This window comes from Roseovarius sp. BRH_c41, assembly GCF_000961715.1.
Lineage (GTDB): Bacteria > Pseudomonadota > Alphaproteobacteria > Rhodobacterales > Rhodobacteraceae > Roseovarius.
The window spans coordinates 1-57,069 of record NZ_LADY01000015.1 but is presented as its reverse complement, the minus strand read 5'-3'; the positions used below and the strand labels follow the sequence as shown (position 1 = coordinate 57,069).

The following is a 57,069-nucleotide window of genomic DNA, read 5'->3' as shown; positions in this document are numbered from 1 at the left end:
GGACAGCCTGCGCGCGCGCGGCATCCGCCCCGGCGTCGCCATCATCGGCGAGCCCACCTCGATGCGCGTGATCGAGGGTCACAAGGGCTGCTACGAATACACCACCCAGTTCTGCGGACTTGCTGGCCACGGCTCCGCCCCGGAGCGGGGCGTCAATGCGGTCGAATACGCCGTGCGCTACGTCAATCGCCTTTTGGAACTCAAAGAGGCCCTGCGCGCCCGCGCGCCCAAGGACAGCCGCTTTGATCCGCCCTGGACCACGATCAACACCGGCTCGCTCAAGGGCGGTGTGGCCCATAACGTCATTGCGTCCAACGCCATTATCGAATGGGAAATGCGCCCCGTTCAGGCCGCCGACGCTCTCTTTGTCAAAGAAGACCTGCGCCGCTACTGCGAGGAAATGCTCCTCCCCCGCATGCGCGAGATTTGCCCCGAGGCCACGGTGACCACCCAAATCATCGGCGAGGTTGACGGGCTGGAACCCACCGAGGTGAACGAGGCACGCGACATCATGATGGAACTCACCGGCGCCAATGGTGCCGACCTCGTGCCCTTCGGCACCGAAGCAGGGCTGTTCCAGAGCTATGGCATGTCCGCCGTGGTCTGCGGCCCCGGCTCGATTGATCAGGCGCACAAACCCGACGAATATCTGGCGCTCGACCAACTCCAGCAGTGCCTCGACATGCTGGGGCGGTTGGGGGACAGGCTGGTCACCCCTTAGGATCACAGTCGGGTCGCAGAACGCAGCCCGACACCACACCGCCGACAAGCGGTCAGCGGTCTCGACCGGCAGAATCACTAGGCCAGCCGCCTGTCTTGAGGTATCCTGAGGGGGATTTCGTCGCGCCTCATAGGTGTTTATTTTAAACAATCGCAGCCACACCTCTGGGCCGGTCAGTCAGGAGAGGTGTAATCATGACCCTGAAAATCATCGGATCGGGTTTCGGGCGCACTGGAACCATGTCAACCAAACTTGCCCTCGAACAGTTGGGCTTTGGCCCCTGTCACCACATGCTCGAGGTCATGCAGAACCCCGCACAACTCGCCCATTGGAGCGCCATCGCCGCCCACAGACCGGTGGATTGGGAGTCCGTGTTCGCGGGCTACACCTCACAGGTCGATTGGCCCGGTGCCGCCGTTTGGCAACAAACAACCAAGGCTTTTCCCGACGCCAAGGTGATCCATACGGAACGGCCCGAGCGTGACTGGTGGTTCAGCTTCAACAGCACCATCAGCAAGTTTTTTACCCACCAGCACAGCATGGACCTGCCGCCGCATATCCGCGACACATTCCAGATCATGTCAGGATGGTTTCTCAAGGAGACCTTCGAGGATCACACCGACCGCGATTGCGCGATTGCCGCCTACCGGGCGAACAACCAGGCGGTGCGTGATCTGATCCCCGCCGACCGGCTGCTGATTTTTCATGTCGCCGATGGCTGGGAACCGCTCTGCGATTTCCTCGACGTGCCGGTGCCGGACACGTCCTTTCCCCGCTCCAACCCGCGCGACGAATTCTGGGCACATTTCGGCAGAGAACCGTCCTAGGGGGCAAGGCATCGTGCGGTCGTACGGTTTCACCGCACAATCGTACAGGTCCGGGTCTCACCCGCCTCAGAGCTTGCGAAAGGTCAGGTAATGCGGCACGCGGCCCTCGCGCAGTGCCTTTTGCTCGTAACGTGTTGAAATCCAATCATTCCATGGTTCGCGCCAATCGGCGGGCCGGTCTGCCAGCCACTCGAACCCCGCGCGCGGCACCTCTTCCAGAGTTTGCCGCACATAATCCGGAATATCCGTCGCAACTCTAAAAATAGCGCCTTTTTTCAATACCTTGCAGAGTGGCGCTAAATGCTCCTGCGTGACGAACCGCCTGCGGTGATGGCGCTTTTTGGGCCATGGGTCAGGATATAAGAGAAACGCCCGAGACACCGACTCCTCGGGCAAAACATCGAACATATTGCGGACATCACCCGGATAAACCGCAACATTTTGTGCCTCCGCCGCCCGGATTTTCCCCAGGAGCATCGCCACACCGTTGATGAACGGCTCGCACCCGATGATCCCGGCCTGCGGATTCTGAACGGCCTGATGCACCATATGCTCACCGCCGCCAAACCCGATCTCTAGCCAGACCTCTCGATCTCCGAAAAATGACTTTAGATCAATCGGTTGCCGCTCTGGGTTCACGTCCCAATCAACGGCCCCCGGAGACAATTTCGCGAGATCTTCATCCAGATAGGTCTCTTGGCTCGGCCGCAGGGTCTTACCCTTGAACCGGCCATAGAAATTGCGCCACGGCGCGCCTGTCGGATGTCTGTCTTGGCTCATTCTCTGTTAAACTGGCACATGAAGATCATGCGCCAGCCCTTTGATCACACAGCTTTTTTCAGGGCGTCAACCAAGTTGGTCCGCTCCCAGCTAAAGCCGCCATCAGCCTCCGGCGCACGTCCGAAATGGCCATAGGCCGCGGTGCGGGCATAGATTGGCCGCGTCAATTCCAGATGCTCGCGGATGCCGCGCGGGGTCAGGTCCATACATTGCGCCACTGCATTTTCTATAGCAGTTTCATGCACTTGTCCGGTGCCGTGGGTATCGACATAGATCGACAACGGCTTGGCCACACCAATCGCATAGCTCAGTTGCAGGGTGCATTTCTGCGCCAAACCCGCCGCCACGACGTTCTTCGCCAGATAGCGCGCCGCATAAGCCGCTGATCTGTCTACCTTTGTCGGATCTTTGCCGGAAAACGCGCCGCCGCCATGCGGGGCCGCCCCGCCATAGGTATCCACGATGATCTTGCGCCCTGTCAGGCCCGCATCGCCATCCGGTCCACCAATCACAAAGGTGCCCGTCGGGTTCACATGCCATTCGGTCTCATCGCTCAACCAGCCCGCAGGCAGCACCTCGCGGATGTAAGGCTCTACAATTGCACGAATATCGTCGCTGGTCTGGCTTTCATCCGCATGCTGCGTCGACAGCACAAGCTGCGTCACCGCCACCGGACGACCACCCTCATAGCGCAGGGTCAATTGCGATTTGGCATCGGGGCCCAGCGTCGGCTCCGCCCCGGATTTGCGCACTTCGGCCAACCGCTTGAGGATCGCATGCGAGTAAAGGATCGGGGCTGGCATGAATTCCGGTGTTTCATCAACGGCATAGCCGAACATGATCCCCTGATCCCCGGCCCCGTCACGATCCACGCCCTGCGCGATATGCGCAGATTGTGCATGCAACATATTGTGCAATTTCAAGGTGTTCCAATGGAACGCGTCTTGTTCATAGCCGATATCACGCACGCAGTCGCGCACGATTCCGTCGATCCGCCCCATGAAATCCGCCAGCCGGGATTTGTCCGTCAAACCGACCTCACCGCCCACAACAACGCAATTGGTGGTGGCAAAGGTCTCGCAGGCAACCCGCGCATTGGCCTCCTCGGTCAGAAACGCATCGAGGATCGCGTCGGAAATCCGGTCACAAACCTTATCCGGATGCCCCTCCGAAACGGATTCGGAGGTGAAAAGATAGTTATGTCTTGCCATGAAGATGCTCCATTGAATGTCACCGCCACGCCAGGAAGCCGTTGTGGGGGATTAGAGCGTGGTTACGCCCGCATATTGCCAGCGTCAATGCCTATCTGACCGGTCTCGCACGCCTGTGGCCAACCCGTGACAACCCCAGCAAAACAAGGAAAACCGCCAGCATCGGCGCATCCCCCAGCCGCGCGTAAACCGTCGGCGGCAAAGCAGGTGGCAGCGCCGCATCCCGCCATCCCGCCTCCCCAAGGGGCAGCGCCTCGGTGATCCGACCCGTGGCGTCCATCATGGCCGACACACCCGTGTTGGCAACCCGGATCATCGGCAGGCCAAATTCCGCGCTGCGCAGCCGCGCCTGCGCAAGATGCTGATAAGGCCCGGAAAACTTGCCAAACCAGGCGTCATTGGTGATCAGCAGGATAAAATCCGCCCGCTCTGGTGCCGATCGCAGATCCTGCGCGAAAACCCCCTCATAGCAGATCAGGGGCAAGGCCCGGCCAAGCGTCCCCATGTCGATCACCTGCGCCCCCGGACCGGGCGAAAACCCCTGACCATCCTTGGAGGCCATGCCGTGAATGCCCCACTCCGCCAGGAGGTCGCCGTAAGGCATGTATTCGCCAAAGGGCACCAGATGATGCTTGTCATAGACGGCCGCCACACGGCCCCCCGCCTCGACCAGCGCCAGCGTATTAAAGAGCCGCTGTGCATCGTAGCGTTGCAAGCCCACCACCACCGGCACAGCACCCGCCGCCTCTGAAATCACCTCAAGCGTCCGTGCTGCATTCTCAAGCATCACCGGCACAGCCGTTTCCGGCCAGACGATCAGGTCGGGCCGTGTCTCACCCGCCGCCGAAAACATCACCTGTCGGTCAAAGAATTCGCGCATCTTTTCGGGACGCCATTTTTCATTCTGCGGCGCATTGGGCTGGATCAGCCGCACGATGGCCGCGTCCGGCCCCGCTGCGGCCTCGGGGGTCAAACCCGCACCAATCGGCCACAAAACCGCGAGCCCCACGACCCCGAGCAAGCCGACACGCGTGCCTCTCAGCCCCTGCCAGAGCACGACGCCCGCCAGCAAAACCAGCGCCATCAGCCCGGCGGAGCCGAGATATGAGGCCCAATGCAAGAGCGGCGTGTCGATCAGAACATGCCCCGGCTGCGCCCAGGGAAACCCCGTCAAAACATAGCCGCGTGCCAGTTCCAGCACCCCCAGACCACCGATGAACCCAAGGGCCCCACCGCCCATGATCCGGCCAAGCGCAAAACCCGCCGCCCAAAAGAGCGCGAGTCCCCCCGCCAATCCCAAGAGCGCAAAGGGTGCCATCCAGCCGTGCCGCGCCACGTCCACCAGAAACGGCTCTATGATCCAATTGAGCGAGACCAGAAAATACCCGGTGCCAAGCGCCCAACCCAACCCGGCCGCCTGCCGCCAGTTCCCGCTCCGCAAAAACAGGCCGAAACTCAGCGCCAGCGCCACAACGGTCAAAGGCCAGGCACCGACTGGCGCCTGCCCAAGAGCTGCCACAGCCCCGATCCCACCCTCCAGCAGAATGCGCCAGCGGCGTGGCAAGCCCGCAATCCGACAGGCAAGCACCGCAGCGCGGCCTGTTTCAGCCATTCTTCGCCTCTGGCAGGCGCACGCGCACCCGCTTGATCCGGCGCGGATCGGCCTCCATCACCTCGATCACCGGGCCCGCAGGATGCTCGATCACCTCACCGCGCACCGGCACACGCCCCAACAGCATAAAAACCAACCCGCCAAGCGTGTCGATCTCTTCCTCGTCGATCTCATCCGACTCGGTCAGCGATTGACCGATCTCGGCTTCAAAATCCTCAAGCGGCGTTTTCGCCAAGGCCACGTAACAGCCGGGTCTTTCCAGCGTCCAGTATTGGCCCTCGTCGATGTCGTGCTCATCCTCGATCTCGCCGACGACTTGCTCAATCAGGTCCTCAATGGTCACCAGACCGTCGACACCGCCGTATTCGTCGATCACCAGCGCCATATGCCGCCGTTCCGCCTGCATCTTTTGCAAAAGCACCCCAATCGGCATCGAAGGCGGCACAAAGAGCAAGGGCCGCAGCATGTCATTGAGAACAAACGCCTCACTGCCACCGTTGAACCCGTGTTTGAGCGCAAAATCCTTGAGGTGGATCATGCCAGTTGGAGTATCCAGTGTGCCGTCATAGACCGGCAGGCGTGACATGCCGCTGTCGCGGAACACATGCACCAGATCCTCTTTCGTGATCGTATCAGGGACCGACACAATGTCAGCCTTGGGGATGGCCACATCCTCGACTGCCATATGCCGCAGGTTTCCCATGCCTGGCACCCCGTTTGCCGGAGCAGCATGCTGATCTTCGGCCTCAGCCGCTTCATCAGTTGTCGAAAAAACCCCAAGTATCCGGCGGAAAAATCCGCCCGAGTCTTCGGTATCCTTCTCGTCTTCAGACGGCGCGCTCTGCGCTGCCGTAGACGATCCGTCTATACTCTCGCCCATCCATCTCTTTCCAGGTGACAGGGCACAAGGCCCCAGCACGGCTAATATGGGTCAGAGACCCCCAGTTTGCCAAGTATCTCCACCTCTGTTGTCTCCATCAGAGTGGCATCTTGGTCACGCAGGTGATCATAGCCCAGCAAATGTAACACCGCATGCACAATCAGGTGCGTCACATGGTCTGCAAGCGATTTATCGCCCTCTGCTGCTTCACGCAGGCAGGTTTCCCAAGCAATTGCGATATCCCCGAGTTCGGGATCAGGGCCGGAAACCGGCAGACCGGGCCGTGCGCCTGCCTTCTCCGCCCCGCGTTCCTCACTTGGCCAACTCAACACATTCGTAGGCTGCGGCTTGTCGCGGAAATCCTCATTGAGCGCCGCGATCCGCGCATCGTCGCATCCGAGGACGCTGATTTCCCACGCCTCAGGATCAAGGCTCAGATGCTCCAGCGTCGCGCGCGCCGCGCGCTCGGCCAAATGCTCCAGTCCCGCCGCCTGCCAGCGGTCGTCCTCGATCACCACATCGCAGAGCATGCCGGATCAGCCTTCCGCCTCATAGGCCTCGATGATCGCGGCAACCAGCGGATGCCGCACGACATCCTTGGAGGTGAAATAGTTGAAACTGATCTGCGGAATGCGCGTCAACAACCGCTCCGCATCCGCCAACCCCGACGGCACACCGCGCGGAAGGTCGATCTGCGTGCGGTCGCCGGTGATCACCATCCGACTGCCCTCGCCCAGACGCGTCAAAAACATCTTCATCTGCATCGAGGTCGCATTTTGCGCCTCATCCAGCACCACAAAGGCATTCGACAGCGTGCGCCCGCGCATGAACGCCAGCGGCGCAATCTCGATCTTCTTTTCCTCGATCAGCTTTTGCACCTGTTTTCCGGGCAGGAAATCATTCAGCGCATCATAGAGCGGCTGCATATAGGGATCGACCTTGTCCTTCATGTCGCCGGGCAAATAACCCAGCTTCTCGCCCGCCTCGACCGCCGGACGGCTCAGGATGATCCGGTCCACATGCCCTTCGATGAACATATTGACCCCAACGGCCACGGCCAGATAGGTCTTGCCAGTGCCCGCAGGCCCGATACCAAAGGCCAACTCATGCTGAAACAGCGACCGCACATAGGATTTCTGCGCCTCTGTGCGGGGCTCCACGTATTTCTTGCGGGTCTTGATCTCGACCGGGCCGCTCTTGAACATCTCAAGCTGATCGCCGGTCAGTGCGCCGGTCTCCACCTCAGATCCGCCCATCCGCAATTCACGGTCCACGTCGCCGCTCTCAACAGCGCGCCCACTTTCCAGCCGGGAATAGAGCGCCTGCAAAACGCCCGCCGCCTCCTTCACAGGGCCATCATCTCCCAACACTGACAGGTGGTTGCCGCGCCGGACGATCTGAACACCCAGCTTGCGCTCAATCTCGGCAAGGTTTCGGTCATATTCGCCGCAGAGGTCGATCAGCAGCATGTTATCGGGGAAGTCGATTACGGCCTCATGCATCGAGGCCATATCGGCGGCGGGGGGCGGTGCGCTATTTCCCAAGCAAATCTCCCACAGACTCAAAGGTTCCCTTACACAGTGCCAAGATGCGTGACCATGCGCAAGCAGCCAGCCTCAAATGACCCGAAACCGGCGGAAAAAAATACGGGCCTCACCGGGCCCGTATGATTTCTTGGCAGTGGCACAGATCCGGATCAGATCGGATCGCCAATGAGATTGGTGGAACCCTGTTTGAAATTACCGGTCGCAACGGTCGGCGGGGCGATGCCGGAACAAACCGGCTTGCCGAACTTGTCCAGACGCTGCGACAGGTAGCCTTCCACACCGTCGTCGATGATCCAGTGATCACAGCCGTTCGGATCGACCCAGATCCCAGCCTGCATCTGGCTCAGGTGGCCCTTGTCAAAAAAGTTGCGATCAAGTGTTTTGTCCGGACCCGCGTCACAGGCCGCCAAAAGTCCGACCATGGGCAGGGCGAGCGCGATTTTATAGGTTTTCATAGCTCAGCCCCCTCAGCGCCAGCACAGGATTTCGACACGGCGGTTCTGCGCCATGCCTTCGGCAGTGTTGTTAGACGCCTTCGGCATCCGTTCCCCGTAACCGCGCACATCCGCGATGCTGGCCCCGATTCCGCGGGCCACTGCCGCAACGGAATTGGCGCGGCGCAGCGACAGACCCATGTTGTATTCGTCCGAGGCGCGGCTGTCGGTATGGCCAACGATCGTATAGGACACGGCATTCGCTTGCTGAAAAAACTCACGCAACCGTTGCTGCCCCGATGCGCCGATGCGCGAACTATCCGTGGCAAAGAGCTGATCGGTATTCACCACGCCGCAGAGGTTCGCCTCCCGACAAACAGGAATACCTTGCCGCGTGACATGCGGGCTCATATAGCCTTCGGCCCCGTCGTCCATCACCCAATGCTCACATCCATCCGGGTCCACCCAGATCGTGGGAATGTAGCGTTCCCCAACGACCGTCCGTTGCTGTTGCGCAGACACGCCACTCGCCATCACCGCGATGCCAAGAGCAATGGCACTTGCCCCCCGCACCAGTTCGCGCAGCGCTCTCGAAATGATTTTCGTCACGACCCCAGTCCTTTTATTGCCCCGCGGCGAGGATACCCAAACCAAAGCTCCCAACCCTATAATAGGGAAGAATAGTATCAACAATTGCCCTAAAGTGAAGCAAATTCCACCAGATATTGTGGCTAATGGGGAAACAATGCCACGCTTACGCCACATTTCGTCACGAAAGCGCGGAAATCAGTGAAATTTCAATGCGAAAGCAGACGCCCGGCCAGCGAGTTCGGCCCACTCTCGATGATTTCAACTTGGCGCAGATCCCCGACCGCCACATCGCCGGTCACATGCACGGCATGCAGATAATCGGACTTGCCCACCATCTGACCGGGCATCCGGCCCGGCTTCTCAAACAGCACGCCGACGGTGCGTCCGACCATCGAATTCTGCGCCGCACGCTGCTGACGGGCGATCAAGTCTTGCAGACGGTGCAGCCGCTCGGTCTTGACCGCCTCAGCCACTTGCGCCCGCTCCGCGGCCGGCGTGCCCGGACGGGTGGAATATTTGAACGAGAACGCATAGCCATAGGTCACCGCCTCGATCAGATCCAGCGTCGCCTGAAAATCTTCTTCGGTCTCCTCGGGAAAACCCACGATGAAATCCCCCGAAATAAGGATATCGGGCCGCGCCGCCCTAATCCGCTCGATCAGCCGCAAATAGCTCTCGGCAGTATGGCTGCGGTTCATCCGTTTCAGAATTTTGTCGCTGCCCGACTGCACGGGCAAATGCAGATAGGGCATCAGCTTGGCACAGTCGCCATGCGCTGCGATCAGATCGTCATCCATGTCATTCGGATGACTCGTGGTAAAGCGGATACGCTCCAGCCCGTCAATGTCATTGAGCGCCCAGATAAGCCGCGCAAGACCCCAGTCTCCGCCCTCACCGGCCCCGTGATAGGCATTGACGTTCTGACCCAGCAGCGTGATCTCACGCACGCCCCGCTCGACCAGATCACGCGCCTCTTCCAGCACCCGCGCCACAGGGCGGCTGACCTCAGAGCCGCGCGTGTAGGGCACAACACAAAAAGCGCAGAACTTGTCGCACCCCTCCTGCACGGTCAAAAACGCCGTCGGACCACGCGCCGCCTTGGGCCGGTGGCGCAGCTTGTCAAACTTGTCCTCAAGCGGAAAATCCGTATCAAGCGCCTTGCCGCCCGCGCGCACCTGCGCCTCCATCTCGGGCAGCCGGTGATAGCTTTGCGGACCCACCACAAGATCGACCAATGGCTGACGACGCATGATTTCTTCGCCCTCGGCCTGCGCCACGCAGCCCGTCACGCCAATCTTGAGATCGGGCTTGTCATCCTTGAATTGCCGCATCCGCCCCAGTTCGGAATAGACCTTCTCGGCGGCCTTCTCGCGGATATGACAGGTGTTGAGCAGGATCATATCGGCCTCTGCCGGATCTTGCGTCTCGACATAGCCTGCGCCGCCCATAGCCTCGGCCATACGCTCGCTGTCATAGACATTCATCTGACAGCCATAGGTCTTGATATAGAGCTTTTTCACATCCGCCATGCGCCCGGCCTCCGCCATTGGGTTCAGGTCGCTTGACTACATCACAGCAGTGGGCACTTGCAATGCCTGAGCGTTTGGCGGAGTCTGCCATCAAAAGAAGAGCATGGATCAGAGGCAGACCAAAACATGAGCGCACCCGATCTCAAGACCTTTCTCGCCGCCCCCGGTAAGGCGCTTGCCAAGGGTCCGATTGCCATGGTGTTCGCCGAGGACGAAACCGAGCTGAATTCCACCCTGCGCCATCACCTCGACACCGGCTTTGCCGCTGTCCTGCTGTTTGCGCCGGATACGTTTTCTCTGGCGCGAGACGTGACCGAGGCCCCGGGCCTGCACCGCATCCGTCACGATCTGGCCTCTGGCGACAGCCTCACCGACGCGGTCAACGCCCTGATCGCCGCCGCCCCCGGTCTCTGGCTGTATTACTGCTATAACGCCGAGTATCTGTTCTACCCATTCTGCGAAACACGCACCGTCGGCGAAATGCTTGCCTTTCACACCGAAGAACGGCGCGACGCGATGCTGACCTATGTGATCGACCTCTACGCCGACGATCTGGAAACCTACCCAAACGCCGTCTGCCTCGAGGCGGCCCATATGGACAAGTCCGGCTATTATGCGCTCGCCCGTCCCGATGTTGACAAGCACAACCACCCCAAGGAACGCCAGCTTGATTTCTACGGTGGCCTACGCTGGCGGTACGAGGAACATATCCCTGCCAAACGCCGCAAGATCGACCGCATCGCCCTCTTTCGTGCGAAACCAGAATTGCGGCTGCGCGATGATCACAGCTTCTCGGACGAAGAATACAACACCTACGCCTGCCCTTGGCATCACAACCTGACCAGCGCCATCGTGTCCTTTCGCACCGCCAAGGCGCTCAAACGCAATCCCGGCTCGACCTTCGACATCCACAGCTTCAAATGGCACAATTCCATTCCCTTCGAATGGCACTCACGGCAATTGCTGGATTTGGGTCTGATGGAACCGGGACAGTGGTTCTGAACGGCGCTTAATTCTGCGCCCGCAGCAGCAGCGCAGTCACCGGATCAAGCCCTGCGTCCTTTGCCAGATCGACGCCCCCATCCAACCGGGTCAGCATGGCGCGGACCGTCTCATTGCCGTCGATCACACCTTGGGCCAGTGTGACCAGACCCTGCAAACCATCATGCACCTCAGGGGCAAGCGCAGGCTCTTGCCATATCGCAATCACCCCGCAGACCAGCAATGAGACGCCTGTCAGCCATGCCCATCGTTGCGCCCGCCGGGCACGGGCCGCCGCTTTGGTCTCGGCAGAGTCAGAAAAAGGGCGCGCATGGGTCATGCGCGAAACCTCACAATTTCCCATGGCAAGATTATGGCAAAAGTCAGCTCCACCCCGGAATAAACCTCGCGCCCACGCGTTCTCCTGACATCCCCGGTCACTGCGACTTGGGACAGGGAATGCAATCGCGCCCATCTCCGGCGCATGAACAAAGGGACCACGACAATGGCACAACTCACAGGAACCGACAGCGCAGACCGCCTGATCGGCACCGCCTTTGCGGATCAGATCGTCGGGCTTGATGGCAATGACACAATCTTGGGCGGGAGTGGCAATGACGCCATCAACGGCAATGACGATGGCGACCAACTCAGGGGCGGCGCAGGGAATGACACCATCGAGGGCGGCAAGGGCGAAGATGCGCTCTACGGCGGCCTCGGCAATGACAGCCTCAGCGACGAGAGCGGCGATGACAGCCTCTTTGGTGGCGACGGTAACGACACGGTCGACGCTGGCGAAGGCAACGATCTGCTCACCGGCGGCACCGGCAATGATCAGATGTTTGGTGGCGAAGGCAATGACACGATGTCGGGCGGCACAGGCAGTGACGTGATGAACGGTGGCTCAGGTGACGACGTCCTGAACGCGGGCACCGGCGCGGATCGCCTCTTTGGCGGCGAAGGCAATGACATCCTGCGCGGCGGCGGCGGGCGCGATACGCTCTCGGGCGGCGAGGGCAATGACCTCATCGACGGTGGCCATGGCAATGACGTGATGACCGGCGGCGAGGGGGCCGATACCTTTGTGTTCAAGTTCGGGCGCGACGTGATCACCGATTTTGAGCCCGGCGACGATCAGATCGACCTGACCGGCATCAACGGCGTCAACGATTTCGATGATGTGCTCAGTGCCGCGCGCGTCTCTGGCACCAATATCGTGCTCGACTTTGGCGCATATGAACTCACCCTGCGCGATTTCAGCCTGTCGCAACTCGACTCGGATGATTTCATCCTGTGAGGATTGCCACGCCCCTGCCACTGGTGGGGGCGTGCGCCCGGATCAGAGGTTCTCGGCCTGCGGCATGCCCAGCACGTGATAGCCACCATCGACATGGATGATCTCACCACTGGTGCAGGCCCCGGCATCGGACGCCAGATAGACCGCCGTGCCGCCGATGGCCTCCAGCGTCGCATTGGCCCGCATCGGTGCATTGATCTCGGTATGGCGAAACGTCTTGCGCGCGCCGCCGATCGCGGCCCCGGCCAGCGTTTTCATCGGTCCGGGGCTGATCGCATTGACGCGGATCCCATCCGGCCCCAGATCATTCGCCAGATAGCGCGTCGCCGATTCCAGCGCCGCCTTGGCCACGCCCATCACATTGTAGTTCGGAACCACCTTGTTCGACCCCTGATAGGTCAGGGTCAGCAGACAGCCACCCTGATCCTTCATCATCGGATAGGCGCGCCGCGCCACCTCGATGAAGGAATAGGCCGAGATTTCCAGCGAATGCTTGAAATTGGCGCGGCTGGTGTTCAAGAACCGCCCCGTCAATTCCGACTTGTCGGAATAGGCAATCGCATGCACCACGAAATCAATCGTCGGCCACCGCCCCGCCAATGCCTCGAATGCCGCATCAAGCGAGGCATCGTCGGTCACATCGACATCCAGCAAAAAATCAGACCCAACGCTCGCCGCGAGCGGCTCCACCCGCTTGGCAAAATTCTCACCCTGATAGGAAAAGGCCAACTCCGCCCCCGCCGCATGCATGGCTCGAGCGATCCCCCAAGCGATGGAGCGGTCATTCGCCACCCCCATGATCAGGCCGCGCTTGCCTTGCATTGCATTCGTCATCTGCGTCTCATCCGTGATATTTGCTCAACAGCATCGAGCCATTCGTGCCACCAAAGCCAAAGGAATTGGTCATCACCGTATCCAGCCCAGCCTTGTCCACCCGCACCGTCGCAATCTCCTTCGGATCAAGCGCAGGATCAAGCGTTTGCACGTTGATCGACGGGGCAATGAAATCATTCTCCAGCATCAAGAGGCAATAAATCGCCTCCTGCGCGCCCGTGGCCCCTTGGGAATGGCCCGTCATCGACTTGGTGGAACTGATCGGCGGCGTGCTGCCCTGACCAAACACCCGCCGCACGGCCTCGACCTCGCCCACATCGCCCACGGGTGTCGAGGTGCCATGCGCGTTGATATAGCTCACGCGCCGCCCTTCGGGCAGCGTCGCCACCGCCAGCCGCATCGCCCGTTCGCCGCCCTCGCCCGAGGGCGCCACCATATCTGCGCCGTCCGACGTGGCGCCATAGCCCGTCACCTCGGCATAGATCTTGGCCCCGCGCGCCTTGGCACGCTCCAATTCCTCGAGCACGACAATGCCGCCCCCCGCCGAGATCACGAACCCGTCGCGCCCCACGTCAAAGGCGCGGCTCGCGGTCGCGGGCGTGTCGTTATACCTGGACGACATCGCCCCCATCGCATCAAAGAGACACGACAGCGACCAATCCAATTCCTCACCACCGCCCGCAAACATCACATCCTGCTTGCCGAACATGATCTGCTCCGCGGCATGGCCAATGCAATGCAGGCTCGTGGAACAGGCCGAGGTGATCGAATAGTTGAGACCCTTGATCTTGTAGGACGTGGCCAGATTGGCCGAAATCGTCGAACACATCGTCTTGGGCACGGCAAACGGCCCGATCCGCTTGGTCGATCCGGTTTCCAGAGCCACCTGATGCGCCGTCAGCATGGCGCTTGTGGACGGCCCGCCCGATCCCGCGACAACCCCGGTACGCGGGTTGATCACGTCGCTTTCCTCTAGCCCCGCATCGGCGATGGCCTGACCCATGGCGATATAGGCATAGGCTGCCCCACCCCCCATGAACCGTAATGCGCGCTTTTCCACATGCTCGGTCACATCGAGCTTGATCGCCCCGGCCACCCGGCTGCGAAAGCCATGTTCGGCCATGGCCTCATTTGCGGTGATGCCCGACCGGCCCTCGCGGAGCGCGGCCAGAACCTCAGAAGCGTTGTTGCCAATGCTGGAGACAATCCCCAGACCGGTTACGACGACACGACGCATGGGTGCCTCCCTCTGCTTTGTTACAGCCTCTGTAAGACAGCGTGAGTTGAGGGGCAAGCGGTTAGCGGGGATCACGACGCAGGCAACGCACGCTCAGGTAACGAATTTCGCAACTCTCCCCCAGAGATCAGCCGACCGCAGCCCCAATCGTAAACAGCCCGAACGCGCCCAAACCCAACCAATCCGTGAACGGGCCGCCCGTTGGACAGGCCAGGATCACCACGCAAAGCCCTGCGTATAAAACCCGCGTACACATGGCACAGGCTGTACACAGCCAAACCTCGATGGATGATCCGATCGGGCCGTCATTCAGCGGAAAATTGCATCGCCCTGCTCGTCGATGACCTGCTTGGCCTTACGCACGCAAAACGCATTGGCCTCGTCCAGACTGGCAATGGTATCGGCCCGCAAAAGCTGATGCACCTTCACCTCGCCTGCGATGTCCTTCTCGATCCGCGCCGCGACCCGATAGCCGCCTTCCGCGGCCTGCGGTGCGGGGAAGATACGGAAATCCTTGTATATTTCCGCCTGCACCTCTGGTTCTGCCTTGGGCTTGCCCCCAAACAATCGCGACAGGATCGACATGCGGCCTCCGATTTGGTTCAAACGACTGGATGGGCGAAATGCCCGTAGGGTGCGCATTCATTGCGCACCCCATAACCCCCTGTTTTCAATTGTGGATTTTCACCCACCCTACTGATCCAGGAAACTCCGCAGCTTGCGGCTCCGGCTGGGATGCTTCAGCTTACGCAGCGCCTTGGCCTCGATCTGACGGATACGTTCTCGGGTCACAGAGAACTGTTGCCCCACCTCTTCCAGCGTGTGATCGGTGTTCATGCCAATGCCGAACCGCATCCGCAAAACCCGCTCTTCGCGCGGGGTGAGGGATGACAGAACCCGCGTCGTGGTTTCCTTGAGGTTGTCCTGAATAGCGCTATCCAACGGAAGAATAACGTTTTTATCCTCGATGAAATCGCCAAGCTGGCTGTCTTCCTCGTCGCCGATCGGCGTTTCCAGCGAAATCGGCTCCTTGGCGATCTTCATCACCTTGCGGACCTTTTCCAGCGGCATCTGCAGCTTTTCGGCCAGTTCTTCCGGCGTCGGTTCGCGGCCAATCTCGTGCAGCATCTGACGGCCCGTGCGCACCAGCTTGTTGATCGTCTCGATCATATGCACCGGAATCCGGATGGTGCGCGCCTGATCCGCGATGCTCCGCGTGATCGCCTGACGGATCCACCAGGTTGCATAGGTGCTGAATTTATAGCCCCGGCGATACTCGAACTTGTCCACCGCTTTCATCAGGCCGATATTGCCTTCCTGAATGAGATCAAGGAATTGCAGGCCACGGTTGGTGTATTTCTTGGCGATCGAGATCACCAGCCGCAGGTTGGCTTCGACCATTTCCTTCTTGGCTTGGCGTGCCTCTTTCTCGCCCTTCTGCACCTGCTGCACGATCCGGCGGAATTCCGAGATATCGAGACCGACATATTGGCCGACCTGCGCCATATCGGCCCGCAGTTCCGACACTTTCTCGGGGCTGCGCTCGATGAACATCTGCCAGCCACGCCCGGCCTTGCGCGCCATATCGTCCAGCCAGTTGGGGTCCAACTCGCGCCCGCGATATTCCTCGACGAATTCCGAACGGTTGATACGCGCCTGATCGGCCAGTTTGACCATGGCACTGTCGATTTGCATGATCCGGCGGTTGATGCCGTAGAGCTGATCAATCAGCGCCTCGATGCGGTTGTTGTGGAGATGCAGCTCATTGACCAGTTCGACAATCTCGCTACGCAGGGTCTGATAGGTCTGCTCCTGTTCGCGGCTGAACGAGCCATCCTCGTTCAGCGTCGCGGAAATCCGGCTGTCCTGCATCTCGCTGAGCTTGGCGTAGTCATCCGCGATGCGGTCCAATGTCTCAAGCACACGGGGCTTGAGAGCAGCCTCCATCGCGGCAAGGCTCATATTGGCCTGCTCGTCTTCTTCATCGTCGTCATCGGAATGGATCGGATTGCCATCGGCATCAAGATCGGGCTCGTTGTCATCTCGACCCAGATTGCCGGGGGCGCTGGTGACATTGGCGGCGCCGACCACCGGCTCTGCATCCTCATCGCCCAGTTGCGTGCCAAAGGTCGCCTCAAGGTCGATCACATCGCGCAACAGAATGTCTTCGCCCAAAAGTTCGTCGCGCCAGATTGTAATCGCCTGAAAGGTCAGCGGGCTTTCGCAGAGACCCGCGATCATCGTATTGCGCCCGGCCTCGATCCGCTTGGCGATGGCAATCTCGCCCTCGCGGCTCAAAAGTTCGACCGATCCCATCTCGCGCAGATACATGCGCACGGGATCGTCGGTCCGGTCGAGTTTCTCTTCCTTGCCAGAGCCCAGAGTGATCTCACCCCGACGCCCGATCTCTGCAACAGCGGTCGAGCGGCCCTCTTCCTCTTCTGCATCCTCGGCCTCGATGATATTGATGCCCATCTCCGAGAGCATCGACATCACATCCTCGATCTGCTCCGACGACACCTGATCCGGCGGCAGAACTTCGTTCAACTGGTCGTAGGTGATGAACCCCTTTTCACGCGCCTCAGCGATCATCCGCTTGACCGCCGCTTGGCTCATATCAAGCGAAACCTCGGTATCCGACTCGTCGGGCTTTTGATCGTCGGTATCTTTGGCGGCCATGAATGACTCCTCAGCTATGGGCGGGACAGGTGATTCGGTTGACCCGAATCAATAGCGCGATATCTTGATTCGCACACCCGTCTACTCCGATTTCTTCAGCACTTCCTTACGAAAAACAGTCATCGTCCCGGTTTAGAAAAGGTTATCTTGCCGAGCAAGGCGTTGAACTGTTCTTTCTCATCACGTTTGATCCGCGCTCCGTTCTCGCCCAGATCGTATTCTGCCCTGTCCTCTTGCTGGCTGCGTGTTGCGCGATTACGCGCCTCTGCCGCCTGTCCCAACCGCCATGTCAGCGCCTCGTCGGCTAGCCCGTCGATATCCTGGCTGGCTTCGGAGACTTCTGCCAGCCACCCACGCTGCGCCTTGAGCTTGGCCAACTCCTCGCTCAGGGTCATGGTTGCCAGATCCTCATCACCGGGATGCCGGACTGGGGGGATCAAAGCGACATGGGGCAAACTCATCAGCTTTTCAAGGGGCCCGAGACCAATCTCGGCTTCGATCTGCTCGCGCAGAGCCTCCACATCGCCACTTTCATACCGCAGGATGATCTCGCGCAGTCGCGCATGATCCGGATCGCGACATTCCAGCTGTTCGATCCCTGTCTCGAACCGCGCCATGACCGATGGGCAGCAGATCAGCGTTGCCAGAATGACCGCCTCCCGAAGGTGGATCTCTCCGCCCGCGCCCGAAGCCACCAGCATCGAGGATTTCGTCACCGCCCGCGCCGGTTCCGGTGGTGGCCATTTGCCGCCACGGGTGCGAGGCGTGAAAGTGCTGGCGCTGCGACGCGGATTGAAAAGTTGCCAGCGCAGGTCCTTGATCGCCTGCCCGTAGTGACTGCGGATCGAGGGATCGCGAATCATCATGATCTTCTCGCGCAGCACCTTGTCGAGCGCCGCCTTGCGCTCCGGGCTGTCGAAATCGCGCCCCTCCGTCTCACGCTGCCACAAGAGCTGCACCATGGGCCATGCGCCCTCGATATGCGCTTGCACCGCGCTTGACCCCTCCGAGCGCAACACATCGTCCGGGTCCTTGCCCTCAGGCATCAGCGCAAAGCGCAGCGATTTCCCAGCTTCCAAGAGCGGCAGCGCCAGATCAATCACCCGGTAGGCTGCGCGCAGCCCGGCGGTATCGCCATCCAATGCAATCACCGGCTCAGAGCTGATCCGCCACATGAGTTGCAATTGATGCTCGGTCACAGCCGTGCCCAGAGGGGCCACCGCCGCCCCAAATCCTGCTGCAACCAGCGCGATCACATCCATATAACCCTCGGCCACGATCAGCGTCTGGCCCTTGCCCGACGCCTCGCGTGCAGGCCCGTGATTATAGAGCGTGTGGGATTTGTCGAAGAGTTCGGTTTCCGGCGAATTCAGATACTTGGCATTGTCATTCGGGTCCATCGCCCGCCCGCCAAAGGCAATGCAGCGCCCGCGCGCATCGCGGATCGGAAACATGATCCGGTTGCGGAATGTGTCATAGGGCTTGCCACCCTTGGTGCTGTCCTTGGCAAGACCGCAGGCCATGATCATCTCGGGCGGCACGCCCTTGCCGGTCAGATGCTCCCACAGACCTTGCCAGCCGTCGGGGGCAAAACCCATATCGAACTGGGCCTGCGTCGCCTCAGTCAGATTGCGTCCCTTGAGATAGTCGCGCGCCGCAGCCCCGGCCCCGCTGCGCAATTGCAGGCCGAAATATTTGACCGCCTGCTCCATCACCTCGATCAACTGCCCGCGCCGATCCGCCTTGGTCTGCGCCTGTGGATCACGCTCGGGCATCGGCATGCCCGCCTCAGCCGCGAGGATTTTCACCGCTTCCATGAAATCGACATTCTCGGTCTCACGGACAAACGCGATCGCGTCCCCCTTGGCGTGACAGCCAAAGCAATAGTAAAATCCCTTTCGGTCATCCACATGAAAAGACGCGGTTTTTTCCTGATGAAAGGGGCAAGGCGCCCACATGTCGCCTTTGCCTTGATTGGATTTGCGATTGTCCCACGTCACCTTGCGCCCGACCACTTGGGAGAGCGAGAGGCGGCTTTGCAATTCGTCGAGAAATCCGGGGGGCAGGCTCATGCCCCTATATTGGACGCGCGCGGCTCAGAGTCCAGAGGGCTTACTGCGCCTCGCACTGGGCTACATAGCTTCCTGCCACATCCTCGGCCATCTCCGCTTCGGTCAGCGAATAGACCCAATCGACCAAGGGCTGAACAGCAGGCTCATAGGCAGCCAGATCGCCCACCATATCCGCACTGATCGCCGTGATCGTCTCCGGCGCGTCCTCACCGGATTTGCGCGCCTCCACCGCACGACCCACTATTTCGCCAGTGGGCGCACAGATGGGATTCTCAGCAACGGCCGTTACCGGCAACAGGGTCAGGGCAGCAATCAGGATCAGACGCATCGCGCACCTCATATCTATCAGTCGCGACGTGCTTAGGATATTCTGAGCGCTTTGTCAGTGCCTCACGTTGGGGAAATATGCCGCGCTGCGACCCGTCGCATGGCGGTTTCCACCTCATGGACCAAGGTTGTCGCCATCGAGCGAAATACCATGACCTGCCAGAGATCCGTCGCTATCCGGCTGACCGATCCCGCCATATGCGCCAACTCCGTGCGTGCGGTATGTCCCGGCTCAAACACCGAAGCCCGCAGATCGAGCGGACATAGCCGCGCCAGTACCTCGCCCGCCTGCCGTCCCTCAAGCTGCAAAACGGCCCAAGCGTCCGATTGATCGCTCAGCGCCGCGTGATCCGCCAAACCGCTCACCGGATCAGGACCGATCAACAACGCCATTTCGCGCCCGAACCAGATAGCCCGCGCCTCTGCGCCCCCGGTCATGCGTCCCGGCTCCGGCCATGCCAAACCATGCGCCGCCTGCATCACTTCGGACAAGGTCGCCTCGCATCCCCGATAAGGCGCCAGCGACGTGATCCGCCCCGCAGCGACTTCGCTCAGTTTCAAGCCCCCCACCGTCACCGGCAAAAGGCCCGCACAGGGGGTCAATGCCCTCAAATCACCCACGCAACCGCCCTCCTTCGGGATCGACCTGCACCAGTTTCATCACCTCGCAAATCGTCTCGGACTTGCGCAGATGATCGACAACGCGCACCCGCTCACCAATCCGCACCGGTCCGCGCTTCAAAAACCCCATACCGATGACATGGCCTAGGCTGGGCGAATAACAGGCACTCGTGACATAGCCCTGATCCGTGTCACGCACCGCCTCGGCTGCCTCGTCAAAGATATGTGCGCCCGCCAGCAGTTCCTTGACCGCGCCCACCGGTTTCAAACCCACCAATTGCTCGCGGCCCGCCTCGGTCAACCCGACCCGCGATGCCGCCGCTTTGCCGATGAAATCCTTCTTGGTGCTCATCATTGCCTGCATCCCAATGTCAAACGCGGTCACGCGACCATGTATTTCGGCATGGGTGATAAAGCCTTTCTCGATCCGCAGGACATTGAGCGCCTCCAGCCCGTAAGCCCCGCCGCCCATCCCCTCGGCGCGCTTGACCAACGCGGCAAAAAGAGCCGCCCCATAGCGCGCGGGCACCGCAATTTCATAGGCATGCTCGCCCGAGAACGAAATCCGAAAGAGCCGCGCCGCGACCCCGCCGATCTGCACCGCGCCGCAGGCCATATAGGGAAATCCGGCGTCGTCGATCTCTGCCTCCAGCACCCCATTCAGCAACTCCCGCGCTTGCGGTCCGGCAACGGCGAATTGCGCCCATTGTTCTGTGACGGAGATGATCCGCACGTCCCAGTCGGGCCGCAACACCTGAGAGACAAACTCCAGATGCCGCATCACCTGCCCCGCCGCCGCCGTAGTGGTGGTCATCACGAAATGCGTCTCGCCCATGCGCGCGCAGGTGCCATCATCCATGACATGCCCATCCTCACGCAGCATGAGACCATACCGCACGCGGCCCACCTTCAGCGTCGAGAACATGTTGGTATAGACGAAATCGAGAAACCGTGCCGCATCCGGGCCTTGCACGTCGATCTTGCCGAGGGTGGACACATCGCAGATACCAACCGATCCGCGCACCATCGTCACCTCGCGGTCGCAGGATTGCCGCCAATGGCTCTCGCCTTTCTGCGGGAAATAGCTGGGCCGATACCATAGCCCCGCCTCGATCATCGGCGCGCCGCGCGCGATACTTTCGGCATGCGAGGTGGTGCGCCGTTCGGGGGCAAAACCTTTGCCCTTGCCCCCGGCCCCCAAGGCCGCAATCGGCACCGGCACATAGGGCGGGCGAAAGGTGGTGGTGCCGGTTTCGGCAATACCCTGCCCGGTCGCGTCTGCCAGCACCGCCAAGGCGGCGACGTTGGAATTCTTGCCCTGATCCGGTGCCATACCCTGCGTCGTGTAGCGCTTCATATGCTCGACCGAGCGAAAGTTCTCGGCTGCGGCCTGCACCACATCCTTGACCGTCACATCATTCTGGAAATCGAGCCAGGCTCGGCCCTTGCCCGGCACCTGCCAGAGCGGGAAAATGTCATAGGTAGCATCGCCCGCCATCGGCGCAGCCAGATCGGGCGCATGAAACCCAAGCTCCACCGCCGCGCGCGCACCCTCGGTCAATCCGCTCTCCAGACAGGTGCGTGTGGAAAACGCGCCACTCGCCGCCCCTGCCACACGCATCCCCGGCACCGCCCCCTCGGGTGGCAAGAATGCCTGCCGCGCCGCATCCCACACGGGCCGCGCGCCCATATGGCAGGCCAGATGCACCGAAGGATTCCATCCGCCCGAAATCGCGAGGCAATCGGCGGCAATTCTGTCCTCACCCTTGGGCATGGCAATCTGCACGGCCTCCAACGCCCGCCGTCCTGAGGTTCCGCAAATCTGCGCACCGGGATAGAAGGGCACGTCGAGGTCGCACCGCGCGTAGGACCGCGCGTCGATCAGCGCCGCAACATGCACCCCCGCCGCCTGCAAATCGGCCACCGTGCGATGCGCGCTGTCATTGTTGCCAAACACCACCGTGCTCTGCCCCGGCGCCACGCCCCAGCGGTTGACATAGGCCCGCACCGCCCCCGCCATCATCACGCCGGGCCGGTCATTATTGGGAAAGGCAATGGCCCGCTCCAACGCGCCCGCCGCCAGCACCGCGCGCCGCGCCACGATCCGCCAGAAACACCCCTTGGGTGCATGCGATCTCTCTACCACGTACGGGGCCAGCCGCTCCAGCGCGCCATAGGTGCCCCCATCATAGGCCCCCGTGACCGCCGTCCGCGTCATGATCCGCACATTCGGCATCGCTGCCAGCTCCGCCGCGACCTCCTCCACCCAATCGACGCAGGCCAGACCATCGACCTCTTCCGTCTCCGCAAGCAAGCGCCCGCCAAGGCGCGTGTCCTCTTCGGCCAGGATCACATCAGCGCCCGCCTCCGCTGCGGCGCGTGCGGCCATCAGACCGGCAGGTCCCGCGCCGATGACCAGCACATCGCAATGCGCAAAGGCCCGTTCATAGCGATCCTCTGCGGCCTCACCCGACAACGCGCCCAGTCCCGCAGCGCGACGGATCATCGGCTCGTAAATCCCCTCCCAAAAGCGCTTCGGCCACATGAAGGTCTTGTAATAGAACCCTGCGCCCAGAAACGGTGCAAAGAGATCATTGACGGCCAGCACATCCAAACCCAGCGTCGGCCAGCGGTTCTGACTGCGCGCCCAGAGCCCCTCTTGCACCTCGACCGTCGTGGCCCTCAGGTTCGGCTCTTGCGCCGCCCCTCGCCCCACCGTCACCAGAGCATTCGGCTCCTCGCTGCCTGCCGTCATAACCCCGCGCGGGCGGTGATATTTAAAGGACCGCGCCACCATCCGCACGCCATTGGCCAAGAGCGCCGAGGCCAGAGTGTCGCCTGCGAACCCCTCATAGCGACGCCCGTCGAAATGAAAACTCACCGGGTGCCTGCGGTCGACCAGCCCCTTATCCTCGATCCTCATGCGCTGACCTCCGCTGCAAGTGCGACGTGCAAAACCTCATGCGTGACCGTGTTGCGTGTCACGATCAGCCACGCGCCACAGCCCTGTTCATGCTGCCACAAATCACGGGTCACGCCCGCCGGGTTCTCGCGGTTGTGGATGTAATCATCCCACTCCGGTGCCCAAGCCTCACCTTCGGGCCGCGTCAACGCCGCCCCCTGATAATAGAACTCGCGACGATCCCGTTCGCCACAGATCGGACAGCCAAGTCTCATCTCACCCGTGCTTTCATCGTTCCAGAAATACTCAATATCTTGCCCTTTCCGCGCCGCTCAATGCAGGTTGTGCTGCGCGCCGGTGCCTTCTTCGTCCATCAGCCCCCGGCCCGTCCGGAACCGGTCCAGCCGGAATCCCGTGGCCGCCGGATGCGGCCTGTCCGTCGCAATAAGATGCGCCATAGCATCGCCCGAACCGGGCACAGCCTTGAACCCACCATAGCACCAGCCGCAATTGAGATAGAGCCCCTCGATCCCCGCGTGGTCGATGATGGGCGAGCCATCGGGCGACATATCCATGATCCCGCCCCAACTGCGCAATACGCGGGCATTGCCGATCATCGGCATCAGCGTCATGCCCGCCTCCATCACATGCTCGACAATCGGCAGATTGCCGCGCGCCGCATAGGAGGAATACATGTCCAGATCACCGCCAAATACCAGCCCACCCTTGTCGGATTGGCTGATATAGAAATGCCCCATGCCAAAGCTGATGACATGGTCAATGCACGGCTTCAGCCCCTCGGTCACAAAGGCCTGAAGCACATGGCTTTCGATCGGCAGGCGCATCCCCGCCATGGCCGCCACCTGAGAGGACCGTCCCGCCACCACAATCGCCAGCTTTTTGGCCCGGATGGTGCCGCGCGAGGTCTGCACGCCGCGCACGCGGCCGCCCTCAACATTGATCCCCGTCACTTCGCAATTCTGGATCAGGTCCACGCCCCGGTCGCTTGCGCCCCGCGCATAGCCCCAGGCGACAGCATCATGCCGGGCCGTGCCCGCCCGGCGCTGCAAAAGCCCGCCATGAATGGGAAACCGCGCCTGATCATAATCCAGATAGGGCACCATACGCTTGAGCTGCGCCAAGCTCAGCAGTTCGGCATCATCGCCCTGATTGATCATCGCGTTGCCGCGCCGCGCAATCGCATCGCGCTGCCCGTCCGAGTGAAACAGCACGATCTGCCCGCGTTGGCTGTGCATGACGTTGTAATTCAGGTCTTCCTCCAGCCCCTCCCAGAGCTTTAGGGAATGGCTGTAAAATTCCGAATTGCCCGGCAGGAAATAATTGGCCCGCACGATTGTCGTGTTGCGCCCCACATTGCCACCGCCCAGATAGCCCTTTTCGAGCACCGCGACATTGGTGATCCCGTGGCGTTTTGCCAGATAATAGGCCGTCGCGAGCCCATGCCCGCCGCCGCCGATGATGACAACATCATAGTCGGGCTTGGGCGCGGCATCGCGCCAGTGCGCCTGCCAACCCTTGTTGCCGGTCAGCCCTTCTTTGAGAACCCTCAGCCCCGAAAACCGCATCCGCCACCCCTTTATCCTGCTGTGCCGCGACTGAACCAACTTCGCCCATCAATAGCAATGGCAGAGCCGAAGCTCTGCCATCTTTCCCGCCATTTTCAGGCCCATGCGCGACGTGGGCCTCAGAGCCCCATGGCGCGATAGCTCGCCGCGACCTTGGCGATGGACACGAGATAGGCCGCTGTGCGCAGGTCCGTCACGTCCTGACGGCCGTGCCAGACCTCGCGCATCGACTGATAGGCGGTGCGCATCGTGTCATCGAGACCCGAGCGAACAAGCTCCAGCTCCCCCGCGCCCTTGAGGTATTTCTGCTTGAAATCCGGCGACATTTCCCAAGCATCCCCAAGCCCCCGGTTGAGCCGCTGCAATTCCGTCACCAAGAGTTGATGCCGCGCCTCTTCCTGTCGCCGCCCGATCCGGCCAAACCGGATATGGCTTAGGTTCTTGACCCACTCGAAATAGGACACGGTCACACCGCCCGCATTGGCAAACATGTCCGGAATGATCACCGTGCCCTTCTGGCGCAGGATATCATCGGCCCCTGCGGTCACCGGGCCATTCGCGGCCTCGATGATCAACGGTGCCTTGATCTGCGCGGCATTGCTTAGGTTGATCACCCCCTCCATCGCCGCCGGAACGAGGATGTCACAGGCATTTTCCAGGACCTTGCTGCCATCCTTGACGTACTTGCCCTCCGGATAGCCGTCGACACCGCCATGCCGTGCGATCCAGTTGCGCACCGCCTCGACGTTCAGCCCCTTGTCATCCGTCAGCGCGCCGTCCCGCTCGATAATACCGGTGATGAGGCATCCGTCTTCTTCGCTCAGGAACTTGGCCGCGTGATAGCCCACATTGCCAAGCCCCTGCACGATGACCCGCTTACCCTCGAGTGTGCCCGACAGGGTCGCCGCCGCAATATCCTCCGGATGGCGAAAGAACTCCTGAAGCGCATATTGCACGCCCCGCCCCGTCGCCTCGACCCGGCCCTGAATACCACCCGCATTGATCGGCTTGCCGGTCACGCAGGCGCGATAGTTGATGTCGGTTGTGTTCATGCGTTTATATTGGTCGGCGATCCACGCCATCTCGCGCTCGCCGGTGCCCATATCGGGGGCGGGCACGTTCTGGGCAGGATTGATGAGGTCGCGTTTGATCAACTCATAGGCAAACCGCCGGGTGATCAGCTCCAGCTCGTGCTCTTCCCACTCGCGCGGATCAATCCGCAAGCCGCCCTTGGAGCCGCCAAACGGCGCCTCGACCAGCGCGCATTTATAGGTCATCAGCGCCGCAAGCGCCTCGACCTCGTCCTGATTGACGCCCATGGCGTAGCGGATACCGCCCTTGACCGGCTCCATGTGCTCGGAATGAACGCTGCGATAGCCTGTGAACGTATGGATCTGACCGCGCAGTCGCACACCAAACCTAACCGTGTAGGTGGCATTGCAAACGCGGATTTTCTCTTCCAGACCGGGCGGCAGATCCATCAGCGCGACCGCGCGGTTGAACATCAGATCCACGCTTTCGCGAAAACTCGGTTCCTTGCTGACGTGCATGTGTCCTCTCCCTGTTGCGACCCGGACCGCTTGTTCCGTGCGGGGACAAATGATCCAAACGTCAAAGCCATGGTTAAGGGTTATGGCCATTTTGTCCACCCGCCTGAATCGCCAAGGGCTTGAAAGCCCCCCGGATGACGGCGCCCCCGCCTTTGTCGCCAGTAATCCAACAATCGCAGAGCAACCTTTATATTGTTGATTTGAGGGGGTTAAACTCTGCGATTCCGTCTGAAACCCGCCTTAATTCGGCCATAGAAGAGCGGAATAAATGCTTTTGGGGAATTGCGTGGCTTATTGCTAGCGGCGTCACAATGAGGTGTTCAAATGCGTATTGAAGGCAGCACTATTAAAGAAATGACGCCGCGTGTTGAAAACGCGACGACCGGGCTGGTCGAACGCACCGAGATGTTCATTCAAGAAGAAGACGGTACTGTAACGGTACTGTCATTTTTCATCTTCGTGATGTTTTTGATGATGGGCGGTATCGGCCTTGATACCATGCGTCAGGAAATGGCGCGCGCCAGTCTACAGGCCACGCTGGACCGGGCGGTGCTTGCCGGGGCGACGGCGAGCACAGAAGCTGGGGCTCGTACAATAGTAGAAGATTATTTCGCCAAATCTGGTCAGAGCGATTACCTTCTCGCTCAGAAAGATGGTGATATATCAACTACCCTAAACGCCGCAAAGGTAACGGCCGGCGCTGAGTTGTCGCTCGACACGTATTTAATGAAACTCGCAGGTGTGCCGACTTTGAGCGCGTCTGGCACGGCAACTGCTGAAGTGCGCATTCCAAAACTGGAAGCAATCTTGGTCCTGGATGTCTCAGGGTCAATGGCTAGCAATTCAAAAATTCAGAATTTGCAGACTGCAGCGAAGGATTTTGTCACGACCGTGATGAATTCTTCAAAGCCGGGTGACACGGTTATGTCGATCGTGCCCTTCAGTTTCTCAGTTACTCCACCGCAGTCAGTTTTTGATGCGCTCGCTGTAGAGGAAACGCACAATTACTCGACGTGTCTAGAATTTAAAGAAAATGACTATCAGCACGCTACGCTCTCAAGCGGCAGTTCGTCGTTAAGCAGTGGTATACCCGTCAATCAAATGGTCTACACTTCTGTATACGGGGATTTCGATAATCTCGATAGTGGATGGAGATCATGCTACACTGATGAATACATTCGTATTTTACCCTACTCCACCAGCATCACTGACCTTCACGCGAAGATCGACGCGCTCCAGCCAGCGGGCAACACCTCTGGCAACGAGGGGATGAATTGGGGCGCTGCGCTTCTCGATCCCACATTCCGTGAAGTGACCGCTTCAATGATTGCTGCCGGTCATCTGAGTGAAACATTGGCAAACGTACCTTCTGATTATGATGAGCCAGAAACGCTAAAGGCCATCATTTTCATGGGTGATGGTGCCAATACGACATCCTACTTCTTTGATCGCAGTTCTCCAAAGTATCGAGGCAAATTCTCGGATCTTTACGAAGTGCGTTTTCAAGAGCGCGTGTTCAAATATGCCTATAACATCTACAATGTTGATTGGAAAAAATACGGCGACGATGGCAAATCCAGATGCTCTCAAAATCGGTGGGAGTGCGTGTATGACGTTGCTGAGAATTCACCGGAATATTCTGTTTACTATCTTCGCAACCCTGATACCGGCAAATTTTGGAGTGTCGCTGAAGAAAAATGGATCGAAGCAAACACGTTCAACAACTTTGAGAGCACGATGGATGGCTTCATCTCCAGAACCCAACTGGACTGGGAGATGGCATGGGGACTGATGTCACCAGAGTATTACGGACAGACCACCGGAAACTGGGGTCCTTGGAACGATTACATTGGTAGTGAATACGTATCCGGATCGATGAAGAATGGTCTAATGCAGAACGTTTGCAAGGCGACTAAGACCGAAGGCGTTGTCGTTTACTCAATTGGCTTTGAGGTGCCTGTCAATGGCACGGCAGAAAACCAACTCAGTGCCTGTGCATCGTCACCTGCTCATTATTTTCGTGCCTCGGGAACGGACATTAAAAGTGCCTTCAGCGCCATCGCGGCCAATGTGAAACAGTTGAGGTTGACCCAATGACCCGTGCGTTCAAAAATTTCCTCCACCGGTTCCGGCGCGACGAACGTGGAACCGCGTCACTTGAGTTCGTGCTGGTGGCTCCCTTCTTCCTTGGGATCATGATCTTTTCGATCGAGTTGGGATTTGTCACGATGCGCGCGACCTTCCTTGAGCGGGGTCTCGACATGGCCGTGCGCGAGGTACGTCTCGGCACCGGGACGGCCCCCCAGCACGACGATATCAAACAGATCATTTGCGACAACACGATCATCATCAACGATTGCGCAAGCAACCTTCAGCTGGAAATGCGCCCTGCGGATATCCGCAACTTCACCGCCCTCGATCAGACCGCTGATTGCACGGATCAGGCCGAACCGGCCAAACCTGTGCGTGAATTCGTACCCGGCCAGCAGAACGAACTCATGCTTTTGCGCGCCTGCCTCAAATACAACCCATTGTTCCCGGAGAATGTTTTGGGCAGCCAGTTGATCAACAACGACAGCAGCGGTCAAGCCGCACTCATCGCGACGACCGCGTTTGTTCAGGAGCCAATCTGATGGGTATGCGTCCTGCCCTTAATTTCCTGCGCCGCTTCTGGCAGCGTGAATGCGGCACGGTGGCCATGGAAACGGTCGTCATGTTCCCGTTCCTCTTCATGGGCCTCACGTTCAGCTATGAATATTACGACATGTTCCGCTATCAGAGCGTGCGCGAAAAGGCGACCTACACCGTTGCCGATATGCTGTCCCGTGAAACGGCAGTTGTCAACGTGACCTACATGGACAACGTCAAGGTGCTATTCGACTTGATGACCAATGACACGGGCGCAAATCAGGTGCGCGTGACGGTGGTCCGCTACCACTTTGACGCAGACAACAGTATCGACGAGTTCGAGCTCAGATGGTCCGAAGTCCGCGGCACAGGGTCTCTCAGCCCGTTGAGCGCCGACGATGTTCGCAACGCGCATGCTACTCTTCCCAGCATGATCGACGGGCAAGAAATCATTCTCGTCGAGACCCTTTCCGAATACGATCCCGTCGTCACAACCGGTCTATCCGCAGGGACAGAGATCAAGACGCGCATGTTCGTCCCACTCCGCTTTGCGGCTCAGCTCTGCTATGAGGGCGTTTGCACCGCCTCATAAGGCCCAGTCTGACATAGCTGCGCGGCACTTTGGGCGCGATCCTGCGTCAGGACTGCGCCCGTTTGGTCAGAAGCTCATGGATCTGCTCGGCCATGAACTTCGCTGGCGTGCCCGAGGTGACACCTCCCACGCCAACACTCCGCCCAGTGCGCCACCAAAGCCCCGGCTGCCAAGCCGCCGGGGCTTTCTGCGTGAGCTTGATCGTGAATCCATTTGACGGTTTGAATGCGAAAACCCCGCGCTCAACCGAACGAATATGCTCGATCGGTGCAATCATGCGTCCTGTATTGTCGCGCAAACCGTCGCGCGTCAGCACAAGCCATTGCGCCGTCGCGCGCCACATCCGCTCTGCCAGGAAAACGCAAGTTCCGCCAAACCCGACCATAAAGACCTGCCAACCAAGGCTGGGCGACTGCGCCAGTGCCAGATAAAGCAGGGTCAGCCCCAGACCCGCGACCGAGCCGACGCCCAACATCCGCCGACCCGCAGAGGCCCCAAGCGCCGCCAATACCTCGTCATCCTGCATACAATCTCTCCCTTTGCGCTCGCCTTTACCCCGGATCGCTCCCCGTGGCGAGAGGGGCGCACGCAAATTGCACAGGCGCGGTTCGCAGGTGAACAGATCGGACCGTTCCACCGGCGTGATCCGCTCCTATATGCTATCCCAAAGGAGACCTATCATGTCCATCAGACCCGTTTTGGAACAGCGCCAAGCAACCCCGACTCTAGAAGGGGCGGGCGTGCATCTGCACCGCGCCTTCGGCTTTCATGACCCCAGCGAACTCGATCCGTTCCTCTTGTTCGACGATTTCCGCAACGATGATCCTGCCCACTATGCAGCGGGTTTCCCGTGGCACCCGCATCGCGGCATCGAAACCATTACCTATGTGCTCCAAGGCGAGGTCACGCATGGTGACAGCTTGGGCAATCAGGGCAGCTTGGGCGCTGGCGATGTGCAATGGATGACCGCCGGATCGGGCATCCTGCATCAGGAAATGCCACGCGGCAATGCGCAGGGGCAAATGCACGGCTTCCAACTCTGGGCCAACTTGCCCGCCGCGCAAAAAATGACCGCGCCCCGGTATCAGGACGTGAAATCCGGGGATATCCCCGAGATTACGGAGGATGACGGCACCCGTGTGCGGGTGATCGTGGGGGATTTCTGGGGGCAGCGCGGCCCGGTCGACGGCATCGCCGCCGATCCGCAATACCTCGATATCTCGGTGCCTGCCGGGGTCAGAAAGACCTTTCCGGTTGATACCTACCGGCGCAGCTTTGCCTATGTCTTCGAGGGTGCTGGTGCCTTTGCCGATGCCTCGAAACCGACCGGCGTCCTTCTGGAAAAGGAGGTGGCGGGGCAAGAGATCCACATCCGCGACCACTCCGGCGACCGCACGCTGATCCGCTTTGGCACCGGCGACAGGGTCACGGTGCAGGCGGGAGAAGAGGGCGTGCGGTTCTTGCTGATCTCCGGCGCACCGATCCAAGAGCCGGTGGCCTGGCACGGCCCCATCGTGATGAACACGCAGGACGAATTGCGTCAGGCGATGCGCGAGCTGCGCGAGGGGTCTTTCATCAAGTGAGGCGCGGGCGGAGGCGAAGGGGGGGCATTTACGCCAATCAACACGCCGCGCGGATCGCTGGGCCGGGGAATAGCGAAGCAACGACTGTGGCTGCCACTTTATGCCTGCAAAGTCCGTGTGATCTTTCAGCGATACACTCCCTCTCAGCATCGCTAGGCCGCGGGACGGCCCAGCGATCCGCGCGGCGGCGCGTGCCGCGCCTTGTTCCGCGCGGGGGGTGGACAAAGAGCGTTTCGAGCACCCCTTGGGGTACCAAGCGCCCCCCCCTCACCCCAGCACCGACCGCCGCACCATGTCCCAATACACCGCCTCGACCTCCGCGAGCGACAACCGCCCTTGTTCGCGATACCAGGTATTGACCCCCGTCAGCATGGCAATCAGCGCCATGCTGGCGATCCGTGGCTCGGCCACCACCATCACACCCGCCTCGGTCCCCCGCCGCAACACCGCCTCAAGCCGGGTCTCATAGTCGCGTCGCAGCCCCTCGATCACTTCGAAATTCGCCGGGTCCAGATTGCGTAATTCCATGTACGAGACAAAGACCGCATCGGCCCGGCTGGTGTTGAAGCGGATATGAAACCGCGTGAACGCCTCCAGAGCCGCCATTGCATCGCCAACAGGCACGGCCGCATCCCAGGCGACCAGCAGGTCCTCCATATGCCCCCGCATCAGATCAAACAGCAGCGTTTGCTTATCCGGTGTGTAATTATAGAGCGCGCCGGCCTGCACCCCCACCGCTGCCGCAATCTGTCGCATCGAGACCGCGGCATAGCCATGCCGCGCAAAGAGATGCAAAGCCGCCTCGCGCACACGCGGTCCCGTAATGTCAGAATGAGAGCCTTGGGTTCGTGCCATAGCATGGCTTTAACTGAACATCTGTTCAGATCAAAGCCCCGCTTGCCCTTTACCCCCAAAGAATGGCAAGACAGCGACACCCGTCGGCACAAGGACCCCGGCCCGCATGCGCATACGCCCCGCTCTCGTCACGCTGCCCTTGATCGCCAGCCTTATCGCCGGATGTAGCGATCTGTTGCCTCTTGATGCCGCCCTGCGCAACGGCACACGGGGGGCCGCGTATCCCGATCTGATCCCCGCCGAACAGATCACAGACCGGGGCACTCCGAACCGGATCACGCCCGAAACCGCCCCGGATCTGGATCAACGCAGCGCCGGGTTGCGGGCACGGGCGCAACGGCTCAAGGGTGGCGTGGTCGACCCCACGACACAAAGCCGCATGCAATCCGGCGTCACCAACTGAAAAACCACGCCCCCACCGCCGCAAGCCGCGTTGCAAGGGACCGCCGAACCCGTTACATCGCGGCTCAATCCTTGCACAGCGACGATCGGAGAGCCCCATGAACACACCCCTGCGCCTTGGCATCGCCGGATTGGGCACGGTCGGCACCGGCGTCGTGCGGATCATCCGACAAAAGGCCGATCTTCTGGCCGCCCGCGCCGGTCGCCCCGTGGTCATCACCGCTGTCTCGGCCCGCACCCGTGACAAGGATCGCGGCGTCACCCTCAGCGATTACGCCTGGGAAGACGACCCCGTAACCCTTGCCAAACGCGACGATGTGGATGTGTTTCTGGAACTGATGGGCGGCTCTGACGGCCCGGCCAAGGCCGCGACCGAGGCCGCGATTGCCGCAGGCAAAGACGTGGTCACTGCCAACAAGGCGATGCTCGCGCATCACGGTCAGGCGCTGGCGCTGGCCGCCGAAAATGCAGGCTGCGTGATCCGGTTCGAGGCCGCCGTCGCGGGCGGCATCCCCGTCATCAAGGCGCTGACCGAAGGTCTGGCGGGTAATGACATCACCCGCGTCATGGGCGTCATGAACGGCACCTGCAACTATATCCTGACCCGCATGCAATCGGCAGGTCTGCCCTACGCAGAGGTCTTCGACGAGGCCGCCAAACTGGGCTATCTCGAGGCCGATCCGACGCTCGACGTGGGCGGCATCGACGCCGGTCACAAGCTGGCGCTGCTCGCGTCCATCGCCTTTGGCTGCCAGGTGAATTTCGAAGGTGTCACGCTGGAGGGGATCGAGAAAATCACCATCGAGGATATCCGCCACGCCGCCGACATGGGCTATCGTATCAAGCTCTTAGGTGTGGCGCAGATGACCGGGCGCGGCCTGGAACAGCGCATGTCGCCCTGCCTCGTGCCCGATACGAGCCCCCTTGGCCAACTGGAGGGCGGCACCAATATGGTCGTGCTCGAGGGTGACAATGTTGACCAGATCGTGCTGCGCGGCCCCGGCGCGGGTATGGGCCCTACGGCGAGCGCGGTGATGGGCGATGTGATGGATATCGCGCGTGGCTTTCGTCTGCCGACCTTCGGTCAACCCGCGTCCAGTCTCGCCCGCTGTCAGACGGCCGCAAGCGCCACCCCCGCGCCCTACTACATGCGCATGTCGCTGATCGACAAACCCGGCGCTCTGGCCAAAGTCGCAACCTGTCTGGGCGAGGCGGGCATTTCCATCGACCGGATGCGCCAATATCGCCATGACGCAACCACGGCGCCTGTGCTGATCGTCACTCACAAGACGACGCGCGACGCACTTGAGACAGCCCTGAGCGCCATCAGCCGCCTTGACGTTCTGTCGGGCGACCCGGTGGCGCTGAGCATCGAAACCGTCTGACGCGGCCCGCCCGCCAGACTTGTGCGCCAGACAGACCGGCGCTAATGCTGATTTGACCCGATTTACAAGGACCGTTCCATGACCTCTGATACCGCCTTCAACGACCGCATGCTCTCACTCGGCCTCGCGCGTGTGGCCGAACAGGCTGCACTCGCCTGTGCGGACCTCATCGGGCGCGGCGATGAAAAGGCCGCCGATCAGGCCGCCGTCAATGCCATGCGCGAACAGCTCAACATCCTGGCCATCAAGGGTGTTGTGGTGATCGGTGAAGGCGAGCGGGACGAGGCCCCGATGCTCTTCATCGGCGAGGAAGTCGGCACCGGCGACGGCCCCGGCGTCGATATCGCCCTCGACCCGCTCGAAGGCACCACCCTGACCGCCAAGGCCATGCCCAATGCCCTGACCGTCATCGCCATGGCCCCGCGCGGCACGCTGCTGCATGCCCCGGACACCTATATGGACAAGCTGGCCATCGGGCCGGGCTATCCCGAGAATGTCGTCTCCCTCGCCATGAGCCCGCGCGAACGGGTCGAGGCGCTGGCCGCCGCGCGCGGCTGCCGCCCGTCCGAGATCACCGTCTGCGTGCTGGAACGACCCCGCCATCAGGAAATGATCGACGAATTGCGCAGCACCGGCGCGGCCGTGTTCCTGATCCCCGATGGCGATGTGGCGGGCGTGATCCATTGCGCCGAGGCTGACCGCACCGGCATCGACATGTATATGGGCACCGGCGGCGCACCCGAGGGTGTGCTGGCAGCCTCCGCGCTGAAATGCATGGGCGGGCAGATGTGGGGCCGCCTCGTGTTCCGCAACGAAGATGAACGCGCCCGCGCCGCCAAGGCCGGGATCACCGATTTCGACCGTATCTATTGCCGCGACGAGATGGTGACATCCGATGTGATCTTTGCCGCAACTGGCGTCACTGACGGCTCGATCCTCTCGGGTGTCAAACGCCGCCCCGGCTATGTCGAAACCGAGACCCTGCTGATGCGCTCGCGCACCGGATCGGTACGGCGCATGATCTATCGCAGCAAGCGGGACTGAACCGATACGCGGCGGGGGCTCTGCCCCCGTCCCGGACCAAGTCCGGGACTCCCCCGGAGTACTTGACGCCAGATGAATGAGAGGAGGCGCGAATGGGACCGGCCTTTCTCGGAGTGGAACAGTCGCTGACCGGGCGCCGCTGGATTGGTCCGGACGTGGAAACCGACCGTCTTGCCGAGGCAATGGCACAGACGACCACCCTGCCCCGCCCGCTCTGCCAGACGCTGGCGCGGCTGGGCGTGGCAGAGGAAGATGCGGAAGCCTATCTCAGCCCAGCCCTCCGCGATCTCTTGCCCGATCCGCGGTCACTGCGCGATATGGAGCGCGCCGCCGCGCGCGTTCTCAAGGCCGTCAAGGCTGGCGAGCGGATTGCGATCTTTGCCGATTACGATGTCGATGGCGGCACCTCTGCGGCGCTGCTGATCGACTGGCTGCGCCAGATGCAGGCCCCCACTCCCACGCTCTATATTCCCGACCGGATTGACGAGGGCTATGGCCCGAACGTGCCTGCCATGACCGATCTGGCGGCGCGCCATGATCTGATCCTCTGCGTTGATTGCGGCACCCTGAGCCATGAGGCCATTGCCGCCGCAAAGGGCGCTGATGTGGTCGTGCTCGATCACCATCTGGGCGGCGAGACCCTGCCGCCGGCCCTCGCCGTGGTCAATCCCAATCGACAGGACGAGAGCGGAGATCTGGCGCATCTCTGCGCCGCCGGGGTGGTCTTTCTGATGCTGGTCGAGGCGGGACGTCAACTGCGCGCCAGCGGCACACAGGGACCAGACCTGATGGCGCTGCTTGACCTTGTGGCCCTGGCCACGGTGGCCGATGTGGCCCCGCTCATCGGCGTCAACCGCGCCTTTGTACGCCAAGGTCTGCGTATCATGGCGCGCCGCGATCGTCCGGGCCTTGTCGCGCTGGCAGATGTCGCCCGGATGGACACCGCGCCCAATGCCTATCACTTGGGCTTTCTGCTGGGGCCGCGCGTCAATGCCGGCGGGCGGATTGGCAAGGCAGACCTTGGCGCACGGCTCTTGGCCTGTGACAATGCCTCAGAGGCCCGCGCACTGGCCGAACGTCTGGATCAACTCAACACCGAGCGACGCGACGTCGAAGCACTGGTGCGCGCCGCGGCACTTGCACAGGCCGAGGAACGCGGGCTGGATGCCCCCCTCGTCTGGGCCGCAGGCGAAGGCTGGCATCCGGGCGTTGTCGGCATCGTTGCAAGCCGTCTCAAGGAAGTCTCAAACCGCCCCGCCATCGTGATCGGGCTGGACGGCGACGAAGGCAAAGGCTCTGGCCGCTCGGTCTCGGGCGTGGATCTCGGAGCCGCCATTCAACGGCTGGCCAGCGAAGGGCTCTTGATCAAGGGCGGTGGGCACAAGATGGCGGCGGGTCTCACAGTGGCACGCGAGCGGCTAGAGGCGGCCATGGCGCGGCTCTCCGAGTTGCTTGCCAAACAGGGCGCGGGCCAAAACGGCCCCGCCGATCTGCGGCTTGACGGTCTCCTGATGCCCGGCGCCGCGACTGTAGACCTCGTCGCGCAGATAGACTCCGCCGGTCCCTTTGGCGCGGGCGCGCCCGGACCGCGCTATGTCTTTCCCGATTGCCAGATCACCTTTGCCAAGGCCCTGAGCGGTGCGCACCTCAAACTGCGCTTTGGTGACGGCATGGGTGCCAGCCTTGACGCCATCTGCTTTGGCGCACTCGATGGGCCGCTGGGGCCTGCCCTGCTGGCCCATGGCGGCGCGCGCTTTCATCTTGCTGGCCGGTTGGACATCAACAGCTGGGGCGGGCGCCAAACCGTGCAACTTCGCCTCGAAGACGCCGCGCCAGCCTGAGACACGCCAATCAACCGGATGTACCGCAAGGCTCAGGAAATTTTCTGAAAGCCGCACCAAGTTTTTGCAGAATCCCTCTTGCACCCCCCGCCGCTTTTGCCTAGTTACGCGACACGCCAAGGCATGGCCCGTTCGTCTATCGGTTAGGACGTCAGGTTTTCAACCTGAAAAGAGGGGTTCGACTCCCCTACGGGCTGCCACTTAAATCACCCAATATATTGATTTTACGTTAAAGTATGGCATTTTTTGCCTTGCCTGCCCCCATATTATTCCGCAGGAAGATGAGGATCTTCCTGGAACGAGCCGGATCACGGTATGCGACCAACCTGCGCACGTGATCCTGGAAACATGCTCGATTTTTGCGGGGAATGGCACAGGGCACGTGGCAAGCACCGTCGAGGGGCGGTTTTCGGTTCCGCACGGGTTTCTTCGGAGAAACCGGGTTGGTCAGGCGCTTACGGTGACGTCGTGGCTTGGGGGTGTGATCTTCTCGCAGGCGGCATCGCTTTTTCGGCCCAAAGCGCCCTTGGTTGGATGGCGTGCAGGGTTGTCTGACAAAATGGACGTGCTCTGCAAGCGGCCTCAAGACACTAGCGACGAACGGCACCCGGCACAAAGCATCCCTCTGAAGTGTCGGCGCGAGATGCGCGATAAAGGGAGTCAAGAACCGGCAACTCCCGCGAAAGATTTGTGATGCGGGCCGTGGCGGTTGGTGAACGCGCGGGCGGTAACGCATCCCGGACAGATCGATCAGCGAGCGAATTCCTGAGGCACCGAAAACCGGGGCGACAAGGGGGTACGGCATTTGGATGAAGAGAAACGAGGCGGCGAAGGGCACCGTTGAGGGGGATGCGGAGCGCAGGGTCGCCCTCTGAGCTGTGCAGCGACAGCGCGCGGACGATCGAGATCAGTTGTCCCTGCGTGAGGCCTCCGGGCTGGCCGAAGAACAGCCGCTCGACGCGCGCGACACCGGCCGGTCCGCCGCTCTCGATCGCGGCGGTGATCCAGGCTCCGAGGTCGGTGTTGGCCCCCGAGGATGCCAGTCCTGCCAGCCGCGCGGCGATCACGTCCCGTGCGGCGCCGCCGCCGTTCAGCCCGAGGAGAAGGATCCGAATCGCGGCGAAGGGCATGTCCTCGATATCGGCAAGGCCGCGCAGGAGATCCGAGTCAGAGATCGTGTAGACGCCCGACCGAAGCACGCCATAGGGGAGAGCGTCGAGTTCCCGAAGGGCGAATCTACGGAGTTGATCGTCGGGATGGTCGAGAAGCCCGGCAAAGTAGTCACGCCGTTCGGCCGCGCCGCCGGGCGTCGCCCAGACAGCCGCCCGCGCGAGCACGTCCTCGACAACGGGACGCGTGGTGGCGTCAAGGACGAGCAGCCGCGTCCACGACCCGTCGACGTTATGTGCAAAGAGCACGGCGTCGTCCGGGTCGCGCGCAAGCCGCGCCCGCATGCCGCTGTCGACGAGGTGGGGCGGACTGGTTTTGGAGGCCGCGCCCCTCAGGACCGCAACGACCTCGAACCGGAAAGGATCAGCAGCCGAAGGTCGGGCGGCGATCACTTCGATGCTGCCGGCGATCTGCTCAGAGATCGTCGCCTCTGGGAGCACGGAGTGGAAGGCGCAGGCGGCGGGGCGCTCGGGGGCGGTCAAGACAAGAAGTCCTGCCAGCGTGGCGGCTCTGAGCATCGCAGACAGTCTCATCGGTCTCTCTCGTCCGACGCAGGACTCTCGAGGGCTTTGTCCAGCCTCGCATCACGGACGCTCTCTGGCGCGGGCTGCAGCGAAAAGGCCCCGATGAGCATGCCCACGGCGGCCACCCAGGACCCGGCAACGGCGGGCGCGACCGGAGAGACCCGTCGGGCCAGCGCGTCCAGCATGGCCCAGACGAGCGTGACGAAGATGGCAATCCCAAGAACGGTCCCGAGGACGGGCTGGAGCGCGACACCGTCAACGGACTGACGATCCGGCGCGAGGCTGACGAGGGCTCCGGTTGCCGCGACCACAAGAACGCCAGACCATGCCGGAACCCAGCGGTCGGCAAGCATCGCCCCGCCTCCGACCACAATCGCAGCGGCGGCCAACAGGAGCGGAGGCACCACGAGTCCCAGAAGTTCGGCTAGAAGAACATGAGAGAGCGCCGCCGCAGCAAGAAAGACAGGAAGCGCGAAGCGGACCGTCGCAAGCGGCCGTCTTGCCAAAAAGGCGGCCGTGCCAACCACAAGCGCGCCCTGAAGCGGATCGGCCAGAGGATGAAGCAGGCTGCCGTAGAACGGCCCGAGATCTCCAAACGCGTCATGGGCAAGCGCCGCTCCGGGGGCGACCGCGAGGACGATGGCGATCCACGGACGCCTCATGCGACGAACCCCGCCACCCGCTCAACAACCCAGAAGGCAGCGAGAGTGCCAACCCCGTAAGCGAGCACGCGAAGTCCCTGCGCGCCCGGGGCGAGGGCCGCCCAAGCGGCGGGATAGAGCCGCGCGAATGCCGCCCCAAGCGCGAGCGTAACGGCGATAAAGAGGATCTGCCCCGCCTCGACACCCAGGTTGAAGGCCAGCAGGGCGAGGGGCACGTCGCCCTCGGGAAGTCCCACATCGAGCAGGGCTCTTGCGAAACCAAGACCGTGCAAAAGCCCGAAGGCAAAGGCCACGACCCACGGATAGCGCTCTGTGAGCCGCTTTTTCTCGCTTGGAGGATGCAGGAGTTCCGCCGCAAGGAAGGCGATTGAGAGCGCCACGATCGCCTCCACAGGAGGCGCGGGGACGATGATCCAGCCAAGGCTCGCGGCAGCGAGCGAGAGGCTGTGGGCGACCGTGAACGCGGTGACGGCGCCGAGAAGCGTCTTCCAGTTCCGGATGAGGAGGAGGAGCATCAGGACAAAAAGGAGATGGTCGATCCCCTTCAGGATATGATCGATGCCGAGGGTAAGGTAGCTCGTGAATACTCCGAGCGGCCCCTGGACCTCGGGGACGGTAAAGGCGGGCGACGCAGCGGTGAGGCGCATGACCTTGGGCGAGAGGTCCTGACCGAGCGTGTAGCGCACGAGCACGTCGGTCCGCGTCCGCTCGAGGCCGTCGATCCGGATCTCGCCCCCCGCGAGACCGCCCTTGCAGAGCGCGATCCAGCCGGACAGAAAGGCCCGTCCGTCGAACGCTGATGCCTGCCCCCGGCGAGGCTCGCAGCGCTCGGGCAGGACCGCCTCGATGGCCATCGGCGCGCCTGACACCTGCGGCTTGCGCCAGGTGACGCGCCATTCCTCCCCGCCGAGATGCAGGAGTTCGAGAAAGCCCGGCTCGAGCGCATGGGCGCCGGCCCGCGTGGCAGTGATCGGAACACTGAGAACGAGCGCGAGGAGGAGAGCCAAACGGAGCATCATGGCGCGAGCACCGTGCTTGCGTCGGGTCGGACGAGGTCGTAGCGTGACAAAAGCGCCTGATACCGCTCCTCGCGGAGCGCTTGCGTGAATGCGGCGCGCCAGTCCTGCTCCACGCGCCCCCGGATCTCGGAGAGCGGCGGCAACCGCGCTGCCCGTCGCTCGGTCACGCGCACGAGGTGGCGGCCGAGCGAGGTCTCGACCGGGCCCGCCCATGCTCCCGCCGGCATCTCTGCAACCGCGTCGAAAAAGCCGGTCCCAAAGGTGCCGTCGACGACCTGCACGCGGCTGAGGCGGAAGGCCGGGGGCAGCACTGTCGGACGGGCGACCTCATCCGGATCAGCGCCCCGATTGAGCCGCGCCTCGACACGTACGATCTCATCACTGCCGATCCGGTCGTCGAGCAGAAGCTGCTCGAAGGCGACGAGCGGCGGCTCTGCAAAGCGGTCCGGGTGCGCGTCGAGATGCGCCTGAAGCGTCGCATCGTCGGGTTCCACGCCCTCGGCCCCGGTTTCGGTCAGGAACTCCATCTTGGTCTGAAGCCGAGTGCGTATCACCGCGTCGTCCCGGTCGAGCCCGAGGGACAGCGCCTCGCGGACATAGACCTCTTCGCGAACATACTGGCCAATCATGTGGTCCAGTTCCTCGACCGTCGGCGGGCGCCGCCAAACCGCCTCGAACTCTGCCGCGAGGCGGCGAGCATCGGTCTCGGTCACGATCAGAACGCTCTCGGACACCGCCGGAGGCGTGTCGTCGAAAACGGCATAAAGCCCAAAGATCGCCGCCCCGAACAGAAAGAAGCCGACCAGCGGCTCACGGAGAAGGCCCTTCACCATCACGGGCTCCTCTGCCCCAGATGCCATCACACGGCGCCCGTCAGGAATGCGCCGCCGACCGCAGCGATGATAAGCCCAGCGGCACGCACGGCATAGCTACCCCAGGGGCGGTTTGTCAGTTGCCCCACCGCGATGCCCGCGAGGTGCAACAGTCCCGTGGCGACGACAAAGCCCAGCGCATAGGAATAGGGGCTCACGGCCTCCGGCAACTCGGTTCCGTGCGCGTGGCCGTGGAAGATCGCGAAAGAGCCGACGATCACGGCGGCGACCCAGAGCGGTGCCCTTACGGCAAAGGCAACGAGCAGGCCGAGGATCACGCCCGAGAGGGCAATCCCGGTCTCGACCGCCGGCAGCGGCACGCCCGCCACGCCCAGAGCTCCGCCAAACGCCATCACAACCGGAAAGATGATCGGAAGAAGCCAGATGGCAGGCGCTCTTAGAAACGCCCCCCACAATCCAACCGCCACCATGGCGACGACGTGGTCCCAGCCGAAGAGGGGGTGGGTGAACCCGCTGACAAATCCGCCCTGATCCCCCCCGCCCGTGTGCGCCTGCGCCGTCCCGGCGATGAGCATGCCGAAAGCGGCAATCCAGATGGTCTTCCACATGTCCTGTCCTTCCAGTCGTCGGAACCGCTGCCCTGAACGGGTTGCCGGGGCGATTGCGCGGGTTCTCGAGTCCTTGCGTCTCCTGTCGTCCGGCCTCTGCCTATCCCGCATGCGAGGACCGAAACACAAACGAATGTCCTCACGTCAGAATGTCGCACGGTGCTGACACACTCTCAATTCCAAAATCCGTGCGCATGCCAACCGTCGTCCGCCACTCTGTCGTCCCACTCAGAACGCGAGGGATAGATTTGCCGTGAAGATGTTGTTTTCGAACCGGCGCTTGGCGGCAAACTCGGCCACGTATTTGATCTTGAGGCTGACATCGGCACCAAAGAGCTGTCCGCCACTGAAGGTCACGATCGGACCGGCGCCTGCAACCCGCGCCTGCAGGCTATCCGCGCCCAGCGCCACGCGGGTCTGTTCCGCACCGCGTCCGGTGTCGTCGTCGAGCTGCTGATAGAAATAGCCGGTCAGGCCGAATCCCCATCCTGACCGAAGGCGCTGGACCACGGCACCTTCGAGTTGGAGCGCCGGCGCGGTCTGATAGTCGGTGGCGTTGTTTTCGGTGCTGAACATAAGGCTCGCCGCGCCCGAAATCTCGAGCCCGCTGGAGGGATTAAGCCATGTGACCGCAACGAAGGGCTGAAAACTCCAGACGTTCTTGCCGTTCGACAGGGCGTCGACAGTTCGAGCCGCCACGTTGACGGTCGCCGTGTCATAATCACCCGTGGGCGCGTACACGCTCAGACCGGTGCTGTAGTGCAGCTTGTCGTCGTGCCAACCGACAAGCCCGGTGAAGATCAGGTCGCCGATGCCCGACGTGCTGTCGTCGAGCGCCGCGCCTGCGAGGGGAGGTGTGACGGCGGTCCAGGTCAGTTCGGGGTTCACGATCGGGATGGTCACGTTGAACGCCGGGGTGCCGCCCCAGAGGTCGATCGCGAAGGACTGGGTAATTCCGAGCCGCAGCAGATTGAGCTTGACGTCCGTGTCCGCCGCGATCGGAAGACCGCCGACTGACAGGCCATCGATCTGCCCTTCCAGATAGTCATAGCTAAAGGACAGGTATGTGCCGGGCGGCGGGACGATCCCTGCAAAAGTGTCGCGCGTGCCCAGGAAATAGGCTCCGATCCCGCCCTCCACGGCCAGCACCGGTGCGGCGGTGACCGCGAGGACCGCACCAAGTGTGGCGGCCCACAGCGGCTGTCTGTATGTCGACATGGTCAGATGTCCTTTCATGGCGTGTACCAGATGGGCGAGGTGTAGGCGCGCTCCTGAATCGAGGCGGGCGCACCGTCGGGGATCTCGATGCCAAAAACCTTGGCATCGTAGGTGGTCCAGCGCGGCGTCGGAATCTCGAGGACGCGGACGTAGTAAAAGGCGCGCTGCGCAGCGTCGAACTCAGGGTCTTCCCAGAAGCCTGCGAGAATCGCCTGCCCGATGTCGTTCGTCCAGGTGGCGTTTGCCGCGTCGACCGTGTTTCCGACCGCGCCGTCACAGCCCTCGGGCACAAGCGCGCGCCCACCGCAGGCAATGTCGTAGACTCTCTCGGCAGTCGTGCCGTCGGCATTGAGCCAGCCCTTGACGATCTGGATGCGGTCGAGATTGGCACCGTCCGGGTCCCGCAGCGCACGGACCATGAGGCGCGGCGCGCGCCCATCGGCGTCGACGGCAAGATCGCTCCCCATCGGGACACCGTTGGCGTATCCGTGGGCGTCGAAATCCGCGCGCGGGAGATCGGTCTTCTCAAAGTCGTAGCCCGCGAAAACGCGCACGCGGATGCGGGTCCCGGTCGTCGCGTAGACCTCCTTGCGCGCCATCGCATCCCAAAGCGCCTCGCGGGTATTCTCCCGCGCCCAGACCGCCGCGAGTCCGGCGGCCGAAGTCTGCCACGCCCGTTGCTGGCCCTCCGGGCCGCTCCCCCGACCCGTGATGACCTCCTCCATACGGATCGGATCCGACGTTGGTTCGAGCGCGCTGATCTTGCCGAAAAAGTTGTTCTCCTGCGTCGTCGAGAGCGAGGTATGCGAGTCGGTCGAGCCGATCATTCCAAACTTGAACGGGTTGCGACCAAGCGCCGCCTCATAGGCAAGACCGCGCTTGTAGGCTTCGCGGGCATATTCGCGCGGCAGCATCTCGGGGGTCTTCGGCGCCGGGCCGAAACTGCCCTTGTCCCATGTTTCGAAATCGGCAAACGCGTCATCGGTGGATAGGAACGGGTGCGTCTCCCCGTCGCCCTTCATCTGGGTGACCTCGTAGAGCGGCTCCCACCGCATCCGGGCCGCCGCGTAGTCTTCGGTCAGCGGACCTCCAGACAGCGTCACGTCGTCGAACATCAATCCATTCGAGACGTTTCCGTTGTGCGGGATGGCGAGCAGCTTTCCGCCGGTTTCGTCCTCGTAGGTCTGCATCCACTCCCAGAGCGCCTCCGGGTCTGGGTTGCGATCCGAGGATAACGGGATCATTCGGTCCGCCAGAGCTTTGCCATCCCGATAGACGACGACGCGGTGCAGGTTGTTCCCGTTCGGCATTGACGTCCATTCGTAGCCGATGAAGGCCGTAAAGGCGCCCGGAGTGCTGGCCGTCTCTGCCGCTTCGGTGATCTGTTCCCAGGCGATTTCAGAGACGGCTTCGTTGTCGGCGAGCGTGTTCGTTCGGTCAATCTTGCCCGTCCGCCAAAGATCGTACGCGCCCGGCGAGTCGCCAACCTGAAGAAGGGCAAAGAGCTTCGCGCCAAAGGGTTCCTCGGTGACGATGGGGTTCGCCTCGGCCAAGAGCGGCGAGACGCCCAGACCTTCCGAATGGTCCGCGACGACGAGGAAATCGAGGGGCCGCGCAAGACGCGCGGGAACACCCATACTCGACACCACCGCCTCACCTTTGGCGAATAGATAGGCATCCGCGGGACCCAGAGTGTTGCCGATCATGCCCGCATCGGCCGAATAGCTCGTATGCAGATGCGTGTCGCCGAAAAAGACCTGATTGGGATAATCCTCGCTCAGATACGGGGAATAGGTCGCCGTGGCCGATGGAAAGACCGCGGGTGCGTCCTCTTGGGCGAGGGCCGGCACGGCGCAAACAACGAGACTGGTCGTGGCAAGGAGGCGATACATTATGATTCTTCCTTTCAGCCCGGTGTGTACCAAATGGGCGAGGTATAGGCGCGCTCCTGCGTGATCAGCGGCACGTCGTCCGGCAGGTCGAGCCCGAACTTCACCGCGTCATAGGCCGTCCAGCGCGGAGTTGGGATCTCGATCACCCGCGCGTAGTAAAAGGCCGAGAGCGCCGGGTCGAACTCGGGATCGCTCCAGACCGCGCCAAGCTCGGGTGCGCCGATGGTGTTGGTCCAGGACGGGATAGACAGATCGACCGTGTTGCCCACCGCCGGAAGCTTGCCGTCGGTTCCGGGCGCACGCCCGTCAGACCAGGCGACATCATAGACCTTTTCGCGCGGCGTCCCCTCGGCGTCGATCCAGCCCTTGATGATCTGGATGCGGTCAAGATTCGCCCCGATGGGATCGCGCAGTGCGTAGACGAGGAATGAAGGCGCCCCGTCACCGCTCGGCAGGTCGCTCCCCATCGGAACGCCCTTGGAATATCCGACAAGCGCCAGATCCCGTCCCGACACGTCGCTTTCCTCGAAATTCCGGCCGCCGAACAACCGCACCCGCATCCGCGGACCGGTGGTGGCATAGACCTCGCGTCGCTCCATCGCGTCAAAGAGAGCGCCGCGCGTGTTGCTTTCAGCCCAGACTGCGGTGAGACCCGAGGTGATGTATTGCCAGGAGTTGAGCGCGACGCTGCCGTCGGCATACCGCTTGCTCACATGCTGTGACCGCTCGGGGCTCGGCTCGTATGCCGCGTATTTGCCAAAGAAGTTGTCATTGTCCGACGTGGTCAGCCCGACATGGTTGTCGGAGGCGCCAACAAGCCCGAACTTGAAGGGGTTGGCACCAAGCTCTGCCTCGAGCATCAGCCCGCGCAGCAGGCCCGAGCGCGCGTATTCCCCCGGCAGCATCTCCGTCGTCTTGGCGACCGAGGCGTCAAGATTGCCATAGTCCCATGTCTCGAAATCGGCGAACTCGTCCTCAGGCGACAGGAACGGATGCGCTTCCCCGTCACCCTTGTTTTGGGTCGCCTCATAGAGACGCTCCCACTTCTGGCGCGTCGCGGCATACTCGGCATCCAGCGCCGCCCCACCGGCAAAGTCGTCCTGAAGTGCGAACATCATACCGTTCGACAGGTTCCCGTTGTGCGGAATCGCAAGCACGTCTCCCCCGGTCACGTCCTCATAGTTCTGCAGCCAGGCCCAGAGGTCGCGCGGATCGGGCGAGCCAACCGGCGGCGTCGTCGTGTAGGGAACCATCTGACCCGCGCGGTCGGCATTATCGCGGAAGATCACGTTACGATGCAGGTTGTTGCCGGAGACCAGAGAGGTCCACTCAAATGCAATGAACGTGGTGAAAACGCCCGGATTGTCGAATTCCTCGGCGGCGGCCACGATATCGTCCCAGACGCGCTTGTAGCCCGGATTGCCCGGCTGGTAGTTGAGCGCAGGCGAAACCGTCCCCTGCGAGAACGAGGCTGTCAATTCGAACGCGGCCTGCTGGGCCGCGTTGCCGCCCTTGTTGAACGCCTCGTGAAAATACCGGCCCTGTTCGTCAGCCATGATGTTGGGCGCGCCGCCGATGATGTCGGTAATGGCGCCCATTCCATCCGTGTGGTCGGTGATCATGTAAAAGTCGAGCGGGCGGGCGAGTTTCACCGGCTGGCCGGTGTTTGAGATCACTTGCTCGCCGCGGGCAAAGCGATAGGCATCGCGGGGGAGCAGGCGTGTGCCAGAGCCGCCCGCATCTGCTGACAAGGCGGTGTGGACATGCGTGTCGCCAAAATAGACCTCTGTTGGGAAGGCCCGGTTTGCATAGGGCGAATAGGGCCGCCCCGCAGGTCCGGAGAGGCCCTCGGCCTCGATGGCGTCCTGAGCAACAGCGGTCGTCGCAAGCAGGACCGCGCCTATCGTCACGAAAAGTCGTGTCATCGTCGACATGGCAATCTCCCTAAGTCTTGAGCTTCTTGACCGGATTGGTGTCGTTGCGACCCTTCACGGCATCAACCTTGCCGTTGATCCCGGCCGTGTCGCGCGCCGTCTGTCCGACGTCGCAGCGATTGCCGACGCCTACCGTGGCCGTCATGGCCGCGCCCGTCGCCACCTTGGTCGGCGTGCAATTCGGATCGACGGCATCCTTCACCGAGCCGACGCGCCCCGCAGGGGCTGATGCGCAGCGAACAAATACGCGCAGGCGATGAGGCCGAAGCGGATCATGGGCGATGTCTCCTGAAATGTGCGGCAACGTGGGTGCCGGAATGAAAAGGCGCGCGCGCAGCTGCGCGCAGAAATCGTCGAAAAAAGGAGGGCCAAAACCGTCAGCCCCATGCGCATGAAAAATCCTCCGGTGGGGACCCGCCTCTTCTCGAACCCGCGGCAGCAGCCCCACGTCCGAGTCGGCCACAGCAGGAAACATGCGCAGAATGCATCGGTTTCGACTCTCCCTATCTTGACAAGGCACAAGTTCGCGCTGTGAGATGATCCAAAACTGGATAATTCGACCGAAAAATTTGAACCCGGAGATCCTGTGGACGCGACTGTCGCCAAGACTCTGACCACCGGATCGCTAGCGCAGGCCGACCCGGACCTGTGCCACGAACTGCTCGGCACTGGCAGGATCCGGCGCTTCATCGACGGAGCCATGATTTATGGCTTCCACCAAGAGCAGATCTGCCTCTGGGGCGTCGTGTCGGGGGTCGTCCGCATCTTCGCGACGATGAACGAACAGGACCCAAAACTCGTCCATTGCGCAGGTCCAGGGTTCTGGTTTGGCGAGGTCTCGGTCATCACCGGGCAGACCCGCGCCGTGCAGGCCGAGGCGTCTGGAGATCTCATGCTCTGCGCAATCGACCGGAGCGTTGTCACCCGCATCGCCCAACGGGATCCGGACGTGTGGCGGGCGGTCGCCATGCTGTCGGTGATGAACGAGTTGATGGCCATCGGGGCGGGCGAGGACCTGATGATCCGGGACTCGAGAAAGCGGCTCGTCGCCGTTCTGCTGCGGTTCGCCGGACACCGGAACGGCTTCCAGGGCGCCCCGCCAATCCCCACGGTAGCGGTGAGCCAACTCGAATTGGCGGCGGCGTCCAGCCTCTCCAGATCATCCGCAACTGAAATCCTCCGAGACCTCGCGCAACGCGGGCTGATCCGGACGGATTACAGGACGATCGCGATTCTGGATCCCGCTGCGCTCAAGGATCTGCTGTCGGATTGACCCAATGCGCGATGGCGGCCGCCCAAGGTCTATGACCGCACCCCGTTCAGGATAGGCAGATGACCGTCAGCCTGCGCCTGACAGTCGTTTCCCCTGTCTATCCCTCGCAAGATCATCGAACAAATCGGATTGTGATGAAACATAGTGCCAAGGAAGGTGTTTTTTTCGCTTATTATATCGACATATATGGTTCCTTCCGACAGGTCACAGCGCCTATCATGGCGGCTGCTCGGGCTGCCATTTAAATCATGCAAGGCATTGATTTTGCTTGGCCCTTCACACACGAGACCACATCGTCACACAGCGCGTCAAGGAATGCGCGCCACCTGAGCGAAGTACGCGTAGCACTCCGCAGAGTGCGATCTGTCGGGCACGGATGTAGTGACCTTATAAACACCCGGCACAGCACGGCTAAGAGCAGTCGATCAATCGCTCCAGATCGCCCCATCCTGCCTGATAATATTTCATTAAATTCAATTTCTTACGAAATATCCACGACGCCAGCCTCCCGAATGCGCACAATTTGGGAATAAGTCTAAGTGAGGGTCGTTCTTTTGACATGGTCTTGACACCAACGCGCCCCTGCAAGGCGGTGAACTCAAGACCCAAACACAGCAGTCTTGGCCGCAACAGCCAAACGCCCTCGTCAATTGGAGTCCATATCATGAGAACCATCCTGTCATTTGTCACTGCCATTACGCTCGGTCTGACCGGGGCCGCGCATGCGGATGTCTCAAAGAAAGTCGGGCGCGCCACTCAGATCAAGGTCGGCAACAGCAGCGTCATGCCCCCCGCCAACCATCAGGGCCAATGGTGGACCCACCCCTCGGGATGCGAATACTCCCGCACCGGGCGGCCCGGAGAAACCGTCTGGTATCTCATCATCAACACCGCCCGGCCCGGCTGCGCGGCCTATATTTCCGTAAGCGGTCGCAGCGATGTCTACTGACCCTGCTCCGACAACACCGGCGTCATATGGATCAGCGTGGGGCGGTCCGCACGCAGCGCTGCCTGCACCGCCTCTTGCAACGCCGTGGCACTCTGCGGGGCCACGGCATGCGCGCCATAAGCCCGCGCAAGGGCGCAGAAATCAGGATTATGCGCCTTGACCGCATTGGGCGCGATCTGCGCGCGCACCATGCTGTCCTCGATCTCTTTCAGCTTGGTATTGTCCCAGATCAGGATCGGCAGGGCCAATCCCTGCTCGACCGCCGTGCCCAGTTCCTGCACCGTATACTGACACCCGTAATCGCCCGCGATTGCGACCGTGGGCTTGCCCCGCCGCGCCATCGCCCCGCCAATCGCTGCAGGCAGCGCATAGCCCAGCGTGCCAAAGCCGGTGGGATGATGCCAGTGACCGGGCCGCGCCATTGGCCAGACCTCCTTGGCGACATAGGCGAATTGCGTCATGTCGGAATAGATCATCGTGTCCTCCGGCAGCGCCGCGCGCAAGGTGTCGCAAAGGCTGGCAATGCCGGGCCGCTCCGCACCGCTCTCGGCCCGCCACCGCGCCCGCGCGGACGCGATCTCTTCAGGCCGCCAGCCGCCGCGAGACCCAAGGTCGTGCCTCAAGAGCGCCCGCCCGAGCGCGCCCGCATCCGCGAGAATCCGGCGATCTCCCGATACAGCCCCACCCAGAACGCTCGCGTCGATATCCACCCGGATCAGCGGCGCACGATGCCCCAAATCTGCCCGCCACAGATCGTTCTGCGACAACTCGCTGCCCACGACCAGCACAAGATCGGCCTCAGCGATGACCGACACACTGTCAGGCCGCGCCAGATAGGCCCCGAAATCGAGCGGCGCCTCCACCCCCATGATCCCGCGCCCGGCATAGCTGGTAAAGGTCGCAGCCCCCAGCCGCGTGGCAATCTCGCGCCACGCCTCGGCACTTTTCACAGCCCCGCCGCCCAGAATGAGCAGCGGCTTGCGCGCGTGCGTCAGCGCCTCGGCCACCTCCGCCGCCGCCTCAGCGGCCAGCACCGGCGCATGATCCAAAGCCACCGCCACAGGCGCCGCCTCGGCCATCCCTTCCAGCGCCGCAATCGGCACCTGAATATGCCGTGGCCTGCCGCGCCGCGTGGCAAACTCCACAAGCGCGCGGTCAATCAGCCGATAGGCACTGGCGGCATCCCGCGCCTCTTCGCTCCACTCACAGACACAGCCCGCCGCCGCGCGCTGATCGCGCATCTGGTGCAACTGCCCCTGTTGCGCCGCCGTCTCGTCCAGACAGGACGACAGCACCAGCACCGGCACACTGTCCGACCACGCCTGCCCCAGCGGCGTCAGGATATTGCACAGCCCCGGCCCGGTGATCACATAGGCCACACCCGGTTGGCCCGTGGCCCGCGCATAGCCATCGGCCATGAACCCCGCGCCCTGTTCATGCCGCGCGAGAACATGCGTGATCCCGGCCTCTTCGATCCCGCGATACATTTCCTGATTATGCACCCCCGGAATACCAAAGATCACCTCAACCCCGCGCGATTTCAGCATATGGCTGATCTGCGCCCCCAAGGGTGCCTGTGCGCGAAACTCAACGGATTTCTCAGCCATCTCAGGCTCCTTATGAGGTCAGAATGTTAAGGACGCCAGAATGACGGCAGAATGAGCACGATGACGGCCAGAATCTCCAACCGCCCCATCAACATGGCAAGAATCATCAATACCTTGGCCGCATCTGGAAAAGCCGAGAGCGATCCAGTCGCCCCGACACTCTGGCCAAAGGCGGGACCGACATTGAAGATCGAGGTCCAGGCCCCTGTGACCGATTCCATCAAGGTCAACCCTGTGAGTTCGAGGGCCACCGAAAAGAAGCCCAGCGACAGGATATAGACGGTGAAGAGGAGCATCACCGATTGCAAAACCTCATCTTCCACCTTTCGCCCCTCATGGCGCAGCACCATCACACTCGATGGGTTGAAGATTCGACGCGCCTGCTGCCCCAGAGCCCGCAACATGAGCTGGTAGCGGAAAATCTTGATGGAACAGCCCGTGGACCCCGTGCAGCCGCCAATCGCGCCAACCGCGATCAACACAACAAATGGAAAATTGCCCCAGGCCGTCACGTCGCCGTCGCCATATCCCGTGCCGGTGAAAATCGAGACCACGTTGAACAACCGCTCCCGCAGGCTTTCTTCGGTGATCCGGCCATTCATCAGGAAATCATAGACTGCCACCAACGCAAACGCATAGAACAGCCAGCGCAGATAGGTGCGCACCTGCGTGTCGCGATAGATCGGTTCCAGATTGCCATGCACCCCCTGCATCATTCGCACAAAGGGCAGACTCGCAAGGATCATAAACACAACGCAGGCATATTGCGGTGGCCCTGGAAACGCTCCGAAGGACACATCATAAGACGAGAAACCGCCAGTGGACACAGTGGTCAGCGCATGCACTGTCGCATCGAACGCCCCCATTCCCAGCGTCAAATAGCTCAGCGTACAGACCGCCGTCAGCCCAAGATAGACGTTCAGCACCCCTTTCGAGATGTCGATCGTGCGCGGCAGCGCCTTGCCAAAGGTGTCAAACCCTTCGGCGCGAAAGAACTGCATCCCCCCCACCCGCATTTCTGGCAGAAAAACCAGCGCAACGATCACGATCCCAAGGCCGCCCAACCATTGCAGAATGCCGCGCCACAGCAACAGCCCCTTTGGCAGGTCATCGAGCCCGGCGATTACTGTCGCACCTGTCGTCGTGACGCCTGACATCGCTTCAAAAAACGCGTCAATGAACCCCAACCGGGTCTCACCCAGAATGAACGGCAGCGCTCCAAAAAGCGGCAGCGCCACCCAGACCAGCGTGGTCAGCAAAAACGCCTGTTGGATCGTCAGCCCCTGACCCACAGAATTCTTGCAGGCCAAGGCCACGAGCCCCCCCATCAGGCAGGTCACGATCATGCTTTCGGCAAACACCGGCCAATGTTCCCGCCCTTCGGCGATATCCACCAAAAGCGGCAACGCCATGGTCAGGCCCATGGCCATGACCATCAGGCCAACGAGATATCCCACGGGTCGCATATCGAACATGAGGCGCAGAGTTGGCGGTTGCCACTCAGACTGTCAAGCTGGATCAGCGCTTGCGCGGCCCTCTTAATCCGGCAGAATGTCCTCGAACACAAAGCTCGGTATATCACTACGGCTCAGGCCCATGCTTGCCAGTTCCGACTCGCTTAGGCTCTGAAGATAGGCCACACTCGCAATCCTCTGGCGCGCCAAGAGATAGCCATTCATCCCGGCGGCGCGTTCCACCAGAAAAAGATCCAGATCGCGCCGCCATTGGGCGGGCATGAACCGGGTTATCAGGTCGCTTTCGGCCATGGGGTTCCCCTTCTTGGATCAGACAGGTCCCCTCCCTCTGCTCATGATACCGCAACAGATCGCAAAAATCGCGCACCCTGTTGAATGCCGCGCAAAGTGTTGCTGCATTGCAGCATTCCAATCAACTCGGCCTCACCCACCGCAATAGCCGTCTGCGACTCACGGCTTCGCGGTCGGATCACGTCGCTTGTCGGCATGCAATGCCCGCCCGCGCCGGACCCCCTCCCGCGCTCCCACACGCTCGAGCCAGCGGGCGAAATGCGGCTTGTCCTCCAGCGTCTGTTGCTGCCCCTCCCAGAGCGAGCACCAGCCCCAGAGCGCCATATCGGCGATGGAATAGAAATCACCCGCAACAAAGTCATGGCCGGCCAATTGCCGATCGAGCACGCCATAAAGCCGCGCCACCTCACCACGGTAGCGGTCCTTGGCATAGGGGATATCGTCCTTGGCGAATTTCAGAAAATGATGCGCCTGACCAGCCATTGGCCCGACACCGCCCATCTGCCACATCAGCCATTGATCGACCGCGATATGGTCGCGCATGCTCTCGCCGTAAAACTGCCCGGTCTTGCGCGCCAGATATTGCAGGATCGCCCCGGATTCGAAAATATGGATCGGCGCGCCGTCCGGCCCGTCGGGGTCGGTGATGGCGGGGATGCGATTGTTGGGCGAGATTTTCAGATACTCAGGGGCATGCTGATCGCCCGCCCCAATATCAATTAGGTGACAGCGATACGGCAGGCCCATTTCCTCGAGGGCGATGGAAACTTTCCAGCCATTCGGCGTGGGCCAGTAATAGAGGTCAATCGGGGCGGGCATCGGTCAATCTCCTGCGCAGTGTGCGCGCTCAGAATGACGGTTTGCGCCCCATTGGCAAGGGCAGGCGTATCTCTGGCAGGGTCAGAAGGCGCGACCAGCGCGGTTCGGACACGCAAGGCAGCGCCGCCCGGAGCGCGCCAAGCGGCAAATCCGGGCCACGGCGCAACAGGCTGTTGTAAAGGCCAAAGACACCGGGCCGGGTATAGGGCGACCAGTGACAGATACGCGCGGTCGCAGGCGCTATGGCAAATCCCGCGCGCTCCAGCGCCGCCAATGTGCCGGAATGATCCATCTGAAGGTTCAGCACATTGGCCCCGCTGGGCAGCGCAAGACCCAGACTCCGGTCCCCGCGTTTGGGCGGAGCAATGAGACATTCCAACAGGAAATCGTAAAAATCATTCTCGCGGCTGGTGATATTGATCACCTCCGCACAACGCCCCGCAGGTGTGTCGAGCGCCTCTGCCGCGCGCTGACCAAATTCCGCCCCAGCCAACAGGATCACCCGGCTCAACGCCCCCGCCGGCAAATGCCGCAGCGCCGAGAGGACAACCCGCGCGCCCAGCGAATGCGCCACCGCGTGAATGGGCCGCTCCGGGGCAATGGCGCGACACATCTCAATCACCTGCGCCAGTTGACGACCCGCCTCGGCCGCCTCGGCATAGGCACCCCAGATATGGCCACGCGCCTGCCAGCCAAACCCGATGCCCAACCCTTCGTCAGGCGCACCCGCGCCAAATCCCAACCCGGCAGGCCAACTGCGCACCTTGAAACAGGTGCGCTCCGGGGCGAGCGAAAAAATGTGGCGATGCGGGCATTCCGTGGGATGGTTGGGCGCGTATTTGAAGCCATGCACCATCACGATCACGGGGCCATCTCCCACCGGGAGACCGGACAGGACAGAGTCCAGATCACCCGGCCCGTCATGCACCATCGGCCCCATTGGCCCCGCATTCACATGGATCAGCGGCATGTCCCTCATCCCACTAGATGTTGTGGGTGTGGGGTAACCGACACATACGTCGCTAAGGTGACGCTTGCATGAAACCTGCGTGACACAGTTGACGACGCCCGCACGCAGGAGTAATGCGCGACTGTGGCGATTTGTTACCGGATTGCGGGCCACGTTAAACAAACCGCTAAAAGGTCAGGATGAAAGGCCCCTTTCGCTTGACCGCGTTGGGGCTTTTTTCATGGGCGGGCTGCCCGGAGGTTGGATATGAGCGAGACTTGGCAAAAGCGCACCAAACTGGTGCATGGCGGCACGCGACGCAGCCAGTATAACGAGGTGAGCGAAGCGATTTTCCTCACCCAAGGGTTTGTCTATGACACCGCCGAGGCGGCGGAGGCGCGGTTCATCAAGGCGGGCGCGGATGAGTTCATCTATGCCCGCTATGGCAACCCCACCGTCGCGATGTTCGAAGACCGGATCGCAGCCCTTGAGGGTGCCGAGGATGCCTTTGCCACCGCAAGCGGCATGGCGGCTGTCTCGGGCGCGCTCACGTCGATGCTGCGGTCAGGCGACCATGTGGTGTCCGCCCGTGCCCTATTCGGCTCCTGCCTCTATGTGCTCGAGGAAATCCTGACCCGGTTCGGGGTCGAGGTGACTTTCGTCGATGGCACCGATCTGGACCAATGGCGCGCGGCGATCCGGCCCGGCACCAAGGCGGTATTCTTCGAGACCATCTCGAACCCCACGCTCGACGTGGTCGATATCCGCGCGGTGGCGGAGTTGGCCCATGCGGCGGGCGCGCTCGTGCTGGTGGACAATGTCTTTGCCACACCCGTCTTTTCCCGCGCCATCGAACAGGGTGCGGATGTGGTGATCTATTCCGCGACCAAGCATATCGACGGGCAAGGCCGCACGCTGGGCGGGGTGATCCTCGGCACGCGCGATTTCATCCGCGGCACCGTCGAGCCCTACATGAAACACACCGGCGGCTCGATGTCGCCCTTCACGGCTTGGGTCATGCTCAAGGGGCTCGAGACCATCGACCTGCGCGTGCGCGCACAGACCGCAAGCGCACAGACGATTGCCGATGCGTTGCAGGGCGATGCGCGCCTGGCGCGGGTGATCTATCCGGGTCTGCCTAACCATCCGCAGCACGCTCTGGTGCGCGCGCAGATGGGCGAAGGCGGCACGGTTCTGGCGCTCGACCTCAAGGGCGGGCAAGAGGCGGCCTTCCGCTTCCTGAACGCGCTGGACATCGTGATCATCTCGAACAATCTGGGCGATGCGAAATCCATCGTGACCCACCCCGCCACCACCACGCACCAGCGCCTGCCTGCCGATCAAAAGGCGGCGCTCGGTATCACACCGGGTCTTGTCCGATTGAGCGTAGGGCTGGAAGATTGCGGCGATCTGATCGACGACATTCGCAATGCCCTGGAGGCCGCAGGCTGAGAGCAAAAAGTTTTTCAGCTATTTCCGGGGCTTGAATGATCCGCTTTGCCGCATTTGGCGTAAATCCCTACGATAATAGCAATTCCTGCCAAAACGCTATATGTAAGGGTCTGGCAGAGCTGAAGGGAAGTTTTGCGATGAATGTGCATCCGTCTGAAATGAAGCCTGCACCGGATCGGGACGAGGCTAAGGAAGCGCTTGCGCTTTTGCGGGATTGGGCGCGCGCCGCCTCCCCCGAGGAAGTGGCCGATCTCGACCCGGCAATCGCGCGGCTCCTGCCCTCGGGCGAACTGTCGAATTACCCTCATTTGGCGCGCGACTACCCAGAGGATTTCGCGACCAATCCGGCCTATCTTGCCACCCTGCCCGACCTGCAAAACGGCCCCGCGTCACTTATTCGCGGCACCAGACAGCAGTTGCAACATGTGGGGATTTCCAATTTCCGCCTGCCGATCCGTTACCATACCCGCGACAATGGCGACTTGACGCTCGAGACTTCGGTCACGGGCACGGTCAGCCTTGATGCGGGCAAAAAGGGCATCAACATGTCCCGGATCATGCGCAGTTTCTACAAACACGCCGAAAAGACCTTCAGCGCCGAGGTGATGGAGGCGGCTTTGGCCGATTACATCACCGATCTCGAGTCGGTCGATGCGCGCCTGCAAATGCGCCTCTCCTACCCGGCCAGGGTGCGCTCGCTGCGCTCCGGTCTGGAGGGCTTTCAATATTACGACATCGCAATGGAACTGGTCGAATCCGCCGGGATCAAGCGGAAGTTCATGCATCTCGATTACGTCTATTCCTCAACCTGCCCCTGCTCGCTGGAACTCAGCGAACATGCGCGGTCTGCACGCGGCCAGCTTGCGACGCCCCATTCTCAGCGCTCGGTTGCGAGGATTTCGGTCGAGCTGATCGAAAACGACTGCCTCTGGTTCGAGGATCTGATTGAATTGGCCCGTCGCGCCGTGCCAACCGAGACGCAAGTGATGGTCAAGCGAGAGGATGAACAGGCCTTTGCCGAATTGAACGCCGCCAATCCGATTTTTGTCGAGGATGCGGCACGCCTCTTTTGCGAACAGTTGCTCTCCGATCCCCGCATCGGGGATTTCCGCATTATCGCCAGCCATCAAGAGAGCTTGCACAGCCATGATGCCGTCAGCGTTCTGACCGAGGGCGAGACCTTTGCCGCGCAAAGTCTCGATCCAAAATTGTTTCAGACGCTGATTCACGGGCGATAAGCGCGGAAATCAGGCGAGACGGCGAGAATTTAAGCAGAAATCCGCGTAGCGCTACGATTGTGATTTGACCTACGGTCAAATTGCTGCAACGCAGCGATGCGCGCGTTATATTCTGTCATCCGTCTGCGCTAAGCGTAGGGCGCACCTGTTGAAAGGGACGAAACCATGCTTGCTCCTGACCTTCCGCTGAAACTTTCCGCCGCCGGAATCCGCTTCACCGGATATATGATTGAAAAACAGCTGCGCGTCGCGCAGGTCTTCGGCGAGGCTGCCTTAAAGGCGGGCCCCTTCGCGCGGGGGATGGCCGACAAGGCCGCAACACCTGCCGCTCCGGCCAAAACAGAGGCGCCAAAATCAGAGGCACAGGCGGCAAAATCCCCCGCAAAACCGCGTCCTGCCAAACGGGCCAAGACCGCCGCGACGAAACCAGCCGTGGTTGCAACGCCGAAACCCGCCCCAGTTCCCGAGGCAAAAGCCGCCCCCGCCCCTGCCCCCGTGGCCAAAACCCCAACGCCCGTGACCGCGCCGACACCGACACCGGCACCCGCTCCAGCACCGGCCGCCGCCCCAAAGGCAGCAGTCGCGGCACCTGCCCCGACGCCCAAGGC

54 protein-coding genes, 1 tRNA gene, 1 pseudogene and 2 riboswitches (1 of these 58 only partly in view) are annotated in these 57,069 nt (G+C 61.7%); of the genes and pseudogenes, 19 read left to right on the top strand and 37 right to left on the bottom strand.

The genetic code is table 11. From position 1 onward, the window contains the following. Together argE and VR71_RS04430 are read left to right on the top strand one after the other, a co-directional pair. Positions 1–721, top strand: the 3' portion of a protein-coding gene (gene argE, locus VR71_RS04435) for an acetylornithine deacetylase (RefSeq protein ID WP_045681547.1). It extends 446 nt beyond the left edge of the window; 721 of the gene's 1,167 nt are visible here — the last part of the coding sequence; its start codon lies off the left edge, out of view; it ends in the stop codon at positions 719–721. A 194-nt stretch (positions 722–915) separates the two neighbouring features. Next, positions 916–1,548, top strand: coding sequence for a sulfotransferase family protein (locus VR71_RS04430; protein WP_045681545.1), 633 nt, complete (start codon positions 916–918; stop codon positions 1,546–1,548). Between the two features lie 66 nt (positions 1,549–1,614). On the opposite strand, the gene VR71_RS04425 is transcribed toward VR71_RS04430, so the two are convergent. The 9 genes from VR71_RS04425 to miaB form a co-directional block, all read right to left on the bottom strand. Next, entirely contained in the window at positions 1,615–2,328 is a 714-nt protein-coding gene (locus tag VR71_RS04425) for a tRNA (guanosine(46)-N(7))-methyltransferase TrmB (RefSeq protein ID WP_045681543.1), read from the bottom strand. A gap of 44 nt (positions 2,329–2,372) precedes the next feature. After that, complete coding sequence (gene metK, locus VR71_RS04420) at positions 2,373–3,539, bottom strand: methionine adenosyltransferase (protein WP_045681542.1); 1,167 nt, start codon at positions 3,537–3,539, stop codon at positions 2,373–2,375. Between the two features lie 5 nt (positions 3,540–3,544). Then, positions 3,545–3,592, bottom strand: a riboswitch (SAM-SAH riboswitch). A 38-nt stretch (positions 3,593–3,630) separates the two neighbouring features. Further along, positions 3,631–5,151 carry an apolipoprotein N-acyltransferase gene (gene lnt / locus VR71_RS04415; RefSeq protein WP_045681540.1) on the bottom strand — a complete coding sequence of 507 codons (1,521 nt, stop codon included), beginning with the start codon at positions 5,149–5,151 and terminating at the stop codon, positions 3,631–3,633. Further along, positions 5,144–6,031: a transporter associated domain-containing protein gene (locus tag VR71_RS04410; RefSeq protein ID WP_009818263.1), complete on the bottom strand. Its 888-nt coding sequence runs from the start codon at positions 6,029–6,031 to the stop codon at positions 5,144–5,146. The genes lnt and VR71_RS04410 overlap by 8 nt, the downstream gene beginning before the upstream one ends. A 41-nt stretch (positions 6,032–6,072) precedes the next feature. Continuing rightward, complete coding sequence (gene ybeY, locus VR71_RS04405; protein WP_045681538.1) at positions 6,073–6,561, bottom strand: rRNA maturation RNase YbeY; 489 nt, start codon at positions 6,559–6,561, stop codon at positions 6,073–6,075. 6 nt (positions 6,562–6,567) lie between these two features. After that, positions 6,568–7,542, bottom strand: coding sequence for a PhoH family protein (locus tag VR71_RS04400; RefSeq protein WP_009818261.1), 975 nt, complete (start codon positions 7,540–7,542; stop codon positions 6,568–6,570). A gap of 185 nt (positions 7,543–7,727) precedes the next feature. Then, entirely contained in the window at positions 7,728–8,033 is a 306-nt protein-coding gene (locus VR71_RS04395; protein WP_009818260.1) for a hypothetical protein, read from the bottom strand. Positions 8,034–8,045: 12 nt separating this feature from the next. Then, positions 8,046–8,546: an OmpA family protein gene (locus VR71_RS04390; RefSeq protein ID WP_254656482.1), complete on the bottom strand. Its 501-nt coding sequence runs from the start codon at positions 8,544–8,546 to the stop codon at positions 8,046–8,048. A 263-nt stretch (positions 8,547–8,809) separates the two neighbouring features. Next, positions 8,810–10,132: a tRNA (N6-isopentenyl adenosine(37)-C2)-methylthiotransferase MiaB gene (miaB, locus tag VR71_RS04385; protein ID WP_040651465.1), complete on the bottom strand. Its 1,323-nt coding sequence runs from the start codon at positions 10,130–10,132 to the stop codon at positions 8,810–8,812. 126 nt (positions 10,133–10,258) lie between these two features. Here miaB and VR71_RS04380 point away from each other — a divergent pair, with 126 nt between their 5' ends. Next, the gene (locus tag VR71_RS04380; RefSeq protein ID WP_045681536.1) at positions 10,259–11,134 is read left to right on the top strand and encodes a glycosyltransferase family 2 protein; all 876 of its coding nucleotides are present in this window, start codon (positions 10,259–10,261) and stop codon (positions 11,132–11,134) included. 7 nt (positions 11,135–11,141) lie between these two features. Here VR71_RS04380 and VR71_RS04375 read toward each other — a convergent pair whose 3' ends face one another. Further along, on the bottom strand, positions 11,142–11,453 hold the full coding sequence (locus VR71_RS04375; protein ID WP_045681534.1) for a hypothetical protein: 312 nt from the start codon (positions 11,451–11,453) through the stop codon (positions 11,142–11,144). Positions 11,454–11,618: 165 nt separating this feature from the next. On the opposite strand from VR71_RS04375, the gene VR71_RS04370 reads away from it, so the two are divergent. Further along, positions 11,619–12,410: a calcium-binding protein gene (locus VR71_RS04370; RefSeq protein WP_045681562.1), complete on the top strand. Its 792-nt coding sequence runs from the start codon at positions 11,619–11,621 to the stop codon at positions 12,408–12,410. Positions 12,411–12,452: 42 nt separating this feature from the next. On the opposite strand, the gene VR71_RS04365 is transcribed toward VR71_RS04370, so the two are convergent. The 11 genes from VR71_RS04365 to VR71_RS04315 all read right to left on the bottom strand — a co-directional run bounded on the left by VR71_RS04365 (position 12,453) and on the right by VR71_RS04315 (position 26,218). Continuing rightward, positions 12,453–13,244 (bottom strand): enoyl-ACP reductase, encoded by a 792-nt coding sequence (locus VR71_RS04365; protein ID WP_045681532.1) that lies wholly within the window; start codon positions 13,242–13,244, stop codon positions 12,453–12,455. Positions 13,245–13,251: 7 nt separating this feature from the next. Next, positions 13,252–14,481, bottom strand: a complete 1,230-nt coding sequence (fabB, locus tag VR71_RS04360) for a beta-ketoacyl-ACP synthase I (RefSeq protein ID WP_045681530.1) — start codon at positions 14,479–14,481, stop codon at positions 13,252–13,254. A gap of 309 nt (positions 14,482–14,790) precedes the next feature. Then, the gene (locus VR71_RS04355) at positions 14,791–15,066 is read right to left on the bottom strand and encodes an HlyU family transcriptional regulator (RefSeq protein WP_045681528.1); all 276 of its coding nucleotides are present in this window, start codon (positions 15,064–15,066) and stop codon (positions 14,791–14,793) included. Positions 15,067–15,174: 108 nt separating this feature from the next. Continuing rightward, a complete protein-coding gene (gene rpoD / locus VR71_RS04350; RefSeq protein WP_045681526.1) occupies positions 15,175–17,160 on the bottom strand; it encodes an RNA polymerase sigma factor RpoD in 1,986 nt (661 codons plus the stop codon). Positions 17,161–17,279: 119 nt separating this feature from the next. Further along, on the bottom strand, positions 17,280–19,232 hold the full coding sequence (gene dnaG / locus VR71_RS04345; protein ID WP_045681524.1) for a DNA primase: 1,953 nt from the start codon (positions 19,230–19,232) through the stop codon (positions 17,280–17,282). Positions 19,233–19,272: 40 nt separating this feature from the next. Then, the gene (locus tag VR71_RS04340) at positions 19,273–19,560 is read right to left on the bottom strand and encodes a hypothetical protein (RefSeq protein WP_009818249.1); all 288 of its coding nucleotides are present in this window, start codon (positions 19,558–19,560) and stop codon (positions 19,273–19,275) included. 62 nt (positions 19,561–19,622) lie between these two features. Continuing rightward, entirely contained in the window at positions 19,623–20,180 is a 558-nt protein-coding gene (locus tag VR71_RS04335) for a sarcosine oxidase subunit gamma (RefSeq protein ID WP_045681521.1), read from the bottom strand. Continuing rightward, on the bottom strand, positions 20,173–23,103 hold the full coding sequence (locus VR71_RS04330; protein WP_045681519.1) for a sarcosine oxidase subunit alpha family protein: 2,931 nt from the start codon (positions 23,101–23,103) through the stop codon (positions 20,173–20,175). Before VR71_RS04330 ends, VR71_RS04335 begins: the two co-directional genes overlap by 8 nt. Further along, positions 23,100–23,357: a sarcosine oxidase subunit delta gene (locus VR71_RS04325; protein WP_045681517.1), complete on the bottom strand. Its 258-nt coding sequence runs from the start codon at positions 23,355–23,357 to the stop codon at positions 23,100–23,102. Before VR71_RS04325 ends, VR71_RS04330 begins: the two co-directional genes overlap by 4 nt. Before the next feature lie 57 nt (positions 23,358–23,414). Beyond that, positions 23,415–24,668: a sarcosine oxidase subunit beta family protein gene (locus VR71_RS04320; RefSeq protein ID WP_045681515.1), complete on the bottom strand. Its 1,254-nt coding sequence runs from the start codon at positions 24,666–24,668 to the stop codon at positions 23,415–23,417. Positions 24,669–24,787: 119 nt separating this feature from the next. After that, complete coding sequence (locus VR71_RS04315; protein WP_009818244.1) at positions 24,788–26,218, bottom strand: Glu/Leu/Phe/Val dehydrogenase; 1,431 nt, start codon at positions 26,216–26,218, stop codon at positions 24,788–24,790. A gap of 324 nt (positions 26,219–26,542) precedes the next feature. Between VR71_RS04315 and VR71_RS04310 the strand changes: the two genes are divergently transcribed. Genes VR71_RS04310 through VR71_RS04300 form a run of 3 tightly spaced genes read left to right on the top strand, consistent with a single transcriptional unit; the run spans position 26,543 to position 29,438 of the window. Continuing rightward, positions 26,543–28,315 (top strand): TadE/TadG family type IV pilus assembly protein, encoded by a 1,773-nt coding sequence (locus tag VR71_RS04310; RefSeq protein WP_296429864.1) that lies wholly within the window; start codon positions 26,543–26,545, stop codon positions 28,313–28,315. Beyond that, positions 28,312–28,851 carry a TadE/TadG family type IV pilus assembly protein gene (locus VR71_RS04305; RefSeq protein ID WP_045681513.1) on the top strand — a complete coding sequence of 180 codons (540 nt, stop codon included), beginning with the start codon at positions 28,312–28,314 and terminating at the stop codon, positions 28,849–28,851. Before VR71_RS04310 ends, VR71_RS04305 begins: the two co-directional genes overlap by 4 nt. After that, entirely contained in the window at positions 28,851–29,438 is a 588-nt protein-coding gene (locus VR71_RS04300) for a TadE/TadG family type IV pilus assembly protein (protein WP_009818241.1), read from the top strand. Before VR71_RS04305 ends, VR71_RS04300 begins: the two co-directional genes overlap by 1 nt. Positions 29,439–29,484: 46 nt before the next feature. Here the strand turns inward: VR71_RS04300 and VR71_RS04295 are convergent, their stop codons facing one another. After that, the gene (locus tag VR71_RS04295; protein WP_009818240.1) at positions 29,485–29,964 is read right to left on the bottom strand and encodes a hypothetical protein; all 480 of its coding nucleotides are present in this window, start codon (positions 29,962–29,964) and stop codon (positions 29,485–29,487) included. A gap of 154 nt (positions 29,965–30,118) precedes the next feature. Here VR71_RS04295 and VR71_RS04290 point away from each other — a divergent pair, with 154 nt between their 5' ends. Then, a complete protein-coding gene (locus VR71_RS04290) occupies positions 30,119–31,021 on the top strand; it encodes a pirin family protein (protein WP_040650583.1) in 903 nt (300 codons plus the stop codon). A gap of 267 nt (positions 31,022–31,288) precedes the next feature. Here VR71_RS04290 and VR71_RS04285 read toward each other — a convergent pair whose 3' ends face one another. Then, a complete protein-coding gene (locus tag VR71_RS04285) occupies positions 31,289–31,876 on the bottom strand; it encodes a TetR family transcriptional regulator (protein ID WP_045681511.1) in 588 nt (195 codons plus the stop codon). 106 nt (positions 31,877–31,982) lie between these two features. On the opposite strand from VR71_RS04285, the gene VR71_RS04280 reads away from it, so the two are divergent. The 5 genes from VR71_RS04280 to VR71_RS04260 all read left to right on the top strand — a co-directional run bounded on the left by VR71_RS04280 (position 31,983) and on the right by VR71_RS04260 (position 36,748). After that, entirely contained in the window at positions 31,983–32,279 is a 297-nt protein-coding gene (locus VR71_RS04280; RefSeq protein ID WP_045681509.1) for a hypothetical protein, read from the top strand. Positions 32,280–32,376: 97 nt separating this feature from the next. After that, the gene (locus tag VR71_RS04275; protein ID WP_045681507.1) at positions 32,377–33,663 is read left to right on the top strand and encodes a homoserine dehydrogenase; all 1,287 of its coding nucleotides are present in this window, start codon (positions 32,377–32,379) and stop codon (positions 33,661–33,663) included. Between the two features lie 78 nt (positions 33,664–33,741). After that, the gene (glpX, locus tag VR71_RS04270; protein ID WP_045681505.1) at positions 33,742–34,707 is read left to right on the top strand and encodes a class II fructose-bisphosphatase; all 966 of its coding nucleotides are present in this window, start codon (positions 33,742–33,744) and stop codon (positions 34,705–34,707) included. Positions 34,708–34,799: 92 nt separating this feature from the next. After that, positions 34,800–36,548: a single-stranded-DNA-specific exonuclease RecJ gene (gene recJ / locus VR71_RS04265; RefSeq protein WP_045681503.1), complete on the top strand. Its 1,749-nt coding sequence runs from the start codon at positions 34,800–34,802 to the stop codon at positions 36,546–36,548. 125 nt (positions 36,549–36,673) lie between these two features. After that, positions 36,674–36,748 (top strand) — tRNA-Glu (locus VR71_RS04260). Positions 36,749–37,138: 390 nt separating this feature from the next. Here VR71_RS04260 and VR71_RS04255 read toward each other — a convergent pair. The 9 genes from VR71_RS04255 to VR71_RS24620 all read right to left on the bottom strand — a co-directional run bounded on the left by VR71_RS04255 (position 37,139) and on the right by VR71_RS24620 (position 46,883). Beyond that, the gene (locus VR71_RS04255) at positions 37,139–38,251 is read right to left on the bottom strand and encodes a hypothetical protein (protein WP_296429863.1); all 1,113 of its coding nucleotides are present in this window, start codon (positions 38,249–38,251) and stop codon (positions 37,139–37,141) included. Further along, positions 38,248–38,904, bottom strand: coding sequence for a hypothetical protein (locus VR71_RS04250; RefSeq protein ID WP_045681499.1), 657 nt, complete (start codon positions 38,902–38,904; stop codon positions 38,248–38,250). The genes VR71_RS04255 and VR71_RS04250 overlap by 4 nt, the downstream gene beginning before the upstream one ends. Continuing rightward, positions 38,901–39,923, bottom strand: a complete 1,023-nt coding sequence (locus VR71_RS04245) for a HupE/UreJ family protein (protein WP_296429862.1) — start codon at positions 39,921–39,923, stop codon at positions 38,901–38,903. The genes VR71_RS04250 and VR71_RS04245 overlap by 4 nt, the downstream gene beginning before the upstream one ends. Next, the gene (locus tag VR71_RS04240; protein ID WP_296429861.1) at positions 39,920–40,756 is read right to left on the bottom strand and encodes a peptidylprolyl isomerase; all 837 of its coding nucleotides are present in this window, start codon (positions 40,754–40,756) and stop codon (positions 39,920–39,922) included. Before VR71_RS04240 ends, VR71_RS04245 begins: the two co-directional genes overlap by 4 nt. 26 nt (positions 40,757–40,782) lie before the next feature. Then, positions 40,783–41,364 (bottom strand): HupE/UreJ family protein, encoded by a 582-nt coding sequence (locus VR71_RS04235; protein ID WP_045681497.1) that lies wholly within the window; start codon positions 41,362–41,364, stop codon positions 40,783–40,785. 228 nt (positions 41,365–41,592) lie between these two features. Continuing rightward, positions 41,593–42,582 (bottom strand): transporter, encoded by a 990-nt coding sequence (locus tag VR71_RS04230; RefSeq protein ID WP_296429860.1) that lies wholly within the window; start codon positions 42,580–42,582, stop codon positions 41,593–41,595. 14 nt (positions 42,583–42,596) lie between these two features. Continuing rightward, the gene (locus VR71_RS04225) at positions 42,597–44,474 is read right to left on the bottom strand and encodes a DUF3604 domain-containing protein (RefSeq protein ID WP_045681494.1); all 1,878 of its coding nucleotides are present in this window, start codon (positions 44,472–44,474) and stop codon (positions 42,597–42,599) included. Between the two features lie 14 nt (positions 44,475–44,488). Further along, positions 44,489–46,408 carry a DUF3604 domain-containing protein gene (locus tag VR71_RS04220; RefSeq protein WP_045681492.1) on the bottom strand — a complete coding sequence of 640 codons (1,920 nt, stop codon included), beginning with the start codon at positions 46,406–46,408 and terminating at the stop codon, positions 44,489–44,491. 10 nt (positions 46,409–46,418) lie between these two features. Continuing rightward, positions 46,419–46,883: a hypothetical protein gene (locus VR71_RS24620; RefSeq protein ID WP_296429859.1), complete on the bottom strand. Its 465-nt coding sequence runs from the start codon at positions 46,881–46,883 to the stop codon at positions 46,419–46,421. Between the two features lie 111 nt (positions 46,884–46,994). Between VR71_RS24620 and VR71_RS04210 the strand changes: the two genes are divergently transcribed. The 3 genes from VR71_RS04210 (at position 46,995) to VR71_RS04195 (ending at position 48,630) form a co-directional block, all read left to right on the top strand. After that, the gene (locus VR71_RS04210) at positions 46,995–47,681 is read left to right on the top strand and encodes a Crp/Fnr family transcriptional regulator (RefSeq protein ID WP_045681490.1); all 687 of its coding nucleotides are present in this window, start codon (positions 46,995–46,997) and stop codon (positions 47,679–47,681) included. A 59-nt stretch (positions 47,682–47,740) separates the two neighbouring features. Next, complete coding sequence (locus VR71_RS04205; protein WP_045681488.1) at positions 47,741–47,926, top strand: hypothetical protein; 186 nt, start codon at positions 47,741–47,743, stop codon at positions 47,924–47,926. Positions 47,927–48,345: 419 nt separating this feature from the next. Further along, positions 48,346–48,630 (top strand): hypothetical protein, encoded by a 285-nt coding sequence (locus tag VR71_RS04195; protein WP_045681483.1) that lies wholly within the window; start codon positions 48,346–48,348, stop codon positions 48,628–48,630. Here VR71_RS04195 and VR71_RS04190 read toward each other — a convergent pair. From VR71_RS04190 to VR71_RS04170, 5 genes are all read right to left on the bottom strand, one after another. Then, positions 48,624–50,237, bottom strand: a complete 1,614-nt coding sequence (locus VR71_RS04190) for a thiamine pyrophosphate-binding protein (protein ID WP_045681481.1) — start codon at positions 50,235–50,237, stop codon at positions 48,624–48,626. The two genes, VR71_RS04195 and VR71_RS04190, sit on opposite strands and share 7 nt — an antisense overlap. Positions 50,238–50,263: 26 nt before the next feature. Beyond that, the gene (locus tag VR71_RS04185; protein ID WP_045681479.1) at positions 50,264–51,712 is read right to left on the bottom strand and encodes a TrkH family potassium uptake protein; all 1,449 of its coding nucleotides are present in this window, start codon (positions 51,710–51,712) and stop codon (positions 50,264–50,266) included. Between the two features lie 63 nt (positions 51,713–51,775). Beyond that, positions 51,776–52,003 (bottom strand): DUF1127 domain-containing protein, encoded by a 228-nt coding sequence (locus VR71_RS04180; protein ID WP_009818227.1) that lies wholly within the window; start codon positions 52,001–52,003, stop codon positions 51,776–51,778. A gap of 159 nt (positions 52,004–52,162) precedes the next feature. Then, a complete protein-coding gene (locus VR71_RS04175; protein WP_009818226.1) occupies positions 52,163–52,822 on the bottom strand; it encodes a glutathione S-transferase N-terminal domain-containing protein in 660 nt (219 codons plus the stop codon). A gap of 28 nt (positions 52,823–52,850) precedes the next feature. After that, positions 52,851–53,792, bottom strand: coding sequence for an alpha/beta hydrolase (locus tag VR71_RS04170; protein ID WP_045681477.1), 942 nt, complete (start codon positions 53,790–53,792; stop codon positions 52,851–52,853). Positions 53,793–53,905: 113 nt separating this feature from the next. Then, positions 53,906–53,982, top strand: a riboswitch (SAM riboswitch). Between the two features lie 56 nt (positions 53,983–54,038). Between VR71_RS04170 and metZ the strand changes: the two genes are divergently transcribed. The 3 genes and pseudogenes from metZ to VR71_RS04155 form a co-directional block, all read left to right on the top strand. After that, positions 54,039–55,223, top strand: a complete 1,185-nt coding sequence (gene metZ, locus VR71_RS04165; protein ID WP_045681475.1) for an O-succinylhomoserine sulfhydrylase — start codon at positions 54,039–54,041, stop codon at positions 55,221–55,223. A 137-nt stretch (positions 55,224–55,360) separates the two neighbouring features. Further along, positions 55,361–56,461, top strand: a complete 1,101-nt coding sequence (gene folE2 / locus VR71_RS04160) for a GTP cyclohydrolase FolE2 (RefSeq protein WP_045681551.1) — start codon at positions 55,361–55,363, stop codon at positions 56,459–56,461. A 165-nt stretch (positions 56,462–56,626) separates the two neighbouring features. Next, positions 56,627–57,069 (top strand): annotated as a pseudogene (locus VR71_RS04155) (hypothetical protein); the annotation flags it as partial.

Coding starts and splice junctions, on each gene's coding strand:
- VR71_RS04195 (WP_045681483.1), top strand. CDS start 48,346: ATGAGAACCATCCTGTCATTTGTCACTGCCATTACGCTCGGTCTGACC.
- VR71_RS04220 (WP_045681492.1), bottom strand. CDS start 46,408: ATGTCGACGATGACACGACTTTTCGTGACGATAGGCGCGGTCCTGCTT.
- VR71_RS04370 (WP_045681562.1), top strand. CDS start 11,619: ATGGCACAACTCACAGGAACCGACAGCGCAGACCGCCTGATCGGCACC.
- VR71_RS04185 (WP_045681479.1), bottom strand. CDS start 51,712: ATGTTCGATATGCGACCCGTGGGATATCTCGTTGGCCTGATGGTCATG.
- glpX (WP_045681505.1), top strand. CDS start 33,742: ATGACCTCTGATACCGCCTTCAACGACCGCATGCTCTCACTCGGCCTC.
- VR71_RS04175 (WP_009818226.1), bottom strand. CDS start 52,822: ATGCCCGCCCCGATTGACCTCTATTACTGGCCCACGCCGAATGGCTGG.
- VR71_RS04190 (WP_045681481.1), bottom strand. CDS start 50,237: ATGGCTGAGAAATCCGTTGAGTTTCGCGCACAGGCACCCTTGGGGGCG.
- VR71_RS04300 (WP_009818241.1), top strand. CDS start 28,851: ATGGGTATGCGTCCTGCCCTTAATTTCCTGCGCCGCTTCTGGCAGCGT.
- fabB (WP_045681530.1), bottom strand. CDS start 14,481: ATGCGTCGTGTCGTCGTAACCGGTCTGGGGATTGTCTCCAGCATTGGC.
- ybeY (WP_045681538.1), bottom strand. CDS start 6,561: ATGCTCTGCGATGTGGTGATCGAGGACGACCGCTGGCAGGCGGCGGGA.
- VR71_RS04280 (WP_045681509.1), top strand. CDS start 31,983: ATGCGCATACGCCCCGCTCTCGTCACGCTGCCCTTGATCGCCAGCCTT.
- VR71_RS04365 (WP_045681532.1), bottom strand. CDS start 13,244: ATGACGAATGCAATGCAAGGCAAGCGCGGCCTGATCATGGGGGTGGCG.
- VR71_RS04225 (WP_045681494.1), bottom strand. CDS start 44,474: ATGTATCGCCTCCTTGCCACGACCAGTCTCGTTGTTTGCGCCGTGCCG.
- VR71_RS04430 (WP_045681545.1), top strand. CDS start 916: ATGACCCTGAAAATCATCGGATCGGGTTTCGGGCGCACTGGAACCATG.
- VR71_RS04250 (WP_045681499.1), bottom strand. CDS start 38,904: ATGAGGCGTCCGTGGATCGCCATCGTCCTCGCGGTCGCCCCCGGAGCG.
- VR71_RS04170 (WP_045681477.1), bottom strand. CDS start 53,792: ATGCCGCTGATCCATGTGAATGCGGGGCCAATGGGGCCGATGGTGCAT.
- VR71_RS04315 (WP_009818244.1), bottom strand. CDS start 26,218: ATGCACGTCAGCAAGGAACCGAGTTTTCGCGAAAGCGTGGATCTGATG.
- VR71_RS04305 (WP_045681513.1), top strand. CDS start 28,312: ATGACCCGTGCGTTCAAAAATTTCCTCCACCGGTTCCGGCGCGACGAA.
- VR71_RS04340 (WP_009818249.1), bottom strand. CDS start 19,560: ATGCGTCTGATCCTGATTGCTGCCCTGACCCTGTTGCCGGTAACGGCC.
- folE2 (WP_045681551.1), top strand. CDS start 55,361: ATGAATGTGCATCCGTCTGAAATGAAGCCTGCACCGGATCGGGACGAG.
- VR71_RS04395 (WP_009818260.1), bottom strand. CDS start 8,033: ATGAAAACCTATAAAATCGCGCTCGCCCTGCCCATGGTCGGACTTTTG.
- recJ (WP_045681503.1), top strand. CDS start 34,800: ATGGGACCGGCCTTTCTCGGAGTGGAACAGTCGCTGACCGGGCGCCGC.
- metK (WP_045681542.1), bottom strand. CDS start 3,539: ATGGCAAGACATAACTATCTTTTCACCTCCGAATCCGTTTCGGAGGGG.
- VR71_RS04245 (WP_296429862.1), bottom strand. CDS start 39,923: ATGATGCTCCGTTTGGCTCTCCTCCTCGCGCTCGTTCTCAGTGTTCCG.
- VR71_RS04330 (WP_045681519.1), bottom strand. CDS start 23,103: ATGAGGATCGAGGATAAGGGGCTGGTCGACCGCAGGCACCCGGTGAGT.
- dnaG (WP_045681524.1), bottom strand. CDS start 19,232: ATGAGCCTGCCCCCCGGATTTCTCGACGAATTGCAAAGCCGCCTCTCG.
- VR71_RS04290 (WP_040650583.1), top strand. CDS start 30,119: ATGTCCATCAGACCCGTTTTGGAACAGCGCCAAGCAACCCCGACTCTA.
- VR71_RS04310 (WP_296429864.1), top strand. CDS start 26,543: ATGCGTATTGAAGGCAGCACTATTAAAGAAATGACGCCGCGTGTTGAA.
- VR71_RS04425 (WP_045681543.1), bottom strand. CDS start 2,328: ATGAGCCAAGACAGACATCCGACAGGCGCGCCGTGGCGCAATTTCTAT.
- VR71_RS04400 (WP_009818261.1), bottom strand. CDS start 7,542: ATGGCCTCGATGCATGAGGCCGTAATCGACTTCCCCGATAACATGCTG.
- lnt (WP_045681540.1), bottom strand. CDS start 5,151: ATGGCTGAAACAGGCCGCGCTGCGGTGCTTGCCTGTCGGATTGCGGGC.
- VR71_RS04205 (WP_045681488.1), top strand. CDS start 47,741: ATGACCGTCAGCCTGCGCCTGACAGTCGTTTCCCCTGTCTATCCCTCG.
- VR71_RS04390 (WP_254656482.1), bottom strand. CDS start 8,546: ATGGCGAGTGGCGTGTCTGCGCAACAGCAACGGACGGTCGTTGGGGAA.
- VR71_RS04320 (WP_045681515.1), bottom strand. CDS start 24,668: ATGCGGTTTTCGGGGCTGAGGGTTCTCAAAGAAGGGCTGACCGGCAAC.
- VR71_RS04380 (WP_045681536.1), top strand. CDS start 10,259: ATGAGCGCACCCGATCTCAAGACCTTTCTCGCCGCCCCCGGTAAGGCG.
- VR71_RS04375 (WP_045681534.1), bottom strand. CDS start 11,453: ATGACCCATGCGCGCCCTTTTTCTGACTCTGCCGAGACCAAAGCGGCG.
- VR71_RS04410 (WP_009818263.1), bottom strand. CDS start 6,031: ATGGGCGAGAGTATAGACGGATCGTCTACGGCAGCGCAGAGCGCGCCG.
- VR71_RS04325 (WP_045681517.1), bottom strand. CDS start 23,357: ATGAGACTTGGCTGTCCGATCTGTGGCGAACGGGATCGTCGCGAGTTC.
- VR71_RS04230 (WP_296429860.1), bottom strand. CDS start 42,582: ATGTCGACATACAGACAGCCGCTGTGGGCCGCCACACTTGGTGCGGTC.
- VR71_RS04295 (WP_009818240.1), bottom strand. CDS start 29,964: ATGCAGGATGACGAGGTATTGGCGGCGCTTGGGGCCTCTGCGGGTCGG.
- VR71_RS04240 (WP_296429861.1), bottom strand. CDS start 40,756: ATGGTGAAGGGCCTTCTCCGTGAGCCGCTGGTCGGCTTCTTTCTGTTC.
- VR71_RS04255 (WP_296429863.1), bottom strand. CDS start 38,251: ATGAGACTGTCTGCGATGCTCAGAGCCGCCACGCTGGCAGGACTTCTT.
- VR71_RS24620 (WP_296429859.1), bottom strand. CDS start 46,883: ATGTTTCCTGCTGTGGCCGACTCGGACGTGGGGCTGCTGCCGCGGGTT.
- miaB (WP_040651465.1), bottom strand. CDS start 10,132: ATGGCGGATGTGAAAAAGCTCTATATCAAGACCTATGGCTGTCAGATG.
- VR71_RS04275 (WP_045681507.1), top strand. CDS start 32,377: ATGAACACACCCCTGCGCCTTGGCATCGCCGGATTGGGCACGGTCGGC.
- VR71_RS04355 (WP_045681528.1), bottom strand. CDS start 15,066: ATGTCGATCCTGTCGCGATTGTTTGGGGGCAAGCCCAAGGCAGAACCA.
- VR71_RS04235 (WP_045681497.1), bottom strand. CDS start 41,364: ATGTGGAAGACCATCTGGATTGCCGCTTTCGGCATGCTCATCGCCGGG.
- metZ (WP_045681475.1), top strand. CDS start 54,039: ATGAGCGAGACTTGGCAAAAGCGCACCAAACTGGTGCATGGCGGCACG.
- VR71_RS04180 (WP_009818227.1), bottom strand. CDS start 52,003: ATGGCCGAAAGCGACCTGATAACCCGGTTCATGCCCGCCCAATGGCGG.
- VR71_RS04285 (WP_045681511.1), bottom strand. CDS start 31,876: ATGGCACGAACCCAAGGCTCTCATTCTGACATTACGGGACCGCGTGTG.
- rpoD (WP_045681526.1), bottom strand. CDS start 17,160: ATGGCCGCCAAAGATACCGACGATCAAAAGCCCGACGAGTCGGATACC.